Consider the following 56973-nt stretch of genomic DNA (forward strand, 5'->3'; position numbering starts at 1 on the left):
GGGTGGGGGTGGGGGTGGGGGTGGGGGTCTTGCTGGGGGTCGGGGTCGGAGTCGGCGTGTGGCACGGCTCGATGGTCTTCGTCTCGTTGATGTTCCAGCCCTTGTCGTTCGGGTTCTCCGTGGTGGAAACCACCAGGTTCGCCTTGATCGGGGCCGTGTGGTCCTTCACCGGGAAGGTGCCGTGGAATTCCGCCGGAAAGGCCTTGGCGTCCAGGACCTTCTCGCCGTCGATGGTGAGGCTGACGGTGTTCTTCACATCAGCCTTGGGGCTGTAGTTGATCAGATCGACCACGACCTTGTCGCAGGTCACCGACCAAGTCGGCACGTGCGCCGAGGCGTTGGTGGCCATCGCCAAGGGCAGTAGAAAACCGGCCGCCGCCGTGCCGGCCAATGCCGCCGCGCCGATCCCGATGTGCCGCTGCTGTCGCACCATTACGCTGTTCCCCTCCGAACGGTCTTGTGCAGCAGGCGTGTTGAGTGGATCGCGGTGGCCCGCTACGACTGTCCGGGGGACTCTACCGGCACTTCCGCATCCCGCCACACCCCGCCGTCCGACCGGATTTCGTCTGTCCGTCCGTTCTCCGATGTGCATGACCAGCCCATCACAGCCGCCACCTCGCAGAACGCGGATTCGGCAAACTTGAATGAACTTCGTCACCTCAAGACAGAACGGCGCCCCCGGTGATCAGGTTCAATCACCGGCGGCGCCGCTTCCGTCAAGGAAGACCACTGGCACGGAAGACCACTGACCCACCTTGCCCGAACCGTCCGATTTGCACTCCCGGCCACTCCGCTCGCGCCCCGCCCCAAGATCGCCTGTAAGGCCGCCTACGATTGACCCCGTGCGTACCCCCTTCTCCCTGCTCGCCGACCGCTGGCAGCCCTCCGCCGCGATGGTCCGGCGCGCCGCGTTCGCCGCGCTGGTGATGAGCGTGGTGATCGTCGTCACCGGCGGCGCCGTCCGCCTCACCGCCTCCGGCCTCGGCTGCACGACCTGGCCCCGCTGCACCGGCGACAGCCTCACGCCCACCCCCGAGATGGGCTTCCACGGCATCGTCGAGTTCACCAACCGGATGCTCACCTACGTGCTGAGCGCGGCGGTCGGCTGGGCGATCCTGGCCGCCCGCTGCCACCGGCCGTGGCGGCGCGGTCTCACCAGGCTCGGCTGGGCCCAGTTCTGGCTGGTGATGAGCAACGCCGTGCTCGGCGGCATCACGGTCCTCACGGGCCTCAACCCGTACACCGTGGCGCTGCACATGATCGCGGCGATGGCCCTGGTCTGGGTCGCCCTGCTGATGTGGGAGCGCAGCAAGGAGGGCGACGGCCCGGCGAAGCCGTCGGTGGCCCGCCCCATCCACCAGCTCTCCTACGTACTCGTCCTCGTCGTCGGCCTGCTGGTGGCGGCGGGCACCCTGGTCACCGGCGCCGGCCACCACCCGGGCACGCCGCAGGACAACAAGATCGTCCCGCGCATCCCGATCGACTACGACAGACTGGCCCAGTTCCACGCCGACTTCGCGTTCGTCTCGGTCGGCCTCACCATCGCGATGATCTTCGTCTTCGCCGCGATCAAGGCGCCGCAGGCCGCCAAGGCCCGCACCAAGGAACTGCTGGCCGTCCTCCTCCTCCAGGGCGTCCTCGGCTTCGTCCAGTACTTCACCGACGCCCCCGAACTGATGGTCGGACTGCACATGCTCGGCGCGAGCCTCACGTGGATCGCCGCCCTCCGCATCCCCCTCGCCCTGCGCGTACGCGAAGCCGAGGAGACCGGAACCCCCGCCCCACGAACCCCCGAGCCCGCCACCGTCTGAACCACCACCGAAGGCCCCCATCGCCAGATGGGGGCCTTCGACGTCTCACGGCAGCAGCCGCCGCCCGTCGTGGGTGCGGATGACCGGTGCCGTGTCGTCCCGAAGCGCATCCAGGACACGTACCGCATAGACCTCGGCCATGCGGCCGGAGACCTCGTCCGGCGTGAGCCAGTCAACCGCCGCCGCCTCATCCGAGACCCGCGCTTCTCCACCCTCCGGTCGGCAGCGGAAAACCAGGGCGATGACTCCCAGGCGCATGTTCTTGTAGACGCCGGTCAGCCGCTCCACCCCGACGTTGACCCCAGTCTCTTCCCAGACCTCACGGCACACACCGTCCTCGACGCCCTCGCCCAGTTCGAGGACGCCACCCGGCGGCTCCCAGGTCCCGTTGTCAGCCCGGCGAATCGCGAGCACCCTGCCGTCCTCGCGCACCACCACCCCCGCGACGGACACCGAGTGGAGCGGCGCGATCACCCCGGGACTGTCACTCATCCACAGAAGACCCGAGATAGACCTTCTGCCACTCCAGCGAGGTCATCGTGAGAGCTGCCTCGACGAGTTCTCGAGCCGAGTCGGTCTTCAGGCTGCCGAGGCTGCTGTCGATCCAGAGCCGGACGTCCTGATAGCCCTGCTCCCGGTACCCGACCGCTTGGAGGAGGCATTCGAGCTCGTCGGCGTCGTGGGCGACCACCACCTCCGGGCTCTCGCCGTTCTCACACTCCGCGACGACGGCGCTGACCCCGGCGACAACGGCAGGGTGGGCGGCGCTGACCTGGTCGGCAGTCATTCGCTCATTGGAGGTTGCGATGAGGTATCGCCGGCCGATGTGCGGGATGTCGCCAGCAGCATGTGGCCTCTCTTGTCCTTTCGCGGCATCTCGCTTCCAGGTGTCGCTCGACACAGGTCCTGCTCTGCCCGACTGTCGAGGGTCGGACGGAGCAGGTCGAGGACATGGGTCCAGCTGTACTTGTCGCGTCCTCCGCCGGACTTGGGCTTGTGGGGCACGTAGTCGCCGATCAGGACGCCCATCGAGCGCAGTCGGGCCAGGCTCTCCGAATAGGCCGGGTGGACGGCCTGGGCAGAGTTGACATAGGGCTGGACGGCAACGGGGATACCGAGTCCGTACGCCTCGCAGAGGATGCCGAGTGCAAGGGTGTCGGAGATGCCGGCGGCCCACTTGTTGACGGTGTTGAACGTCGCGGGAGCGACCGCGATGGCGTCCGCCGGAGGCAACGGCTGCGGGATGCTCGGCGTGCGCCAGGCCGACCGGATCGGATAGCCGGTCTGCGCCTCGATGGCTGCCTGGTCTATGAAGCCAAGAGCGCTGGGTGTGGCGATCACCCCGACGTTCCACCCCTCGGCGTGGGCGGCGGTGATCAGTTCGTCCACGCCGTCGGCGATCCCCGAAGCACAGACGACGACATAGAGGAACGGCTCGTAGTTCTCAGTCAAATCCGAACCCCCAGCTCATGGCAGAAACGACGAAGTTCCGGGACGGCAGCGCGTCGGTCGCGGGCAGCCATCTCGCCGACCAGTTCCAGCACGCTGGGACGACGGCGAATGTCTTCAGACGCGCAGACTTCCGCGATCCTGAGCGCTTGGTATCCCTCGGCCAGTCTGCCTTGCTGGCTGTATGCCCGTGCAGCGTCCACCCAGAGCGCGGCCCGCCGCTCGGGAACCGGGATACGGCGTCGCATCAGGGGCCGAGCGGCTTCCAGTGCCGCGCCAGCGTCGCCGAGAGCCACGGCAGAGCTGACCGCATGGAGTGCGACGTTGGTGGGGCTGAAGTTCGCCCAGGATTCCGGGCCGTCGAGGGCGACGTAGCGCGCGACATCCCGAGCCTCGGCGAGCAGTTCCGCGGCTGTCACCCGGTCGCCACCTGCGCTTGCTGCGGTCACGCCACGAAGAAGCATGAGCCCGAATGCAGCAAGGTACTGGGGCGTCTTCCGGTCGTAGCTGCCGCCGAGTTGGTCGGCAGTGTGACGAACGAGGCTGATGGCGGGCGCAGTGTGCCGGTCCCGCGCGAGGACGTGGACCTGAACGCGGACGCTGGAAGCCATCACCACCGGATCACAGCTCCGATCGGCCTCGGCCATGGCCCTGCCGACCGCAAGCCACGCGTTGCCCTGATCGCCGAGTTTGAGCAAGAGGCTTGCAGCCGTCTGATAGGCCGTCGCAAGCATGCCTGAAAGAGCTTGCCCATCGCCTCGCGCCGCATTCTGCGCCTGGCGGAGGTCGGCGATCAACTGTGGCAAATCCGCTTCGAGTTCAGCGTACCGGCAGGAATAGAAGTGCCCGCGTGCCGTGGACAGCCGGGCTGCAAGTGCGGCAGGCGGCTGCAGTGGGCGATCGGAGAGTACCGGTCCGGGTAGAAGTTCTCGGACGAGCTCAATCCCCGCGCGAGGCGGCCCGGCCGGGGCCGCGAGCGCAATGACGCTCGCGGCCAGGAAGCCGCGACGGTGCATGTCGTCCGTCCTGCTGTCCGCGCCGGGGGGAGAGGCAAGACCGAGGCGCTCCGGTGGAATCTCGAGCACCGCTGCGACGGACCGCAGGACACCCACGTCCTGCGTCCCTTTACCACTCTCCAGCCGGCTGATCTTCGACTGGTGGTAGCCCAGCTCAGAGGCCACGTCCGCCTGAGTCCGACCGCTGAGCACTCGCGCCCGGCGAATCACCTCGCCGGGCGCGAGTGCCACAGAGTCTCCTGCGGTCATCCACGACATGGATCCTCCTGCCGCACCGATCACACCCGATATGCCGAGCGTAGTCACACGAGGACAACCGATGATGCGCAATCTGCATGAACCATGCGCTTTGGGCTCTGGGCCCAGCCGCCCGGCCCCCAAGTGCAGTTGCCTGGTCATCAGCAGTCTCATCCCAGTCGCCAAGGAGAAAGCGCCGATGACCCTCCTCTCGAACCCTGTGGGAAGCGACGCCGCACTTCGACCTGACCCGGGCCCGAGTGTCCACGTGCGTGCGGCACCGGCGACGGCTCGCCTGCCCTACCAGCCGGAATCGGTGGCCGCTGCGCGCCGGTTCGTCGTCGCGAGGCTGCGAGAGTGGAAGCTGGATGACCTGGCGGACGACGCCGCCGTGATCGTCAGCGAACTGGCCACCAATTCCATCAAGACCGGCTGTCAGACTCGCATGGTCGTCGGCGTGCGCCGCCCGACTCACCACATCCTCCGAATCCTCGTCGGCGACGGCTCCCGTTCGATGCCCGTGATGATCCAGACAGGACCCGACGCCACGTCCGGCCGGGGCCTGGCGATGGTCCACCGGCTCACTAACGGCCGCTGGGGCGTCACACTCCTCCCCTTCGGGAAGGTCGTCCACGCCGACCTTGCGACGCCCGCGCCGACCCCCAAATGAACTGGCAACCGCCGGAGGACGGTCACGCCCCCGACGCCCGGTGAGGCCGGGCGGCCGAGTCCTGGTCACACTGTCCGGCTGGTCCTTCGGCTTCGGTCTGGCGCTGCTCCAGGTGACCGCTCCCGGCGAAGCCACCGGCCGCTTCCTGCCCGGTTGCACGAGTTTCATGATGGCCCGCCCCCACGACCGACCGCCCCGCCAGAGCCTCGCGCTGCTTTCCGGAGACGAACGCCCGACCCGGATCGACCTCGAGACCATCGGCACGTGGACGGGCAGCTGGGTCGCGCAGCTCGCGGCGCCGTCGGCCGAGCGGCTGGGAGCCGACGGACACCAGATCCTCTCGGACGTGGCCACCTGGTCGAGGACGGTCCGGGCCGGAACCTGCCGGTCTGAAGCCGACGGCCCGGCTCCCCCCGTCCAGGGGGGAGCCGGGCCGTCGCCGCTCGAACCAGGGGCGCTCAGCCGCCGAGCTGGATGCCGGCCATCCGCTTCCACTCGTACGGGCCGGTCTTGACCTTCAGCCCAAGCTCGCCCTCGAAGTCGTCGTGCAGGGTCAGCCCGGCCAGTTCGGCGGCCCGGCGGCCGACGGCGTAGCTGGGGGCCACCTGGTCGCCCCAGGCGCCGTCCGCGCCGACCACGACGATGCGGGTGGCCACGGCGCCGACGTACTCGACGACCGCGTCGGCGCTGCCGCCGTGCTGCTGGGCGAAGCTGGTGAGGTTCTTGGCGATGCGCTTGGCGCGGCGCTCGGTACGGGCGTCCGGCGCGGCGGCGGTGGCGGTCTCTGCGCTGCTCATGCCCGCATGCTACCCACCGGTAGAGGCGCTGGCGACGGGAGCGCCCTGTGCACCGGGCCACATACTGGAGGGGTGACCTTCAAAGGCTGGCCCGCGGAGGCGCTCGACTTCTACGAGCACCTCGAAGCCGACAACTCGAAGACCTTCTGGCAGGCCCACAAGGAGCGGTACGACGAAGCCGTGCGCGCCCCGATGGAGTTGCTGCTCGCGGAGTTGGAGCCGGAGTTCGGGCCGGGGAAGATCTTCCGCCCGAACCGCGACGTCCGTTTCAGCGCCGACAAGTCCCCGTACAAGACGCACATCGGCGCCCACCTGGAGTCCGGCGGCTACATCCAGCTCTCCGCCGACGGCCTGGCCTGCGGCAACGGCATGTACCAGCTCGCCCCGGACCAGTTGGAGCGCTACCGCGCCGCCGTCGCCGAGGACGTCGGCGGCGCGGAACTGGAGCGGGTGATCGCCGCCGTGGAGGCGGCCGGCCCCCGGGTCCACGGCCGGGACTCCCTCAAGTCGGCGCCGCGCGGCTACGCGAAGGACCACCCCAGGATCGAGCTGCTGCGGCACAAGGGACTGGTGGCCTGGCAGGAGTGGGAGCCCGCGAAGTGGCTGGGCACCCGCGCCGCCCACACCCGCATCACCGGCTTCCTGCGCGCCTCCCAGCCGTTGCGGGACTGGCTGGACGACCACGTCGGCCCGTCCGGACTGCCGTCCCGCTGAAACGCGGAAGAGCCCCGGTCCAGCGGACCGGGGCTCTTCGACGTCGGACAGGCCCTACTTCACGAACGGGTCGATCGCGCACACCACGAACAGCAGCGACAGGTAGGTGATCGACCAGTGGAACAGCCGCATCTCCTTGAGCTTGGCGCCCACGATCCCGGCCTTGGCCCGCCCGTACAGCGCGTGCGCCTCGCGCAGCCAGAACCCGCCGAGGAGTACCGCGGCGACGGGGTACAGCCAGCTCATGTGCCCCAGCGGCCACACCGCCAGCGAGGTCGCCACCATGACCCAGGAGTAGGCGACGACCTGCTTGCCGACCGCCACGTTGCCCTTGACCACGGGCAGCATCGGCACGCCGGCCCGCTCGTAGTCGTCGCGGACCTTCATCGACAGCACCCAGGTGTGCGGGGGGGTCCAGAAGAACACCACGAGGAACAGCGCCACCGCCGCCCAGGACACCGAGTTCGTCACCGAGGACCAGCCGATCAGCACCGGCATGCAGCCGGCGATGCCGCCCCAGACGATGTTCTGCGAGGTGCGCCGCTTGAGCCCCAGCGTGTAGACGAACACGTAGAACAGCAGCGCGCCGAGCGCCAGTCCGGCGGAGAGCCAGTTGACGCCGAGGCCGAGCAGCAGGGTGGAGACGACCGCGAGGACGACGCCGAACACCAGCGCCTCGCGCGGGGACACCATCCCGGTGACGATCGGCCGCCGTTCGGTGCGCGCCATCAGCGCGTCGATGTCGCGGTCGATGTACATGTTGAGGGCGTTGGCGCCGCCCGCCGAGAGGTAGCCGCCGACCACGACCTTCAGCACCAGCAGCATGTCCGGGACGCCCTGCTGGGCCAGGAACATGACCGGCACGGTGCTCATCAGCAGCAGTTCGATGATCCGGGGCTTGGTCAGTGCGACGAAGGCGCCGACACGGGCCCCGAGCGGCCGGTGCGCAGGAGTCGCCCCGGTGACCCCGGCGGGACGGGTTTCGACGGCGGTCACTAACACCCCAACTGAAGATGAATCCTCGCAGGCGTCCACAGGAACGAAGGGTCCCGAATCGTCCGCTCTGCGCGTACCACGACACCATAGACGCTCCATATATCCCATCCGGCTCCGGGGTCCCCCGGCGAGGCCGAACCGCACACCCCCGGGTGAACCGACTGGGTGAAGCCACGAAGCGCCCCGGGCGGGCCCCGCTCCCCCGTCCTGTCCACCGGGGCGGCGACGGTCCGCGAACCGGGAGAGCCTGGGACGAAATCAGCCAAACCGGCCTAGTGGGAATCACCATGCGGAAATCCTGGTTGTCTCAGCACGGAGGGTGAGCCCCGGCCCGGACGGTAGGCTCGCACGCAGAAGCGGGATCTACCCTCCGTGACCGGCACCACCCAGCGTCGGGACCACAGCGCCGTGGCCGACCCGGTCCCCATTCACGGGGTCACTCTTCAATACGGAAGGAGCCCTGAGACAGGGTGAGCACTGCGCCGACGAACGCATTCGAGTGGACCGATCTGGACGAGCGCACGGTTGACACCGCGCGAGTCCTCGCCATGGACGCTGTCCAGAAGGTCGGCAACGGACACCCCGGGACGGCCATGGCGCTGGCCCCGGCTGCGTACCTGATCTTCCAGCGATTCCTGCGCCACGACCCGACCGACCCGTCCTGGGTCGGCCGCGACCGCTTCGTCCTCTCCCCCGGGCACACCAGCCTGACGCTCTACACCCAGCTGTACCTCTCGGGCTACGGCCTTGAGCTGGACGACCTGAAGGCCTTCCGGGTCTCCGGCAGCCGCACCCCGGGCCACCCCGAGCACGGCCACACCGCCGGCGTGGAGACCACGACCGGCCCGCTCGGCCAGGGCATCGCCAACGCGGTGGGCATGGCGATGGCCGCCCGCTACGAGCGCGGGCTGTTCGACCCGGAGGCCCCGGCCGGCGAGTCCCCGTTCGACCACACCATCTGGGCCATCGTCTCCGACGGCGACCTGGAGGAGGGCGTCTCCGCCGAGGCCTCCTCGCTGGCCGGCCACCAGAAGCTGGGCAACCTGGTCGCCCTCTACGACGACAACCACATCTCGATCGAGGGCGACACCGAGACCGCCTTCTCCGAGGACGTCCTCAAGCGCTACGAGGCGTACGGCTGGCACGTGCAGCGCGTCGCCCCGAAGTCCAACGGCGACGTCGACGTGGCCGTCCTGGCCGAGGCGCTGGCCGCGGCCAAGGCCGAGACGTCCCGTCCGTCGATCATCGCGATGCGCACGATCATCGCCTGGCCGGCCCCGGACGCCCAGAACACCGCCAAGGCGCACGGCTCCGCGCTTGGTGCCGCCGAGATCGCCGCCACCAAGAAGGTCCTGGGCTTCGACCCGGAGAAGACCTTCGAGGTCAGCGACCACGTCCTCGACCACGCCCGCCAGGTCATCAAGCGCGGCAAGGCCGCCCGCGACGAGTGGCAGCGCTCCTTCGAGGCCTGGCGCGCCGCCGACGCGCACCGCGCCGCCGAGTTCGACCGCATCCAGGCGGGCGAGCTGCCCGAGGGCTGGAAGAAGGCCGTCCCGTCCTTCCCGGCCGGCAAGGACGTCGCCACCCGCAAGGCCTCGGGCGACACCCTCAAGGCGCTCGGCGCGGTGATCCCGGAGCTGTGGGGCGGCTCGGCCGACCTCGCCGAGTCCAACCTCACCACCATCGACGAGGACAGCTCGTTCCTGCCCGGCGGCAACCCGCTGAAGTCGGCGAGCCCGTACGGCCGGACGATCCACTTCGGCATCCGCGAGCACGCCATGGGCTCGACCATGAACGGCATCGCCCTGCACGGCAGGACCCGCGTGTACGGCGGCACCTTCCTGGTCTTCGCCGACTACATGCGCCCGGCCGTCCGCCTGGCCGCACTGATGAAGCTGCCGGTCACCTACGTGTGGACGCACGACTCGATCGGCCTGGGCGAGGACGGCCCGACCCACCAGCCGGTCGAGCACCTGGCCTCGCTGCGCGCCATCCCGGGCCTGGCCATGGTCCGCCCGGCCGACGCCAACGAGACCGCCGTCGCCTGGCGCACCATCCTGGAGCGCCAGGCCGGCAACCCCGGCCCGGTCGGCCTGGCCCTCACCCGCCAGGGCGTCCCGACGTACGACCGCGAGGTGTTCGGCTCCGCCGAGGGCACCGCGAAGGGCGGCTACATCCTGGCCGAGGCCTCCACCGGCGACCCGCAGGTGATCCTGCTGGGCACCGGCTCCGAGGTCCAGCTGGCCGTCAAGGCCCGCGAGGTGCTGGAGGCCGAGGGCATCGCGACCCGCGTGGTCTCGCTGCCGTCCTTCGAGTGGTTCCAGGAGCAGGACCAGGCCTACCGCGACAGCGTGCTGCCGCCGTCGGTCAAGGCCCGGGTGTCGGTCGAGGCCGGCATCGCCCAGGGCTGGCGCGAGCTGGTCGGCGACCACGGCCGGATCGTGTCGCTGGAGCACTTCGGCGCCTCCGCCGACTACAAGGTGCTCTTCGAGGAGTTCGGCATCACCGCGGAGCGCGTGGTGGCCGAGGCCCACAACACCCTGCGCGCCCTCGCGGCCGTCAACCGCTAGCCGGCTTCCGGCCGCGTACCCGCCCCGCACGCGGGTACGCGGGTACGCGGCCCCTCTGACTACCCCACGAAGCAGAAGAACAAGGGACTGAGCACCATGACTGACGCATTGAAGCGCCTCAGCGACGAAGGCGTTGCGATCTGGCTGGACGACCTCAGCCGCAAGCGGCTGAACTCCGGCAACCTGGCCGAACTGGTGCAGAACAAGCACGTGGTGGGTGTCACCACCAACCCGACCATCTTCCAGAAGGCCATCGCCGGCAGCGGTGACGACTCCTACGACGGCCAGCTGCGCGACCTCGCCGTCCGCAAGGTCACCACCGAGGAGGCGATCCGCATGATCACCACCTCCGACGTGCGCGACGCGGCCGACGTGCTGCGCCCGGTCTACGACGCCTCCAACGGCCGTGACGGCCGGGTCTCCATCGAGGTCGACCCGCGTCTGGCGCACGAGACCCCCGCCACCGTGGCCGAGGCCAAGCAGCTGTGGTGGCTGGTCGACCGCCCGAACGTCTTCATCAAGATCCCCGCCACCAAGCCCGGTCTGCCCGCGATCAGCGAGGTCATCGGCAAGGGCATCAGCGTCAACGTCACGCTGATCTTCTCGCTGGAGCGCTACAAGGCCGTCATCGACGCCTACCTGACCGGCCTGGAGGCCGCCAAGGCCAAGGGCCTGGACCTCTCCCAGATCGAGTCGGTCGCCTCGTTCTTCGTCTCCCGCGTGGACACCGAGATCGACAAGCGCCTCGACAAGATCGGCGGCGACGCCAAGGAGCTGCGCTCCAAGGCCGCGCTGGCCAACGCCCGCCTCGCCTACCAGGCGTACGAGGAGGTCTTCGGCAGCGTCGACGGCAAGTCCGCCGGCAACGACCGCTGGCGCGCCCTGGAGGCGGCCGGCGCCAAGCCGCAGCGCCCGCTGTGGGCCTCCACCGGCGTCAAGGACCCGGCCCTGCCGGACACCCTGTACGTCACCGAGCTGGCCGCCCCCGGCACCGTCAACACCATGCCCGAGGCGACCCTGGAGGCCACCGCCGACCACGGTGTGGTCACCGGCAACACCATCGTCCCCAACTACGCCGACGCCAAGGCCGTGCTGGACGCGATCGCCGCCGCCGGCGTGGACTACGACGACGTGGTGCAGGTGCTGGAGGACGAGGGCGTCGAGAAGTTCGAGCAGTCCTGGAAGGAGCTGCTCGACACCGTCACCGCCTCGCTCGCGTCCTTCGCCGACGAGAAGTGACCCCCGCTCACAGCCAGCGCACGAAAGCGGAGCCCATCAAGTGAGCACTGATTTCCCAGAGTTGACGTCGGAATCGGACGCGGACGACCTCCCGCCCGCCCCGGTCAACCCGCTTCGTGACCCCTCCGACCGACGGCTCCCGCGCATCGCGGGGCCGTCCGGTCTGGTCATCTTCGGGGTCACCGGCGACCTGTCCCGCAAGAAGCTGATGCCGGCGATCTACGACCTGGCCAACCGCGGCCTGCTGCCGCCGGGCTTCTCCCTCGTCGGCTTCGCCCGCCGCGAGTGGGACGACGAGGACTTCGCCAAGGAGGTCCACGACGCCGTCCGGGACCACGCCCGCACCCCGTTCCGGGAGGAGGTCTGGCAGCAGCTCGCCAAGGGGATGCGCTTCATCCACGGCACCTTCGACGACGACGACGCCTTCGACAAGCTGCGCGAGACCATCGAGGAGCTGGACAAGGCCCAGGGCACCGGCGGCAACTTCGCCTTCTACCTGTCCGTCCCGCCGAAGTTCTTCCCGACCGTCGTCCAGCAGCTCAAGAAGCACGGCCTGGCCGACCCCCCGCAGGGCTCCTGGCGCCGCGCGGTCATCGAGAAGCCCTTCGGCCACGACCTGGAGAGCGCCCAGGAGCTCAACAAGGTCGTCCACGAGGTCTTCCCCCGGGACGAGGTCTTCCGGATCGACCACTACCTGGGCAAGGAGACGGTCCAGAACATCCTGGCGCTGCGCTTCGCGAACCAGATGTTCGAGCCGATCTGGAACCGGTCGTACGTCGACCACGTGCAGATCACCATGGCCGAGGACATCGGCATCGGCGGCCGGGCCGGCTACTACGACGGCATCGGCTCCGCCCGTGACGTGATCCAGAACCACCTCCTCCAGCTGATGGCCCTCACCGCCATCGAGGAGCCGGCGTCCTTCCACCCGAAGGCGCTGGTGGCCGAGAAGCTCAAGGTGCTCAGCGCCGTCAAGCTCCCGGCCGACCTCGGCCGGCACACCGTGCGCGGCCAGTACGCGTCCGGCTGGCAGGGCGGCGAGGAGGTCGTCGGCTACCTGGACGAGGACGGCATCAACCCGGACTCCAAGACCGACACCTACGCGGCCATCAAGCTGGAGATCAACAACCGCCGCTGGGCGGGCGTCCCGTTCTACCTGCGCACGGGCAAGCGCCTGGGCCGCCGGGTCACCGAGATCGCGGTGGTCTTCCAGCGCGCCCCGTACCTGCCCTTCGACTCCTACGCGACCGAGGAGCTGGGGCAGAACGCCCTGGTCATCCGGGTCCAGCCGGACGAGGGCGTGACGGTGCGGTTCGGCTCCAAGGTGCCGGGCACCTCCTTCGAGGTCCGCGACGTCACGATGGACTTCGCCTACGGCGAGTCCTTCACCGAGTCCAGCCCGGAGGCCTACGAGCGGCTCATCCTCGACGTGCTGCTCGGCGACGCCAACCTGTTCCCGCGTCACCAGGAGGTCGAGCTGTCCTGGCAGATCCTCGACCCGATCGAGAAGTACTGGGACACCCACGGCAAGCCCGCCCAGTACGCGGCGGGGACCTGGGGCCCCGTCGAGGCGGACGAGATGCTCGCACGAGACGGCAGGAGCTGGCGCCGGCCATGAAGATCGACCTGACCAACACGACGTCCAGCAAGATCAACGCCACGCTGATGGAGGCGCGCCGGGCCAGTGGCTCCGGTGCCGCCGGCATGGTCCTCACCCTGGTGATCGTGACCGACGAGGGCAGCGCCTACGACGCCCTCAAGGCCGCCAACGACGCCTCCCGCGAACACCCGATGCGCACCCTCGCGGTGATCAAGCGCGCCGGGCGTTCGCCGCGGGCCCGCGCCGAGACCCGGCTCGACGCCGAGATCCTGGTCGGCTCGGACGCCGGCTCCGGGGAGACGGTCGTCCTGCGGATGCACGGCGAGCTGGTCGCGCACGCCCAGTCGGTCGTCCTGCCGCTGCTCCTGCCGGACGCCCCGGTCGTGGTCTGGTGGCCGGACAATGCGCCGCTGCACCCGGCGCAGGATCCGCTGGGCTCGCTCGCCCAGCGCCGGATCACCGACGCCGTCACCGCCGAGTCCCCCGTCGGCCAGCTCGCCCAGCGGGCCCAGAGCTACACCCCGGGCGACACCGACCTGGCCTGGAGCCGGATCACCGGCTGGCGCTCGATGCTGGCCGCCGCGCTGGACCAGCGGCCGTCCCGGATCGTCTCCGCGGCGGTCGAGGGCGAGTCCTACAACCCCAGCGTCGAGCTGCTCGGCCTGTGGCTGACCAACCGGCTGGACGTGCCGGTGGACCGGGTCGTCACCGCCGGCCCCGGCATCACCGCGGTGCGCCTGCGCACCAAGGACGGGGACATCACCCTGGACCGCCCGGACGGCCTGATGGGCACGCTCTCCATGCCCGGCTCGCCGGACCGCCAGGTGGCGCTCAAGCGACGCGAGACCTCGGAGCTGATCGCCGAGGAGCTGCGCCGCCTGGACCCGGACGACATCTACGCGACGGCCGTGCGCACGCCCGTCGAGCAGCTGCACGAGCCGGCCAACGCCGAGACGGCGGCGGCCGGGCGGGTCGCCGCCGCGGTCGCCGAGGCCGCGGCGACCGCGCCGGAGCGGAGCGCCGCCGAGGACGCGGGCAAGCAGCCCGCGAAGAAGGCGGCCGGGAAGCGCGCCGGCAAGGAGAGCGCATGACCAACGCGACCCCGCAGCTGGTCGTCCACCGGGACAAGGAGCTGATGGCCCAGGCGGCCGCGGCCCGGCTGATCACCCGGATCGTGGACGCCCAGGCCGCCCGCGGCACCGCCTCGGTGGTGCTCACCGGCGGCCGCAACGGCAACGCCCTGCTGGCCGCGATCGCCGCGTCCCCGGCGCGCGACGCGGTCGACTGGGGCCGGTTGGACCTCTGGTGGGGCGACGAGCGCTTCGTGCCCGCCGCCGACCCGGACCGCAACGCGGTCCAGGCCCGCGCCGAGCTGCTGGACGCCGTCCCGCTCGACCCCGCGCGGGTGCACGAGATGCCCGCCTCGGACGGGGCCGACGGCTCGGACGTGGAGGCCGCCGCGGCCCGCTACGCCGAGGAGCTGGCGAAGGCCGCCGGGCCGGGCGACCGGCTCGGCGTCCCGGCCTTCGACGTGCTGCTGCTCGGCGTCGGCCCGGACACCCACGTCGCCTCCCTCTTCCCCGAGCACCCGGGCGTGCGGGAGACCGAGCGGACCGTGATCGGCGTGCGCGGGGCCCCCAAGCCCCCGCCGACCCGGATCTCCCTCACCCTCCCGGCGATCCGGGCGGCCCGTGAGGTCTGGCTGCTGGCCGCCGGTGAGGACAAGGCGGGCGCGGTCGCGCTGGCCCTGTCCGGCCCCGGCGAGCTCCAGGCGCCCGCCTCCGGCGCGTACGGCCGCAGCCGCACCCTGTGGCTGCTGGACCGTGCCGCCGCGGAGCGGATCCCGCCGCAGCTCTACCCGCCGGCCTCGGCGTAGCGGCCCGTGACGCCGGAGTGACGCGAAGGGCGCCACCGTCAGTCGACGGTGGCGCCCTTCGCGTCGGAGGCCGCTCGGATCTCGTCAGATCTCGCCGCGGAGCTTCGCCAGTGCCTCGGCCAGGATCGCCTCGCCGTCGGCGTCGGTGCGCCGCTCACGGACGTAGGCGAGGTGCGTCTTGTACGGCTCGTTGCGCGAGGGCGCCGGCGGGTTGTGCTGGTCCTGCCCGGCCGGGAAGCCGCAGCGCGGGCAGTCCCACGTGTCCGGGATCGCCGCCTCGGCGGCGAAGCTGGGCCGGGTCTCGTGCTTGTTGGCGCACCAGAAGGAGATCCGGTTGCGGGGGGCGGACTCGCCGCGCTCCGCCTCGCCCATCGGGCCGGCCCCAACCCTGCTGCCACGGATGGCATTGCCACTTGCCACGGTCTGACTCCCTGCGTACTGGTGCGCCGACCCGCCGCGGTGCGCGTCGGTGGCGAAGTCGTCCTAGTGTAAGCAGGTGTTAAGCATCCGCCACTATCGCCTCCGCACCCGACCGTCCCAGGATAGGCGCTCGGGCGACGGGGCGTCAGGGTTGCGTCAGCCCTTGTACTTGAGCAGCAGGCTGAGCACGATGATGCTGGCGAACCAGCCCAGGCCGACCACGATGGTGATGCGGTCCAGGTTGCGCTCGGCCACCGCGGAGCCGCCGCCGGTGGACATCGCGCCACCGCCGAACATGTCCGACAGGCCGCCGCCCTTCCCCTTGTGCAGCAGCACCAGCAGGATCATCAGCAGACTGAAGATGATCAGGGCAATCGAGAACCCGAGAACCACGACGGGACCAACTCTCTCGTATCTTCGGCGAAGGGGCCGGGCCGCGTACGGCGGTCCGGCCCCAAAGCCTACGTTGCTGCGGCGGCGTTAGCCTACTGCCTGCTCACGGTAGCGCACGATCTTGACGAACTCGTCGGCGTCCAGCGAGGCACCGCCGATCAGGCCGCCGTCGATGTCGGGCTTGGCCATCAGGCCGGCCGCGCTCGACGACTTGACCGAACCGCCGTACAGCACACGGACCTTGTCGGCCAGCTCGGCGCCGTACAGCTCGGCGATCCGCTTGCGGATGGCGGCGCAGACCTCCTGCGCGTCCTCCGGGGTGGCCACCTCGCCGGTGCCGATCGCCCAGACCGGCTCGTAGGCGACCACGATGGTCTCGGCCTGGTGGGCCGGGACGTCCGCCAGGGCGCCGTCCAGCTGGGCCAGGGTGTACTCGACGTGGGTGCCGGCCTTGCGGATGTCCAGCGGCTCGCCGATGCACAGGATCGGGGTGATCCCGGCCCGGTAGGCGGCCTTCACCTTGGCGTTGACGATCTCCTCGTCCTCGCCGTGGTACTGGCGGCGCTCGGAGTGGCCGATCACCGCGTAGGTGCACTTGAGCTTGGCCAGCATCGGGCCGGAGACCTCGCCGGTGTAGGCACCGGAGTCGTGCTGCGAGATGTCCTGCGAGCCGTACTTGATCTTCAGCTTGTCGCCGTCGACCAGGGTCTGCACCGACCGCAGGTCGGTGAACGGCACCAGGACGGCGACCTCGACGGCCTCGTAGTCCTTGTCGGCCAGCGCGAACGCCAGCTTCTGGGTGTGCTGGATGGCCTCGAGGTGGTTGAGGTTCATCTTCCAGTTGCCCGCCATCAGCGGGAGACGCTCAGTCATGCTTTCAGCCTTCCAGGGCGGCGAGACCGGGAAGGGTCTTGCCCTCCAGGTACTCGAGGCTCGCGCCACCGCCGGTCGAGATGTGTCCGAAGGCGTTCTCGTCGAAGCCCAGGATGCGGACGGCCGCGGCGGAGTCCCCGCCGCCGACCACGGTGAACGCGTCGCTGTCCAGCAGGCCCTGCGCGACGGCCTTGGTGCCGTTCGCGAAGTCCGGGTGCTCGAAGACGCCCATCGGGCCGTTCCAGAACACCGTGCCGGCGTCGGCGACCTTGGCCGCGTACAGCTCGCGGGTCTTCGGGCCGATGTCCAGGCCCTCCTGGTCCGCCGGGATCGCGTCCGCGGCGACGACCTCGTAGGTCGCCGGGGTCTTGCCCTTGAGGTCCGGGAACTCGGCGGAGACCAGGACGTCCGTCGGCAGGACGAACTCGACGCCGCGCCGCTCGGCCTCGGCCAGGTAGTCGAGGACGGTCGGGACCTGGTCCTCCTGCAGCAGCGAGATGCCGACCTCGTGGCCCTTGGCCTTGAGGAAGGTGTACGCCATGCCGCCGCCGATCAGGATCCGGTCGGCCTTCTTCAGCAGGTTGTCGATCACGGCCAGCTTGTCGGACACCTTGGCGCCGCCGAGCACCACCACGTACGGACGCTTGACGTCCTCGGTGAGCTTCTTCAGCACGCCGACCTCGGTGGCGATCAGGTCGCCCGCGGCGTGCGGCAGCAGGCCGGGCAGGTCGTAGACGGAGGCGTGCTTGCGGTGCACGGCGCCGAAGCCGTCGCCGACGTACAGGTCGGCCAGCGCGGCGAGCTGCTCGGCGAACGCCTTGCGCTCGGCGTCGTCCTTGCTGGTCTCGCCGGCGTTGAAGCGCAGGTTCTCCAGCAGCGCGACCTCGCCGTCGCCCAGGGCGCGTACGGTGGCCGCGGCGCTGTCACCGACGGTGTCGGTGGCGAAGGCGACGTCCTTGCCGAGGATCTCCCCGAGCCGCTTGCCCGCCGGGGCGAGCGAGAACTTCGGGTCCGGCTCGCCCTTGGGGCGGCCGAGGTGCGAGGCGACGACGACCTTGGCACCGGCCGCGGCGAGCTTGGCGATGGTCGGGGCGACGGCGCGGATCCGGCCGTCGTCGGTGATCGTCTCGCCGTCCAGCGGCACGTTCAGGTCGGCACGCACGAACACGCGCTTGCCTTCGACACCGGCTTCGATGAGCTCTTCGATGGTCTTCACGGGGATTCGGTTTCTCCTGGGGAGATGGTTGATGCGCAGAGGCGGCACGGCGCAGGGGCCGCCTGAGGAAGTCCTGGAGCGCGGAGCGAGGGCCCGGTCGGCATGGTGCGCCGTCCGGGCCCTCGCCCCTACATCACGTCAGCTCCCACGCGTCAGAGCTGCCCACCGACGAGGGTGACCAGGTCGACGACGCGGTTCGAGTAGCCCCACTCGTTGTCGTACCAGCCGAGCACCTTGACCTGGTTGCCCTGGACCATGGTCAGCTGGCTGTCGAAGATGCAGGACGCCGGGTCGTTGACGATGTCCGAGGAGACGATCGGGTCCTCGGTGTAGGCCAGGATGCCCTTGAGCGGGCCTTCCTGCGCGGCCTTCTGGAAGGCGGCGTTGACCTCGTCCTTGGTGACCTCGCGCTCCAGGGTGACGACCAGGTCCGTGATGGAACCGGTCGGGACCGGGACGCGCAGCGAGGTGCCGTCGAGCTTGCCCTTCAGCTCCGGCAGGACCAGGGCGGTCGCCTTGGCGGCGCCGGTCGACGTCGGGATGATGTTCTGCGACGCGGCGCGGGCGCGGCGCAGGTCCTTGTGCGGGAAGTCCAGGGTCACCTGGTCGTTGGTGAACGCGTGGACGGTCGTCATCAGACCCTTGACGATGCCGAAGCTCTCGTTCAGCACCTTGGCCATCGGCGCCACGCAGTTGGTGGTGCAGGAGGCGTTGGAGATGACGTGGTGGTTGGCGGCGTCGTACTTCTCGTCGTTGACACCCAGGACGATGGTGACGTCCTCGTCGGTGGCGGGCGCCGAGATGATGACCTTCTTCGCGCCGGCGGCGAGGTGCTTCTTCGCAGCCTCGGCCTTGGTGAAGATGCCGGTGGACTCGACGACGATGTCGGCGCCCAGGGCGGCCCACGGCAGGTTGGCCGGGTCACGCTCGGCGGTCACCTTGAAGGTGTGGCCGTCGACGGTGATGCTGTCCTCGGTGTGCGAGACCTCGCCGGGGAAGGTGCCCAGGGTGGTGTCGTACTTGAGCAGGTGAGCCAGGGTCTTCGTGTCGGTGAGGTCGTTGACGCCGACGACCTCGATGTCCGCGCCCTGGGCCTTGACCGCCCGGAAGAAGTTGCGGCCGATGCGGCCGAAGCCGTTGATGCCTACCCGGATCGTCACGAACCGATCTCCTCGTTAGGTACGCCGGGCCGGAGCCCGACGGGGGTGAGATTTGGGAAGTCCCCGACCGCCTATGACCCTACCCCTCCGGGGCCTGGGACGGCACATCGCGCCGCTCTGTGAGACCGCGCGTGGCGTGCCCCAAACCCGATTTCAGGCCGTCCGGCCCTGGTCCGGCACGCGGCCGGCCCCAGGCCATTGGTCTCTACCAATTCGGGAGTGCCGTACCGGCCCGGGAACGCCGACGGCCGGTGCCCGTTATCCGGGCACCGGCCGTGTTGCGGTCACGGACCGTGAGCGTCAGTTCATCGCCATCTCGTCGGTGAGGCTGGCCTCGGTGCTCGGCAGGCCGAGCTCGGAGGCGCGCTTGTCGGCCATCGCCAGCAGCCGGCGGATCCGCCCGGCCACCGCGTCCTTGGTCAGCGGCGGGTCGGCGAGCGCGCCCAGCTCCTCCAGCGAGGCCTGCTTGTGCTGCATCCGCAGCTGGCCGGCCGCGGCCAGGTGCTCGGGCACCTCCTCCCCGAGGATCTCCAGCGCGCGCTGCACCCGGGCGCCGGCCGCCACCGCGGCGCGGGCGGAGCGGCGCAGGTTGGCGTCGTCGAAGTTGGCGAGCCGGTTGGCGGTGGCCCGCACCTCGCGCCGCATCCGGCGCTCCTCCCAGGCGAGCACCGACTCGTGGGCGCCCAGGCGGGTAAGCAGTGCGCCGATCGCGTCGCCGTCGCGGATGACCACCCGGTCCACGCCGCGGACCTCGCGGGCCTTGGCCGGGATGCCCAGCCGGCGGGCCGCGCCGACCAGGGCCAGCGCCGCCTCGGAGCCGGGGCAGGTGATCTCCAGGGAGGAGGAGCGGCCCGGCTCGGTGAGCGAGCCGTGCGCCAGGAAGGCCCCGCGCCAGGCCGCCTCGGCGTCGCAGGTGGCGCCGGAGACGACCGCCGGGGGCAGGCCCCGGATCGGGCGCCCGCGGCCGTCCACCAGGCCGGTCTGGCGCGCGAGCAGTTCGCCGTCCTTGACGACGCGGACCACGAAGCGGCTGCCGCGGCGCAGCCCGCCCGGGGCCATCACCACCAGGTCGGAGGAGTGCCCGAAGATCTCCAGGAGGTCCTTGCGCAGCCGCCGTGCCGCCGCTCCGGTGTCCAGCTCCGCCTCGATCACGATGCGGCCGCTCACGATGTGCAGCCCACCCGCGAACCGCAGGATCGCCGACACCTCCGCCTTGCGACAGCAGGCCCGGGTGACCGGGAGCCGGCTGATCTCGTCCTTCACCGCTGGAGTCATCGCCATGGCCCGATCCTTCCATGTGTCCGGAAAATCCGGTCGTACGCTGCCGCCAACAGCTCGGGGTCGTGTCGCGGCGTGCCGTCGGTGCGGGCCACCGAACCGAGCACCAGGGCGGCGCCCATCCGCTCGGCCGCCTTCTCCAGGCCGGCGAGGTCCGCCTGGCCGAAGGCGCCGCCGGTGACGGCCCGCTCGTCCACCAGGATCGCATCCACCGCGAGCTCCGGAGCGTGGTCGGCGATGACCTCCAGGTGGCGCTGCGGGGTGAAGCCCTCGGTCTCACCGGGCTGGGGGGCCAGGTTCAGGGTGAGCAGGCGGCGGGCGCGGGTCTCGGTGAGCGCCTTGGCCAGCTCGGGCACCAGCAGGTGCGGCAGCACGCTGGTGAACCAGGAGCCCGGGCCGAGCACCACCCAGTCCGCCTCGCGGACGGCGGTGACCGCCTCCGGGACGGCCGGCGGCCCGTCCGGCAGCAGCCGGATCGACTGGACGGTGCCGGGGGTCACCGCGACGTGGGCCTGGCCGCGGACGGCCGACACCTCGCCGGGGCGCCGCGGGTCGTGGCCGCGGACGGTGGCCTCGATGTCCAGCGGCACCGCCGACATCGGCAGCACCCGACCCTGGACGTTGAGCAGCCGGCCGACCCAGTCCAGGGCCGCCACCGGGTCGCCCAGCTTCTCCCAGAGCGCGACGATCAGCAGGTTGCCGACGGCGTGGCCGCCGAGCTCGCCGTTGCCGGTGAAGCGCTGCTGGATCACCTCGGACCACGTGCGGCCCCAGTCGTCGTCCCCGCACAGCGCGGCCAGCGCCTTGCGCAGGTCACCGGGGGGCAGTACGCCGAGCTCGGTGCGCAGCCGTCCGCTGGAGCCGCCGTCGTCGGCGACGGTGACCACCGCGGTGAGGTCACTGGTGAGCCGGCGCAGGGCGGACAGCGAGGCGGACAGGCCCTGGCCGCCGCCGAGCGCGGTGATCCGGGGCGCCGGGTTGGCGCGGGCGGGACCGCTGCGCGGACGGCTCGGCGCCGTGGGCCGGGCCGGGCTGCCCGCCCGGTCACCGGTCCTGCTCTGCGGCTGCCGCCCGGGCACGTATCCCGCCACACTCACCTCGCGTTCCTCCGGCCCGCCGTCCGCTCCACCGGCGGGGCCCGGCAGGGAAGGCGGGGCTACTCCCGTCCCATGTCACGGTGGACGAGCACCGTCTCGACTCCGTCGGCGATGAGACGCTTGGTCAGACGCTCGGACATGGCGACGCTACGGTGCTTGCCACCGGTGCAGCCTACGGCAAGCGTCATGTAGCGCTTCCCCTCGCGCCGGTACCCCTCGGTGACGATGCGCAGCAGCTCCGCGTAACCGTCCAGGAACTCGTTGGCGCCGGGCTGCTGGAACACGTACGCGGCGACGTCCACGTCGGTGCCGGTGCGGGCCCGCAGCTCGGGCACCCAGTGCGGGTTGGGCAGGAAGCGGCAGTCCACCACGAGGTCGGCGTCGACCGGCAGGCCGTACTTGAAGCCGAAGGACATCACGGTGGCGCGCAGCTCGGGCTCGTCGTGGTCGGCGAACTGGGCGTCCAGCTTGGCGCGCAGCTGGTGCACGTTGAGGTTGGAGGTGTCGATCACCAGGTCCGCTTCGCCGCGCAGGTCGCGCAGCAGGTCGCGCTCCTGGGCGATGCCGTCCACGATCCGGCCGTCGGCCTGCAGGGGGTGCGGGCGGCGCACGCTCTCGAAGCGGCGCACCAGCGCCTCGTCGGAGGAGTCGAGGAAGACGACCCGGAGCCGGACGCCGCGCTTCTCCAACTCGTCGAGCGAGGTGAGCAGGTCGTCGAAGAACTGGCGGCCCCGGACGTCCACCACCACGCCGATCCGGGCGACGTTGCCCTGGGAGCGGGCGCCCAGGTCGACCATGGTCGGGATCAGGGCCGGCGGCAGGTTGTCCACCACGAACCAGCCGAGGTCCTCCAGGCACTTGGCGGCGGTGGAGCGGCCGGCTCCGGACATGCCGGAGATGATCACCAGCTCCGGCGCGTTCTCGGCCACGTCTGACACGGTCACTTCGGTTCCCCGCTCTCGGTCTTTCTGCTGGGGAGAACGCGCACGGCTCGGCCGCCCTTCCCCGGCCCGGGCAGGCGGGCGGGGCCGGGGCACACCGGCTGACGGGCGGCGTCGGCCGTCATGGCGTCTCCTGGGATGGTGCGGTCCGGGGTGCTGCTGCCGCCGGCTCGGCGGCGGGGTCGGCCCCGTCCTCGATGATCTCGCCGGTCGCGGTGTTGATTGCGGGTGCGGCGGGTGTACGGGACGACAACGCCGCCGCAACGGTCTCCGCGGTGCGGCGTCCGATGCCGGGTACCGCGCAGAGCTCGTCCACGGTGGCGGCCCTGAGCTTCTTCAGCGAGCCGAAGTGCTTGAGCAGCGCCTGGCGGCGAGTCTCGCCGAGCCCCGGGACGGAGTCCAGTTCCCCGGCGGTGAGTCGCTTGGAACGCTTGTTGCGCTGGTAGCCGATCGCGAAGCGGTGGGCTTCGTCGCGCACCCGCTGGAGCAGGTAGAGGCCCTCGCTGGAGCGGGGCAGCACCACCGGGTCCTCCTCGCCGGGCAGCCAGACCTCCTCCAGGCGCTTGGCCAGGCCGCACAGCGCGACGTCGTCGATGCCGAGTTCGTCCAGGGCGCGCTTGGCGGCGGCGACCTGCGGCCGGCCGCCGTCGACCACGAGCAGTTGGGGCGGGTAGGCGAAGCGCTTGGGGCGGCCGTCCTCCTCCCGGGCTCCGCCGCCGGGCGTCGGCGCCTCGGGTTCGGCCGTGCCGGGCGTCGCCGTGCCGGGCCCGTCGGTGCCGGCCTCGTCGGTGCCGGGCTCGTCGTCCTCGGGGACGGCCCACTCGCCGGTCTGCTCGCGTTCCTGGAGGTAGCGGCGGAAGCGGCGGCTGATCACCTCGTGCATCGAGCGGACGTCGTCCTGGCCCGCGAAGCCCCTGATCTGGAAGCGCCGGTACTCGCTCTTGCGGGCCAGGCCGTCCTCGAACACGACCATGGACGCGACCACGTCCTCGCCCTGCAGGTGGGAGATGTCGTAGCACTCGATCCGCAGCGGGACGGAGTCCAGCTCCAGCGCGTCGGCGATCTCCTGCAGGGCGCGGCTGCGGGTGGTGAGGTCGGAGGCACGCTTGGTCTTGTGCAGCGCGAGCGCCTGCTGGGCGTTGCGCTGCACGGTGGCCATCAGGTCCTTCTTGTCGCCGCGCTGCGGGATGCGCAGGTCGACCTGGCTGCCGCGCAGGCCGCCCAGCCACTCCCGCACCGGCTCGACCGGGTCGGGCAGGGCGGGGACGAGCACCTCGCGCGGGACGGACTCGCCGCCGCCGTAGAGCTGCTGGAGGGCGTGCTCGACCAGGCCGGCGGTGTCCACGTCCTCGACCTTGTCGGTGACCCAGCCGCGCTGGCCGCGCACCCGGCCGCCGCGGACGTGGAAGATCTGCACGGCGGCTTCGAGTTCGTCCTCGGCGACGGCCAGCAGGTCGGCGTCGGTGGCGTCGGCGAGCACGATGGCGTTCTTCTCCATCGCGCGCTTGAGGGCGCCGATGTCGTCCCGCAGCCGGGCCGCCCTCTCGTACTCCAGCTCGGCCGCGGCCTCCTGCATCTGCTCTTCCAGGCGGCGCAGGTAGTTGCCGGTGCGCCCGGCCATGAAGTCGCAGAAGTCCTCGGCCAGCGCCAGGTGTTCGTCCGCCGAGACCTTGCCGACGCAGGGTGCGGCGCACTTGCCGATGTAGCCGAGCAGGCAGGGCCGGCCGACCTGCCGGGCACGCTTGAAGACGCCGTTGGAACAGGTGCGGACGGGGAAGACGCGCAGCAGCAGGTCGACCGTCTCGCGGATCGCCCAGGCGTGCCCGTACGGGCCGAAGTAGCGCACGCCCTTCTTGTGTGCCCCGCGCATCACCTGGACCCGCGGGTACTCCTCGTTGAGGGTGACGGCGAGTTCCGGATAGCTCTTGTCGTCCCGGTACTTGACGTTGAACCGCGGGTCGAACTCCTTGATCCAGGAGTACTCCAGCTGGAGCGCCTCGACCTCGGTGCCGACCACGGTCCACTCCACCGAGGCGGCGGTGGTGACCATGGTCGCGGTGCGCGGGTGCAGGCCGGCCAGGTCCTGGAAGTAGGACGACAGGCGCGGCCGCAGGCTCTTGGCCTTCCCGACGTAGATGACCCGGCCGTGGGCGTCGCGGAACTTGTAGACGCCCGGGGAGACCGGGATCGACCCGGGCGCCGGGCGGTAGGTGCTCGGGTCAGCCATGGGTCCACCGTACCGACAGGGAGCGGGGGTGCGGAGGGGAGATCGACTCGGTGGTGCTCAACTGCTTCAGCTCGGGGTCACCTTGAGGTTCCCGCCCTCGACCGTGACGGTGTAGGCGGGCAGCGGGGAGGGGGCCGGGCCGTCCTGCACGGCGCCGTCGGCGACGCCGAAGCGGCTGCCGTGGCAGGGGCACTGGATCTGCTGGTTCTTCACCTGGTCCACGATGCAGCCGGCGTGGGTGCACTTGGCGCTGAACGCCTTGTACTGCCCGGCGGTCGGCTGGGTGACGACGATCTTCTGCTCGCGGAAGACCTTGCCGCCGCCCTCCGGCACGGCCGAGGCCGGACCGAGGTCCACCGGGCCCTTGGGGGCGCTGCTCGCGCCGGAGGAGGAGGACGACGACGAGCCGCAGCCGGCGACCGCCACGGTGCCGCCGGCCGCCAGCACGGCCGCGGCCCCGCAGAGCAGGGTGCGGCGGGAGGCGGTGGGGCTCGTCTCGGGGGCCTCGGACATCGGTGCGCTCCTACGGTTGCTGCTGCGAGGGACCACGGAATTCTATGCCGCGCGCACCCCGCCGCTCCCGGGGTTCGGCGGGCCCGGGAGCGGCGGGGTGGACGGCACCTACTTCTTGGCCGCGGCGGCGCGCTTGCGCGGCGCCTTCTTGGCCGGGGCGGCGACCGGGGCGTCCGCGAACCCGCCCGGCAGGATGTCCCGGAGGAACTTGCCGGTGTGGCTCTCCGGCACGGCCGCGATCTGCTCCGGGGTGCCCTCGGCGACCACCGTGCCGCCGCCGGAGCCGCCCTCGGGGCCCATGTCGACAACCCAGTCGGCGGTCTTGATCACGTCGAGGTTGTGCTCGATGACGATCACCGTGTTGCCCTTCTCGACCAGCCCGCTGAGCACCTTGATCAGCTTGCTGATGTCTTCGAAGTGGAGACCGGTGGTGGGCTCGTCCAGCACGTAGACCGTCCGCCCGGTGGAGCGCTTCTGCAGCTCCGAGGCGAGCTTGACGCGCTGCGCCTCGCCGCCGGAGAGCGTCGGCGCGGACTGGCCGAGCCGGACGTAGCCGAGGCCGACGTCGTTGAGCGTCCTGAGGTGCCGGGCGATCGCCGGGACGGCCTCGAAGAACGCCAGGGCCTCCTCGATCGGCATGTCCAGCACCTCGGCGATGGACTTGCCCTTGTAGTGCACCTCCAGCGTCTCCCGGTTGTACCGGGCGCCGTGGCACACCTCGCACGGCACGTAGACGTCCGGCAGGAAGTTCATCTCGATCTTGATGGTGCCGTCGCCCGAGCAGTTCTCGCAGCGGCCGCCCTTGACGTTGAAGGAGAACCGGCCGGGCAGGTAGCCGCGGACCTTGGCCTCCTGCGTCTCCGCGAAGAGCCGGCGGACGTGGTCGAACACCCCGGTGTAGGTGGCCGGGTTGGAGCGCGGGGTGCGCCCGATCGGCGACTGGTCGACGTGCACCACCTTGTCCACCAGGTCCGTGCCGGTGATCCGGGTGTGCCGGCCGGGCACGCTGCGGGCGCCGTTCAGCTCCCGGGCGAGGTGGGTGTAGAGGATGTCGTTGACCAGCGTCGACTTGCCGGAGCCGGACACGCCGGTGATCGCCGTGAAGGTGCCGAGCGGGAAGCCGACCGTGACGTCCTTGAGGTTGTGCTCGCGGGCGCCGTGGACCGTCAGCTGGCGCTTCTTGTCCCGCTCGCGGCGGCCAGCCGGGATCGGGATGGACCGCTTGCCGGAGAGGTACTGGCCGGTCAGCGACTCCTTGTTGGTCAACAGCTGCTTCAGCGAACCGGAGTGCACCACCTTGCCGCCGTGCTCGCCGGCGCCCGGGCCGATGTCCACCACCCAGTCCGCCGTCTTGATGGTGTCCTCGTCGTGCTCGACCACGATCAGCGTGTTGCCGATGTCGCGCAGCCGCACCAGCGTCTCGATCAGCCGGTGGTTGTCCCGCTGGTGCAGGCCGATGGACGGCTCGTCCAGCACGTACAGCACGCCGACCAGGCCGGAGCCGATCTGGGTGGCCAGCCGGATGCGCTGGGCCTCGCCGCCGGACAGGGTGCCGGCCGCGCGGTCGAGCGAGAGGTAGTCCAGGCCGACGTCGACCAGGAAGCGCAGCCGCTCGTTGACCTCCTTGAGGACGCGCTCGGCGATCTGCTTGTCCCGGGCGTTGAGCTTCATCGCACCGAGGAACTCGGCGCAGTCGCTGATCGACATCGAGGAGACGTCGGCGATCGACCTGTCCTCGACGGTGACCGCGAGCACCACCGGCTTGAGCCGGGTGCCCTGACACGTCGGGCAGGGCACCTCGCGCATGTAGCCCTCGAAGCGCTCGCGGCTGCTGTCGCTCTCCGCCTCGGTGTGCCGGCGCTGGATGAACGGGACGGCGCCCTCGAAGCCGGTGCTGTACGAGCGCTCGCGGCCGAAGCGGTTGCGGTAGCGGACCTGCACCTGGTGCTTGTGCCCGTACAGCAGCGCCTTCTTGGCCCGGGCGGGCAGCCCGGCCCAGGGGATGTCGGTGCGGAAGCCGAGCTCCTCGGCGAGCGCGTCGATCAGGCGCTGGAAGTACTCCTTGGCGTGCCCGGCCGACCACGGGTGGATCGCGCCCTCGTCCAGCGAGCGCTCCGGGTCCGGTACGACCAGCTCCGGGTCGACCTCCATCCGGTTGCCCAGGCCCGAGCAGTCCGGGCAGGCGCCGAACGGCGAGTTGAAGGAGAACGAGCGCGGCTCCAGCTCCTCGAACGACACGTCGTCGTACGGGCAGTAGAGGTGCTCGGAGTACATCCGCTCGCGCTCCGGGTCGTCCTCGGGGAGGTCGACGAAGTCGAGCACGACCATGCCGCCGGACAGCCTCAGGGCCGTCTCCACCGAATCGGTGAGCCGCCGCTTGGCGCTCTCCTTGACGGTCAGGCGGTCGACGACCACCTCGACGGTGTGCTTCTCCTGCTTCTTGAGCTTCGGCGGCTCGGCGAGCTGGACCGTCTCGCCGTCCACCCGGGCGCGGGAGTAGCCCTTGGACTGGAGGTCGGCGAAGAGGTCGACGAACTCGCCCTTGCGCTCGCGCACCACCGGGCTGAGCACCTGGAAACGGGTGCCCTCGGCGAGCTCCAGCACCTTGTCCACGATCGCCTGCGGCGACTGCTTGGCGATCGGGCGGCCGCAGTGCGGACAGTGGGGCTTGCCGATCCGGGCGAACAGCAGGCGCAGGTAGTCGTAGACCTCGGTGATGGTGCCGACGGTCGAACGAGGGTTGCGGTTGGTGGACTTCTGGTCGATCGAGACGGCCGGGGAGAGGCCTTCGATGAAGTCCACGTCGGGCTTGTCCATCTGCCCGAGGAACTGCCGGGCGTAGGACGACAGCGACTCGACGTAGCGGCGCTGGCCCTCGGCGAAGATCGTGTCGAAGGCGAGCGAGGACTTGCCGGAGCCGGAGAGGCCCGTGAAGACGATGAGGGAGTCGCGGGGCAGGTCGAGCGAGACGTTCTTGAGGTTGTGCTCGCGAGCACCGCGGACGATGAGGCGGTCGGCCACTGCTTCTGGCGCCTTTCTCCGGGGCGAGAGGGCTTGCGGTGAGATTCGGTACTTCTTCCAGGATGCGGCAGCCAGCCTATAGCTCAGACGTTCGAATCTCGACTCTGTCCAGCCGGGACCACCCGAACGAGTGATGTCGAAGCCCGGACCGTCCGCACCCGCACCGTCCGCTTATCCCGAAAACCCCTGCTCAGCGCCCGAAGTCGGCGATAGCGTCGACTGGTCAACGAGCGAAGCCCCCCGCGGGCAACGCGTCGTCTCACAGAAGGCAGATTCGATGACCGACCCGCAGTCCGCCGCCGCCTCCGCCGCCTCCTGGCTCGACCAGGTCGAGGAGAGCACCCAGCGACTGTTGCAGACCGCCTCCGAGCTGAAGCCCGAGGCCGTCACCGAACCCTCCGCCCTCCCCGGCTGGACCCGCGGCCACGTGCTGGCCCACCTCGCCCGCAACGCCGACTCCCTGGTCAACCTCCTCGACGGCGCCCGCACCGGCACCGACATCCCGCAGTACGCGAGCGGCGAGGCCCGCGACCGGGACATCGAGCGCGACGCGCCCCGCCCGCTCGACGTCCACCTCGCCGACCTGCGCGCCTCGCACGCCCGCTTCGCCGAAGCCGCCGCCCTGATGACCCCCGAGGCCTGGGCCGCGACCGTCAAGCACCGTTTTGGCTACCTCTTCCCCGCCTCCGACATCCCGCACAAGCGCCTGCTCGAGCTGGAGTACCACCACGTCGACCTGGACGCCGGCCACACCCCGGCCCAGTGGCCGGAGTCCTTCGCGGTGGCCCAGTTCCACAAGCTCGCCGACGGGCTGTCCGACGCCGGCCTCTCCGCCGTCGAGCTGATCGCGGACGACACCGAGGACCGCGCCGTGATCGGCACCGGCGAGGCCGCGCTGACCGTCCGGGGCCCGGTCCGGGCGCTCACCGCCTGGCTGTCGGGCCGCTCCGACGGCGCGAACCTGCGCCGCACCCCCGACACCGCGCTCCCCCCGCTTCCCCCGATGGGCTGACGGCGCAAGGATGACCCCAGGAGCAACACGACGAGGAGCGGACGAATGACGTACCACGGAGCGGTCAAGGTCGGCGGGCCGCCGGACATGCGGGAACTGGCCCACCTGATGATCACCAAGGTGGCCGTCGGCCCGTACAACAACAACGCGTACCTGCTGCGCTGCCGGGCCACCGACGAGCAGCTGCTGATCGACGCGGCCGCCGACGCACCGGTCCTGCTGGAGACCGTCGGAGACGAACTCGCCACCGTGGTCACCACCCACCGGCACCCCGACCACTGGGGCGCACTGGCCGAGGTGGTCGCCACCACCGGCGCCCGCACCGCCGCGGGCGAACACGACGCCGAAGGCATCGAGGTGCCCACCGAGCTGCTGCTCGCCGACGGCGACAAGCTGCGGGTGGGCGAGGTCGAACTCACCGCCCGCCACCTCGTCGGCCACACGCCCGGCGCCATCGTGCTCATCTACGACGACCCGCAGGGCCACCCGCACGTCTTCACCGGCGACTGCCTCTTCCCGGGCGGCGTCGGCAACACCTGGGGAGACCCGGAGGCCTTCAAGACGCTCTTCCGGGACGTCAACGAGAAGATCTTCGACGTTCTCCCCGACGAGGCCTGGGTCTACCCCGGCCACGGCAACGACACCACCCTCGGCGCCGAGCGCCCCCACCTGGAGGAGTGGCGCGAGCGCGGCTGGTGACCTGGCCTCCCGCCCGCGAACGGCCGAGGCCCCCACGACCGGATGCGGTCGTGGGGGCCTCGGGCTTCTCCCGGGGCGCCTCAGGCTCCTCAGGCGTCGAGCTTCTCGGGCTGCTCCACCGCCCGCTCGGCCCTCTCCGCCTTCTTGGAGGCCATCAGGCTGGTCACCGTCGTCACGGCGAGGACGGCCACGATGACGCCGAGGGAGACCGGGATGCCGATCTCCGGGACGTGCGCACCGGCCTCGTGGGCGGCGTGCAGGACCAGCTTCACGCCGATGAAGCCGAGGATCACCGACAGGCCGTAGCTCAGGTGGACCAGCTTCTTCAGCAGGCCGCCGATCAGGAAGTACAGCTGGCGCAAGCCCATCAGCGCGAAGGCGTTGGCGGTGAAGACGACGTACGGGTCCTGGGTGAGGCCGAAGATGGCCGGGATCGAGTCCAGGGCGAACAGCACGTCCGTGGTGCCGATCGCCAGCATGACGATCAGCATCGGGGTCATCAGCCGGCGGCCGTTCTCCCGGACGAAGAGCTTCGTGCCGTGGTACTTGTCGGTCGACGGGAAGCGCTGCTCGATGGACTTGAGCAGGCGGTTCTCCTCGAACTCGTCCTCCTCCTCGCCGGCCCGGGCCTCCTTGACCAGCTTCCAGGCCGTCCAGATCAGGAAGGCACCGAAGATGAAGAACACCCAGGAGAACTGGGCGACCAGTGCCGCGCCGCCGGCGATGAACACCGCCCGGAGCACCAGCGCGATGACCACCCCGAACATCAGCACGCGCTGCTGGTAGATCCTGGGCACCGCGAACTTGCCCATGATCAGGATGAACACGAAGAGGTTGTCGACGCTGAGCGACTTCTCGGTGATGTAGCCGGCGAAGAACTCGCCAGCCGGCCGCCCGCCGGAGTGCCACCAGAGGAACCCGCCGAAGAGCACCGCCAGCGCGACCCAGACGGCCGTCCAGATCCCGGCCTCCTTGATCGAGACCTCGTGCGGCTTGCGGCCCCCGATGAAGAAGTCGGCCACGACGAGTGCGATCAGCACACCGATCGTGGTGACCCACATGGTTACGGAAACGTCCACTACTGCTCCTCCGGCAGGTAGGCGAGACAGTCATCGTCACTGCCGGAGGTCTCTTCCGCCCGTCGGGCCAGCGCCCCGGGGTGCCATGACGGGCACCCGTGATGACGGGGTCGGCTGTCGAGGAATACTCCCCTCCACTGCCATCCAGAGTAACAGGGAAGGCAAGGAAAGGTAAAGAAGGTAAAGAACGTCAAGGGTTGGGGGCCCACCGGCCCCGCAGGCCCCGCAGGCCCAGGAGGTCAGGAGGTCAGGAGGTCAGGAGGTCAGGAGGTCAGGGAGTCTGGAGTTCGCGGACCCCGGGGCGGGGGTCAGAGGTACGGATCGATCGCGGGGAGCATGTCCTGGAAGGTCCGCCCCTTCGCGGGGGCGCCGATCGCCTGCATCTCCCAGCCGCCGTCGCCGTCCCGGACCACCTTGGCCATGATCTGCCCGGTGTGCGGCCCGCCGCCCGCCAGCTCGTAGCGGGCCAGCTCCTGCCCGGTGGTCTCGTCCACCAGCCGGCAGTGCGCCCGCTGCACCTCGGCGAAGGTCTGCCCGGTGTACGAGCTCACCGTGAAGACCACCTGGGTGATGTGCGCCGGCACGTGCATCAGGTCGACCAGGATCGCCTCGTCGTCGTCGGCCCCCGAGCCGCCCTCCAGGTTGTCCCCGGTGTGTCGGACGGAGCCGTCGTCGCTCTCCAGGTGCTGGAAGAACACCACGTCCGACGGGGTCCTCTCGGCGTACAGCAGTGCCGAGGCGTCCAGGTCGATCGTCCTGGTGCGGCTGCCGAACAGGCCCCGCTTGGGAGCGGCCTGCCAGCCGAGGCCCATCCGGACCACGGTCAGGCTGCCGCCCGGCCCCTTCTGGAGGCTGACCCGCTGCCCCTTGGCAAGGTTCACCGACACGACGTTGTCCTCTCTGCCGGCCACACGGTCGCTGCCGCCCGGCCCCCGGTGGAACACCCCGTCGCCGTCCCCCGGCTGAGGCCCCCTCTGCTACGGCCCGCGCCCGTCCCGCGAACACGATGCCGCAGGCCAGCCTAGGCCCTGCGGCACCCCCGTCTCCCCAGGGTTTCCCCGTTTGTGGCAAGGATGAGACACCGCCGGGCTTGACCGGTGCCATTCCGGCCAAGCCCGGCGGCGCCCCGGCGCCGCGATCACGCCGGGGATCAGGCCACACCCGCCTCGCGCATCTGCCGCAGCTCCTTCTTCAGCTCCTTGACCTCGTCGCGCAGCCGGGCCGCGACCTCGAACTGGAGGTCGGCCGCGGCCGTGTGCATCCGGTCGGTCATCTCCTGGATGAGGTCCGCCAGCTCGGCGGCCGGCAGCGACTTGGCGGGCTTGCGGTCCGCCCCCAGCGCGGGCACCGGGGCCTTGCCCTTGCCCGAGCCCCGGTAGCCGGTGGAGAGCAGCTCGTCGGTGTCCACGTCCTCGCGGGCGAGGGTGTCCAGGATGTCGCCGATCTTCTTCCGCAGCGGCTGCGGGTCGATCCCGTGCTTCTTGTTGTAGGCCTGCTGCACGGCCCGGCGGCGGTTGGTCTCGTCGATGGCCTTCTCCATCGAGGGCGTGATCCGGTCCGCGTACATGTGGACCTGGCCGGAGACATTGCGGGCCGCACGGCCGATCGTCTGGATCAGCGAGGTGCCGGAGCGCAGGAAGCCCTCCTTGTCCGCGTCCAGGATCGCCACCAGCGACACCTCGGGCAGGTCCAGGCCCTCGCGCAGCAGGTTGATGCCGACCAGCACGTCGTACCGGCCGGCCCGCAGCTCGCGCAGCAGCTCCACCCGGCGCAGGGTGTCCACGTCGCTGTGCAGGTACCGGACCCGGATGTCCAGCCCGAGCATGTAGTCGGTGAGGTCTTCGGCCATCTTCTTGGTCAGCGTGGTGACCAGGACCCGCTCGTCCCGCTCCACCCGCTGGCGGACCTCGTGCACCAGGTCGTCGATCTGGCCCTCGGTCGGCTTGACGATCACCTCGGGGTCGATCAGGCCGGTCGGGCGGATAATCTGCTCGACCTGGCCGTCGCCGCGCGACAGCTCGTACGGGCCGGGCGTCGCCGACAGGTACACCGTCTGACCGATCCGCTCCAGGAACTCCTCCCACTTCAGCGGGCGGTTGTCCATCGCCGACGGCAGCCGGAAGCCGTGCTCGACCAGCGTGCGCTTGCGCGAGGCGTCGCCCTCGTACATCGCGCCGATCTGCGGGACGGTGACGTGCGACTCGTCGATGACCAGGAGGAAGTCCTCCGGGAAGTAGTCGAGCAGGGTGTTCGGCGGGGAGCCGGGCTCGCGGCCGTCGAAGTGCATCGAGTAGTTCTCGACGCCCGAGCAGGTGCCGATCTGGCGCAGCATCTCGATGTCGTAGGTGGTGCGCATCCGCAGCCGCTGGGCCTCCAGCAGCTTGCCCTGCTTCTCCAGCCGCGCGAGCGTCCCCTCCAGCTCCTTCTCGATGCCGGTGACCGCCCGCTCCATGCGCTCCGGGCCGGCCACGTAGTGCGAGGCGGGGAAGACGTAGACCGAGTCGTCCCGGCTGATGATCTCGCCGGTGAGCGGGTGCAGGGTGTACAGCGCCTCGATCTCGTCGCCGAACATCTCGATCCGGACGGCGAGTTCCTCGTAGACCGGGAAGATCTCGATGGTGTCGCCGCGCACCCGGAAGGTGCCGCGGGTGAAGGCGACGTCGTTGCGGGCGTACTGGATGTCCACGAAGCGGCGCAGCAGCTCGTCCCGGTCGACCTCCTGGCCGATCCTGAGCTGCACCATCCGGTCCACGTACTCCTGCGGGGTGCCGAGGCCGTAGATGCAGGAGACGGACGCGACCACGATCACGTCCCGGCGGGTGAGCAGCGAGTTGGTGGCCGAGTGCCGCAACCGCTCGACCTCCTCGTTGATCGAGGAGTCCTTCTCGATGTAGGTGTCCGTCTGCGGGACGTACGCCTCCGGCTGGTAGTAGTCGTAGTACGAGACGAAGTACTCGACCGCGTTGTTGGGCAACAGCTCGCGGAACTCGTTCGCCAGCTGCGCGGCCAGCGTCTTGTTCGGCGCCATCACCAGGGTGGGCCGCTGCAGCTTCTCGATCATCCAGGCCGTGGTGGCCGACTTGCCGGTGCCGGTGGCACCGAGCAGCACGACGTCCTTCTCCCCTCCCCTGATCCGCCGTTCGAGCTCGGCGATCGCCGCCGGCTGGTCACCGTTGGGCTGGAAGGGACTGACGACCTCGAAGGGCGCCACGGACCGCTCAATACTCGTGATGGGACGCACGCCTCCACCGTACGACCCGCCAGTGACAATGTGCGGCCGGTTTCTCAGGCCGCGTGCGCCTCGAACCGCATGGCGGGCTCGTGGGTGGGGTCGATCCGGACGGTGGAGTCGAAGGCGGCCGCGAGCATCTCGATCAGCGGCCGTGTCGGATCCACGCCGCTCTCCTCGATCCGCTCGACGGTCTCCTCGGTGTTCGGCGAGCCGGCAGTGCCGCAGCCGACTGCAGCCACTCGCCACCTCGGGTTCGGTCTCGATCGGCCAGCCCGGTCCGGCCAGGCCCGTCCCCTCCCGCTCGGCGGTGGCGGCAGCGACCGGGAGGGCGTGAGGTCCCGGGCTCAGGCCTTGGCGCTGTCCCGGGCGAGGGCGACCAGGCGGGAGACGGCGCGCAGGTACTTCTTGCGGTAGCCGCCGCGGAGCATGTCCTCGGGGAAGACCCGGTCGAAGGGGATCCCGGAGGCGGTGATGGGGAGTTCGCGGTCGTACATGCGGTCGGCCAGGACGACCAGGCGCAGCGCGGTGGACTGGTCGTCGACCTGGTGCACGCCGCGCAGGCAGACCGCGGTGACGTCGTCCAGCAAGGCGCCGTAGCGGCTGGGGTGGACGGCGGAGAGGTGGCCGAGCAGGGCGTCGAAGTCGTCCAGGGAGGCGCCGGGGGTGCGCGCGGCGGCGGCCTCGACGGCCTCGTCGGAGTAGGGCGGCGGGGCGTCGGGCAGGCCGCGGTGGCGGTAGTCCTGGCCGTCGATCCGCAGCGGGCGGAAGTGCGCGGACAGGCCCTGGATCTCGCGGAGGAAGTCGGCGGCGGCGAAGCGGCCCTCGCCGAGCTTCTCGGGGAGCGTGTTGGAGGTGGCGCACAGTTTGACGCCGGCCTCGACCAGGCGGCCGAGCAGGGTGGAGACCAGAACGGTGTCGCCCGGGTCGTCCAGTTCGAACTCGTCGATGCAGAGCAGCCTGTGCCCGGAGAGGGTCCGGACGGCCTGCTGGAAGCCGAGCGCGCCGACCAGGTTCGTCAGCTCGACGAAGGTGCCGAAGGCCTTGGGGCCCGGCGCGGCGTGCCAGAGCGAGGCGAGCAGGTGGGTCTTGCCGACGCCGTAGCCGCCGTCGAGGTAGACCCCGGCCGGGCCGGCGGGCACGGGGGCGGAGCGGCGGAACCAGCTGCGCTTGGGTGCGGAACCGTTTCCTCCCGCGAGGGTGGCCGCGAACTCCTCCAGGACCTGGACGGCCTCGTACTGGCTGGGCTGGTTCGGGTCCGGGATGTACGACCCGAAGCTCACGCCGGCGAACCGGGGCGGCGGGACCATCTCGGCGACCAGCCGCTCGGCGGGGACGACGGGGCGGCGGTCGGTGAGCGCGATCGGCGAGCCGGCCGCGCTCGCGGCGGCTATGGACTCGGTCGCGGTGTCGGGGCGGGAGGCTGCGGGCACATCAGTAGAGGGTACGCCTGCCCCGAGGCCCGCCCCGAACCGGCTCCGCACCGCCTCCGGCCCGGCTTCGCAGAGGCTCCGGACCCGCCTCCGGACCGGCTCCGCACCGCCTCCGAGCGGGCTCCGGGCCACCTCTGGACGGCCTCCCGCCCGCACCCCTCCCGCCTCCCGCCCGCCTCCGGGCCGCATCCCGAGGGCCCGCGGTGGAAGACTGAGGGCATGCAACAGTTGATCAGCCCGCTGGGTGAGCCGGTCGCCGATCCGGCCGCACTGGAGTCGCTCGCCGCCGTGTACGCCTACCCCGAACAGGTGAATCAGGGCCGCCCCTGGCTGCGCGCCAACATGGTGGCCGGCCTGGACGGGGCGGCGCGGCTCGACGGGCTGTCCGAAGGGCTCTCCAGCGACGGCGACAAGCGGATCTTCGGGGTGCTGCGCGCGCTGGCGGACGTGGTGCTGGTGGGCGCGGAGACGGTCCGCGCGGAGGGCTACCGGCCGGCCCGGGCCCGTAAGGAGTTCGCCGCGGCCCGGGCGGCGGCGGGCCAGGCGCCGGCCCCCGCGATCGCGATCGTGACCCGCTCGCTGCAGCTGGACCTGACCGCGCCGCTGTTCACGGAACCGCTGGTCAGGACGGTGGTGATCACCACCGAGGACGCGTCGGAGGAGCGCCGCCGCGAGGTCGCCGAGGTGGCCGACGTGGTGACGGCCGGCACCGGCGCGGTGGACCTTCGGGCGGCCGTGGCGGCGCTGGCCGGGCGGGGCTGGACGCGGCTGCTGACCGAGGGCGGCCCGCGCCTGCTGGGGCAGCTCGCGGCCGCGGACCTGCTGGACGAGCTGTGCCTGTCGCTGGCCCCGCTGCTCAGCGGCGGCGACGCGCCGCGCATCCTCCGCGATGCGCAAATGCCTGACGTGCAGCGGATGCGGCTGGTCTCATTGATCGAGCAGAAAGGATTCCTCTTCACCCGCTACCTGCGTCGCCTGGGTTCGGAATGACCCCGTGACCCCCCGGTCGTGATCCCGTTATGCGATGCCGGGGCCCGGGGGCCGGCCACTGGAAGGGACTCACGTGTTCAAGACGGTACTGATGATCGAAAAGGCTCTCTCCGACGCGGACGTGGAGCTCGTCACCACGCTCCACGGCGACGAGGAGGTCTCCTTCGTCGTCCTGATGCAGCCGCGCGGCAAGCAGGACGAACTGCTGCGGGCGCTGGACGACGTCGCCCTCGGCCACCTCGACAAGGTGGTGCACGAGCACGACGAGTCCGAGACCGGGCCGACCGTGGCCACCGAGTCGCTGGAGCACACCCTGCGGCACCTGCGCGCGGCCGGGGCCGAGGCGGTGGGCGAGCTGGTCGAGGAGAAGCCGCTGGAACGCCTGCGCGCGGCAGTGGAGGAACACCGGGCCGACGAAGTGGTGGTGCTCACCTCACCGCACTTCGTGGAGGAGTTCTTCCACCGCGACTGGGCCTCCCAGGCCCGGCACAAGGTCGGGGTCCCGGTGCTGCGGCTGTTCGCCAGCGACTCCTAGCTCCGCGCGCCCGTGGTGCAGAATCGTCCTTGCGGTCCGCCCGCGAGGACGGTTCCCCCCGCCGACACGCGACCCGCGCGTCGACACGCCCACGGAACCGTCCGCCCGCCCTGTCTGCCCCCGCCCGTACGGAGCCACGCCTTGAACGACGCCGCGCACGACCTGCACGCCCCGCACTTCATCGGCATCGGCGGCGCCGGGATGTCCGGCCTGGCGAAGATCCTCGCAGTGCGCGGTGCCAGCGTCTCCGGCAGCGACTCCAAGGAGTCCGAGACCGTCCTCGCGCTGCGCGCCCTCGGCGCCACCGTGCACGTCGGCCACGCCGCCGAGCACGTGCCGGACGGCACCAGCAGCGTGGTCGTGTCCAGCGCGATCCGCCCCGACAACCCGGAGCTGGCGGCGGCCCGCGAGCGCGGCATCCCGGTCGTGCACCGCTCCGACGCGCTGGCCGCGCTGATGGGCGGCCGCCGGGCCCTCGCGGTGGCCGGCACCCACGGCAAGACCACCACCACCAGCATGCTCGCCGTCGCCCTCGGCGAGCTGGGCCTCGACCCGTCCTACGCCATCGGCGGGGACCTCGACGCGCCCGGCTCCAACGCCCACCACGGCACCGGCGAGATCTTCGTCGCCGAGGCCGACGAGAGCGACCGCAGCTTCCACAAGTACGCGCCCGAGGTGGCGATCGTGCTCAACGTGGAGCTGGACCACCACGCCAACTACGCCTCGATCGACGAGATCTACGAGTCCTTCGAGACCTTCGTCGGCCGGATCGTGCCCGGCGGCACCCTGGTGGTCTCGGCCGACCACGACGGCGCCCGCGAGCTGACCACCCGAGTGGCCGGCCGCGAGGACCTGAACGTGGTGACCGTCGGCACCGCCGAGGACGCCGACGTCCGGGTGCTCTCGGTCGTCGCCCGCGGCATGACCAGCGAGGTCACCGTCGTCCTGGACGGCACCGAGCTGACCTTCACCGTCTCGGTGCCCGGCCGGCACTACGCCCACAACGCCGTCTCCGCGCTGGCCGCCGGCGTCGCGCTGGGCGTCCCCGCCGAGGACCTGGCCAAGGCGCTCGGCGCCTACACCGGCGTGCGCCGCCGCCTGCAGCTCAAGGGCGAGGCCGCCGGGGTCCAGGTGATCGACTCCTACGCCCACCACCCGACCGAGATGGCCGCCGACCTGGAGGCGATCCGGGAGGGCCTGGAGGGCGAGGGCCGGGTGCTGGTGGTCTTCCAGCCGCACCTGTTCAGCCGCACCCAGCAGCTCGCCGAGGAGATGGGCCAGGCCCTGGCGCTGGCCGACGCCTCCGTGGTGCTGGACATCTACCCGGCCCGCGAGGACCCGATCCCGGGCGTGACCAGCGAGCTGATCATCGACGCCGCCCGCCGGGCCGGCGCCGAGGTCACCGCCGAGCACTCCTTCGCCGCCGCCCCCGCCCTGCTGGCCGGCCTCGCCGGCCCGGGCGACCTGCTGCTCACCATGGGCGCCGGCGACGTCACCAACCTCGGGCCAGAAATTCTGGAGCACCTCGCGAACGTTGCCTCCAACGTCTGACGTACGTCCACACGTCCGACGTACGTCCACCGCGACCGGGAGCCGTGATGAGCTACGACATCGAGAAGTCCGAGGCCGAGTGGCGCGCCCAGCTCAGCCCCGAGGAGTACCACGTGCTCCGCGAGGCGGGCACCGAGCGTCCGTTCACCGGTGAGTACACCGACACCAAGACGGTCGGCGTCTACAGCTGCCGGGCCTGCGGCGCGGAGCTGTTCAGCTCCGAGACCAAGTTCGACAGCCACTGCGGCTGGCCGTCGTACTACGCGCCGCTGGCGGAGGACCGGGTCCAGTACATCGAGGACACCTCGCTCGGCATGCGCCGGGTCGAGGTGCGGTGCGCGCGCTGCGGCGGGCACCTGGGGCACGTCTTCGAGGGCGAGGGCTACGGCACGCCGACCGACCAGCGGTACTGCATCAACAGCGTCTCGCTGACGCTCAGGCCCGCCGAGTAGCACCCGCCGGACACCGGCCGGTAGCACCGGTGACACCGGAGGCCCGGACACCGCCGTACGGTGTCCGGGCCTCCGTGCTGCCCTCCCCGGAGCTACCCGGCGACCGGCTGGAAGCGGACCGGGAGGTGCACCAGGGCGCGGTGGAACGGGCCCGGACGCCAGAGCAACTCCTCGACCGGGGCGGCCGGTTGGAGATCACTGAGCCGGCTGCCCAGCTGCTCGATCGCGGTGATCGCGATCAGCAGGGCCGGATCGCGGGCCGGGCAGGCGTGCGGGCCGGCCGCCCAGGCCAGGTGCGCGCTCTCGCCGCTGCGCAGCTCGCTGCCGTCGGTGGGCGGCGCGACCTGGGAGTTGGCGGCCGCGTAGGAGACCAGCAGGAGGGTGCCGGCCTTGATCTCGCGGCCGTGGAAGGTGATGTCGTAGCGCGGGTAGTGGGCGGAGAGGTTGGCCATCGGCGGCTCGTGCCAGAGCACCTCGTCGATCGCCTGGTGGGCGGTCATCGCGCCGCCGAACAGCGAACCGGCGTAGCGGGCGTCGGTGAGCAGGCGCAGCAGGGCGTTGCCGATCAGGTTGGTGGTCGGCTCGTGCCCGGCGATCAGGGTCAGGGTGATCTGCCGGATCACCTCGTCGTCGTCCAGCCCGACGGGGTGGGTGACGAACCAGGAGGCGAGGTCGTGCCGGGGGCGCTCGCGGCGCTCGGCGACCATGGCGGTGACCACCGCGACGAGGTCGCCGTACGCCGCGCCGGCCTTCGCGGTGGACTCGATCAGCCCGGTGATCCCGGCGACCACCCGCTCGCGGTGCTCCTCGGGCACGCCGAACCAGGTGGTGAGCACGAAGGCGGGCAGCCGGCGGGCGTACTCGGCGATCAGGTCGGCGCGGCCGACCGCCGCGAAGCGGTCGATCAGCCGGTGGGCGGTCTCGGCGACCTGGCGCTGCAGCCGGTGCGGTTCGAACAGCGCCAGGGCGTCGGTGATCACCGCACGGTAGCGCGCGTGCGTGTCGCCGTCGCTGAACAGCGCGGTCGGGCGGTAGCCGAGCACCGGCAGCAGCGGGGAGTCCGGCGGGATCGTCCGCTGCCAGGCGCGGGAGTCCTTGGAGAAGGTGTCGCTGTCGCGCAGCAGGTCCAGCGCGGCCTGGTAGTCGGTGACGAGCAGCGCCTCCACGCCGGGCGCGATCTCCACCGGGGCGATCGGGCCGTGGCGGCGCAGCCGCTCGTACACCAGTCGCGGGTCGGCGGCGAAGACCGGGCCGTGGATCGGGATCGGGCGGGTCTCGACGGTCACGGGCGCTCCTCGGCGGCGGTGGAAGAAGCGGGGGAAGAGCCGGTGGAAGAACCGGTGGAAGCGGCGTCGGGGGCGACGGCGGGGGCGACGGCGGGGGTGCCGGCGGAGGTGGCGGGCAGGACCTCCAGGACGTGCTCGGCCAGCGTGATCAGCGCGTCCAGGCTGCTGTCGCGCTCGCGGGCGTCGCAGAGCAGCAGCGGGGTGGCGGGGTGCAGGTCCAGGTGGGCCCGGAGCACCCCGGCCGGGTGGACCGGCGCGTCCGGGAAGCGGTTGACGGCGACGGCGTACGGCAGGCCCTGCTCCTCGACCATGTCCATGATCTCGAAGGAGTCGGCCAGCCGGCGGGTGTCGGCGAGCACCAGGGCGCCCAGCGCGCCACGGGCGATGTCCTGCCAGAGCGGGAAGAAGCGGCGCTGACCGGGGGTGCCGAACAGGTAGAGCACGACGCTGCCGGGCAGGGTGAGTCGGCCGAAGTCCACGGCGACGGTCGTGGTGGCCTTCTCGGGCAGGCCGGCCAGGTCGTCCACCGGGCGTCCGGTCTCGGTCATCGCCTCCTCGGTGTGCAGGGTGGCGATCTCGGAGAGCGTGCGGATGAGCGTGGTCTTGCCGACCCCGAACGGGCCGGCGATGACCAGCTTCATCAGCGTCTGGTCCCGGTCCGGCAGGTAGCCCACCCGGCTCGCCTCCCCGCCGGGGTGACCCTCCGGGTTGCTGCCCGCGTGGCCGCCTTGGTCACCGGAGTGCACGGAGGCCACGGAGTCCACGGAGTCCAACTGGTCACCGGAGTGCACGGAGTCCAACGAGGAGCCTCTCGACGATGGAGCGGTCGGTCTGCTGGGCGCCGGGGATCGGCGCGCGGGCGTGCAGGCAGCCCGCCTCGACCAGGTCGGCCGCGAGGAAGACGGTGGCGCTGACCGGCAGGCGCAGGTGCGCGGCGGCCTCCGCCACGGTCAGCGCGCCGGGGCGCAGCAGGTCCCAGAGCCGCCGGTGTTCGGGTTCGAGCCCGGTCGGCGGTTCGGCACGGTCGGCGAACAGGACGGTCAGCCGCTCGAAGCCCTGGGTGCCGGGGCGACTGCGGCCGCCGGTGGCCAGGTAGGCGGGCACCATCCGCCTGCGGGGGGCGGTCATGACCGGCCGGCGTCGTCCTGCTGCCGGCACGGGCTCGCGAGCGCGCGGCCCAGGGCGGCGACCTGCACCTGCATCTGGTACGACACGTTGCCGAGTTGGGCGTCCGGGGAGGTGAACACGGCGAGCGACGTGTTCTCCCCGGCGGGGACGACGATGGCGTAGCCGAGATCGGACTCCACCACGGTCTGGGCCAGCCGGGGCCGCTCGGCGTCGGTGAACGCGCCGGTGAAGGCGCGGGCGGCGGCGTGCACGGTGGCGGTCATCGCGGCGACCCGCTCGGCGGAGGCGCGCTCCAGGCCGGCCGAGGCGCCCTCGACCAGTCCGTCACCGGTGGCGACGACCGCGTGCAGCACCCCCGGCAGCTCCAGCAGCGGGGTCAGCACCCACGAGATGTCGTCGGTGGCGTTCGGGCTGGGCGTGCTGCTCACTGCTCGGCTCCTTCTGAGGTCGTCGGGCCGGTGGTGTGGTCACCGGTGGGACGGTCGGCGGGGGTGGTGCCGGTGGTGCCGGTGGTGCCGGTCGTACGTCCGTTGTCCTCGCGTACGGCGTCCTCGTGCGCCGCCCGGGCCACGGCGGCCCGGCCGGAGTCGGTGCCCCGCTGCAGCGCCTGCCAGTGGGCGGCGGCCTGCTCCGGGGTCCGCCCGGGGGCGGCGACGGGCGCGTCCGTCCCCTCGGCGGCGAGCGGGCGGCGGCGCCGCCGGGTGGGCAGGCCGGTGCCGTCGTCCGCCGGGGAGTCCTCGACGCCGGTGTCCACCGCCGGAGCGTCCCCTGCCGCAGCGTCCGCCGCCTGCCCGCCCGCGCCCCGGGCGGGCACCACGTGGATGGCCGGCGCCGGGTGCGGGCCCGGCTGGTGGTGGCGGTCGGCGAGCCGCGGGCCGTCCTGCTCGTCGGCGTCGCGCATCGGTGGGACGGCGGCGACGGTGGGCGCGTGGGCGGGCCCGGAGCCGGCCCGCAGCGGCAGCGGGGTGAGCACCGACAGCGGCTGCCCGTCGTCCACGACGGTCACCAGCGCGGCCGGGATGCGCAGGATGGTCCGCATGCCGCCGTACGGCGACGGCTCGATGTGGCAGGAGAAGCCGTACTGGCGGGCCAGTTTGCCGATCACCGCGAAACCGGTCTTGGGCGGGTTGCCGAGCTCGGTGAGCAGGACGTCCGGCGGCCCGGCCAGCAGTCGGCGGGCGCGGCGGAGCTGGTCCTCGTCCATGCCGATGCCGCTGTCGTCGATGATCACCAGCGCGCCGCGGCCGCCCTGCTGGACGGTCACTGGGACGTCGGTCTCCGGGTGGGAGTAGGCGGTGGCGTTGGCGAGCAGTTCGGCGATGGTGACGGCGATCGGCTCGGCGGCCCGGGCGACCACGGCGAGCCGGTGCTCCCGCAGGTGGTTGGCGACCTTGATCCGGCCGTAGCCGGGCACCCGGGAGAGCGCGCCGACGACCACCTCGGCAAGCGGGGAGTCGGTGCGGGCCAGGCCCGGCCAGGCCTCGCAGAGCACGGCGACGGTCTGGATCCGGCGCAGGGCGACCTCGTTGCGGAAGTCGACCTCCAGCAGCCGGGGGTCGTCGTTGTCGTGCTGGAGCTGCTGGACGAGGCTCTGGATCTGGTACAGCAGGGTCTGGATCCGGGAGGTGGCGCCGCGCATGGCGGCGCGGGCGGCGGCGTCCACCCGCTCCCGCTCGTCGGCGAGGGCGGCGGTGGCGGCGTCCAGGACGGACTGCAGCGCCCGGACGGCCTCCGGGCCTACGGCCTGCGGGTCCAGCGGGCCGACCAGCGGCGCGTTGGCGTGGGTGAGCCGGACGGCGGTGGCGGCGACCCGTTCCCGAGCGAGGTGGCCGACCTCGGCGAGCAGCGCGGCGGTGCGCGCCTCGGCGGCGGCGAGGGCGCGGTCGGCCTCCTCGGCGCGGGTGGTCGCGTCGGCGGCCTGCCGGGCGGCGTCCCGGGCGGTCTCCCGGGCGTCCCGGGCCGCGTCCTGGGCATCCCGGAGGGCGTCCTCGGCGGCGCGGGTGCGGTCCTCGGCGGCCCGGAGGGCGTCCTCGGCGGCGCGGGTGCGGTCCTCGGCGCGGGCGAGCGCGGTTCCGGCGGCCGTCGCCCGGGCGACGGCTCCGGCCCGGCCCCGGGCGAGCACGGCCGCGGCCACGGCGGCGACCACCGCCAGGGCTATCAGCGCGATCAGCGTCATCGAAGTCCTCGGAGTGCTCGGAGTGCTCGGAGTGCTCGGGGTGCTCGCGGGGTCGGGCCGGTAGGGCCGGCCGGGCCGGTCGGGGCGGTGCGGGCCCCGGGCGGGTCAGCCCTGGGCGGCGCGCGGGCGCGGGATCCGGCCGGCTTCCCCGGCCAGTTCCCGGGCGACCAGGGCGACCTGTCCCATGGCGTCCAGGACGCCCGGCGCCGCCGAGCCGTCCAGGTGCCGGTGCTCGGCCGCGATGGTGAGCACCAGCCGCTCGGGCAGGCCGAGTTCGGGGTGGCGCTGTTCGGCGATCACCCGCCGGGCGGCGTCCAGCGCGGGTATTCCGGCGGCGTGCAGGGCGTGGGCGCGCTCGCGGACGTACGCGAGGTAGCCGATGTGGTCGTGGACGCCCTCGCGGTCGAGCACCGGGCCGTGGCCGGGTACGAAGATCTCGGCTCCGGTGGCGAGGGCCTGCTCGCAGGCGCCGATGATGTTCTCCAGCGGGCCGGCCCAGTGCGAGGGGTGGTCGCCGGGCTGTTCGGGGGTGGAGGAGAAGATCACGTCTCCGGTGAACACCGCGCGCTGGTGCGGGAGGTGGACGATCAGGTCGCCGCCGGTGTGGGCGGCGGGGAGGCTGGTGATCTGCACGGGGTGGCGTCCGACGCGCAGCTCCAGCTCGCCGGTGAAGACGGTGTCGGGCTGCACCGGCTCGGTGGTGGACCAGTCGAACCGCCCGAAGTGCTCCTTGAGGTAGCCGCCGAGCGGGGAGTCCGGGTCGCTGCCGTTGACCAGGGCGTGCTGCTGCTGCGGGGTGGGCTCCCAGTGGATGTGCTCCAGTGCCTCCCGGGTGGCGATGACCTCGGCGTCGGGCAGCACCCCGGCGCCCCACAGGTGGTCGCCGTTGGCGTGGGTGACGACCACCCGGTCGATCTCGACCCCGGGAGGCAGCAGCCCACGGCTCGCGGCGAGGAACTCCGCGGCCATCGACGGGTCGTAGGGGGTGTCGATCCACAGCGCGGTCGCCTCGGAGGCCAGCAGTCCGCAGTTGGCCAGGCCCCAGCCCCGCTTCGGGGGGAGCCACACGTACAGGTCCTCGGCAATCGCGCTCACGTTCGCACGGTTGATCGTCATGGGCGCGATTATGCCCGCGATGTGTCGAGAGTGGGGCAAAGCCTTTACGGACGACCGGAGTTCATGGCCCGGTCTCTCCCGGGCTGTCCGGATTCGCACCACGTGGTCGAGACCAATTGTCTCACTGGTCGGGACGACCCACGGACAGTTCGCCCCGGAATCCCGACGGGACGTCGGATCGCGGCGAGGGCAGGACGCGGCAGACCTCGACCGTGACGTCCACGGTGTCCAGGCCGATCACCCGCCCCTCGACGGCGGCGAATCCTTTCTCCCCGGAGCGGAACAGCGCCGCCAGCGGCGAGTTGCGGCTCGCCGCCGTCAGCGCCTCCACCGCCATCGCGGAGCCGAAGGCGAACACCCCGCAGAGCACGATGCAGGGCGCGTGCCGGGGCGTGCGGGTCACGAAGACGAAGCCGTGGTCGCGGATCAGCTCCCCGGCGGGGTTGTACAGCGCCTCGAAGGTCATGCCGCCCCACCGGGCCCGGGCCTCGTCCGGGTACTCGATGGCGAAGTCCGGGAACACCGCGTCGAGCACGCCCGCGGAGTAGGAGTTGACGCTCGGGCCGCCGATCGAGAAGGTCGGCATCCGCGGGTCCTGCGCGCCCGCCACCACCAGCTCGATCGTCGCCTTCCGGTTGACCTTCCGCAGCAGGTCGGTGAGCTCCGCTATCGCCCTGGCCTCCGCCATCGGCATGAAGAGCACGTTCTTCGGCCCGCGGCTGGTCAACTGGCAGCCGTCCGTGGTGAAGGCGAACTCCGCCACCTCGATGCTCGGCGTGATGATCTGCACCCGGCCGTACGGTGCCAGCAGCGCCCGCAGGAAGCCGTAGCGCAGGAGCAGCCTGGTCCGGGCGAGGGAGCGCGCCGCGAGGAAGCCCATCACGGCCGGCACCGATGCGATCAGCACCTGGAGCAGGATGTCCATATCGTCCCCCGGGAGAAGACTCGACCACGAACCGTACGCCCTGGTTAAGTCCCCGCCCGTGACCGGAAATACCCCCCTTGCGGCGTTTTCGCCGCGCCACGGTTCCTACCCGAAGTGTTGCTGGAGCCGCTTGATTCCCTTCCGCTCCCCGGCGCAGCGCTCGTACCCCAGCCACTCGTTGATCGCCAGCATCGGCGCGTTGGTCTCGTCGTTGGAGGTGTACGCGCTGCGGTAGCCCGCCGCGGCCGCCAGGCGCAGCGACTCCCGCTTGGCCAGCTTGCTCAGGCCGCGGCCGCGGAACTCCCGGCGGCAGGCGGTGAAGGCCGACCAGTAGCGGTCCACCCCGTCGGTCTTCGCCATGGTGAACGCGGCCGGCTCGCCGTCCACCACGGCGACCACGGTCAGCCCGAGGTCCAGGTCCGGCCACGCCCAGTCGGACCGCAGCCAGTTCTCGTACTCCAGGGCGTCCATCGGCACCTCGCCGGGCTCGTCCCGGATGGCGTCCGCCTCGACCAGGAACAGCGGGCGCGGGTCGGCCGCCCAGTCGGTGGCCGGGCGCAGTTCGACGCCGGCCGGCCGGGCGGGCGCCGGCGGCAGCGGCCGTGTCAGGTCCAGGCCGCCGAACTGGGCGGCGCGGCCGATCTCGTAGCCCCGGGCGGCGCCGAAGGCCAGCGAGGCGGGCTCGTCGTCCAGCCAGGTGTACAGCTCCGTCACCCCGTGCTCCGCGAGGTGCCGTTCGGCCGCGGCCAGCAGCGCGGTGGCCGCGCCGAGCCGCCGGAACCCCGGCAGCACGCTGCCGTTGGCGTAGCCGGCACCCCTGGCCGTCGTCCCGAGCACCAGACCGCAGCGCACCGCTCCGACCACCCGGCCGTCCGTCTCGGCGACGAAGGTGCGGAAGTGCTCGTCGGGATTGTGCCGGTCGTTCAGCCAGACCATGGCCGCGGCGGTCATCACCAGGTGCTCGCGCCCGGCCTGGTGGGCCGCCACCACGGCCTCGGCGTCCTCGGGGCGGAACTCACGAATGGTCAGGGGAGGAGAAGTCATAGTCATGGATTCCCACGCTAGCCGCCTCCGGCCGTGCGGCGCCTCCGAATTTCCCGCCGGCCGGGCACCCCACCGGGGGTTGCGGTCGCGGCCGGGGTCCGAACCCGCCCGTCACCAGGACCGCAAGCTCAAATAATGCTCTGAGAAGGCCGGGTGGGGCTTGGCAGCCACCCCGGCCGGGGACATCCTCAGCAACACGGCCGCGCGGTCCTGGCGACGACGCCCGCACCGCCCGACGGCCTTCCCACCCGGCCCTCCGAAGGGGGCGAACCCATGACTTCCCCTGCCCTGGACCTGCCCGTACGGGCCACCGGCGGCGACGCCGCCCCCGCCCGGCCCGCCGCTCCCGCCCGCCTCGGCGTCGGCCTCGGCTGGCGCGGCGAGATCGACACCGTGGTCGAACGCCAGCCCGGCCTGGACTGGGTCGAGGTGGTCGCCGAGAACGTCTGCGCCGGCCACCTGCCCCCCTCCCTGACCGTGCTGCGCGACCGCGGCGTCACCGTCGTCCCGCACGGCGTCGGCCTCGGACTCGGCGGCGCCGACCTGCCCGACCGCGACCGGCTCGCCCGGCTCGCCGACACCGCGCTGGCGCTCGGCTCGCCGCTGGTCACCGAGCACCTGGCCTTCGTCCGGGCCGGCGGCCTGGAGGCCGGCCACCTGCTGCCCGTGCCCCGCACCCGGGACTCGCTGCGGGTGATCGCCGAGAACATCCGGATCGCCCAGGACCTGCTCCCGGTGCCGCTCGCCGTGGAGAACATCGCCGCCCAACTCGCCTGGCCGGACGACGAGTTCACCGAGGCAGAGTTCCTCGCCGAGCTGGTCGGGCGCACCGGCGTCCGCCTCCTGATCGACGTCGCCAACCTGCACACCAACCGGGTCAACCTCGGCATCGACCCGGCCGCCGAACTCGGCCGCCTGCCGCTGGAGGCGCTGGCCTACGTCCACGTCGCGGGCGGCACCCTGGTCGACGGGATCTGGCACGACACCCACGCCCACCCCGTCACCGAACCGGTGCTGGAGGTGCTGGCCGAGCTCTGCGCGCGGGTGGCGCCGCCCGGCGTGCTGCTCGAACGCGACGCAGACTTCCCGCCGCCCAGTGAGCTGGCCGGTGAACTGGACGCCATCCGCCGGGTGCTGGAGGGGAGCACCCGGTGATGAGCGACCCGCCCGCGGCCCCGGCTCCCGGCGACGACCGGGCGCTCGCGACCGCCCGGGAGCGCCTGGCCCGGCGCCAGGAGGAGCTGCTGGCCGCCCTGGTGGCCGGCGGGCCCGTCCCGCCCGGCTTCGACCCGGTCCAGGTCCGCGCCCAGTCCACCGGCCTCGCCGCCAAGCGGCGCGACACCACCGCGAAGGTGGCCCCTGACCTGCCCCGCCTGCTGGGGCCGCGCTACGGGCCGCTCTTCCTCGACTACGCCCGCACCCGTCCGCAGACCGGCGGCTACCGCGCCGACGCCCGGTCCTTCGCCGCGTGGGTGCTCACCGGCGGCGGCCCGCTCGCCGCCGACCACCGCCGGGCCCTGGAGCAGTGGCTCGACCCGGCACCCGTACGACCGCCCGGCCCGCTCGCGCGTCTGCGCCGGGCCCTGCGCGGCTAGCGAACCATCGTCACCTCGGGGGAACCGTCCATGTGGCACAACAGCTACTTCCTCGTCCCGGCCGTCCTGCTGGCGGCCGCCGCCCTGTACGCGAGCCTGACCCGGCAGCGCGTCGGCCACGTCCCGTACGCCAAGGGACTGCCCGGCCGCGGTCTGCCGCTGCTGGACGCCGCCTTCCTGGCCGGCGGGCCGGGCCGGGTGTTCGACACCGTCCTCGTCCGGATGCACATGAACGAGCAGGCCGTGATCAGCCGCGCCGGCCTGGTCACGCTCACCGGCGCCAAGCCGTACGACGCGGTCGACCAGGCGGTCCACGAGGCCGTCGGCCCCACGGGGAGCCGCGAACTCGCCCCGCTGCGCCGGATGGTGATGCGCTCCGCCGCCGTCCAGGAGATCGGCGACCGGCTCGCCGACCGCGGCCTGATGCGCCGCCCCGAGCGGCTGCAGCGGGCCAGGACCGCCCGCCGGCTGCTCTGGCTCGCGATGCTCGTCACGGCGGCCTTCGCCGTGGCCTCCGAACTGCTCGACGACGGCGCCTACGGCCACGACCGCCCCAACCTCGGGATCCCCGCCGTCCTGCTGGCCGCGGGCTTCGTCACGCTGCTCGCCACGAAGCCGGTCAAGGGCCGGATCACCCCGGCCGGGCAGCGCCAGCTGGGCCTGATGGGCGGCTCGCCGTGGACGCCCCACTCCGGGGTGTCGCCCCAGCTGGCCGGCGGCGCGCTGCTGGGCGCGCTCGCGCTCGGCGGGCTGGCCGCCGCCGGGCTGGACGACCAGGAGCTGGAGGGTGCGATGCTCGCCGCGGTGGCCGAGGAGGAGGCGGTGCGGCAGGCCGCCGTCGGCTCGTCCGCGTTCGCCTCCTCGTCCTCGTCCTCGTCCTCGTCCTCTTCGTCCAGCTCCTGCGGCAGTTCGGCCGCCTGGTGCGGCTCGTCCGACTCCGGATCCTCCAGCTGCGGCGGGGGCAGCGGGTGCGGATCGTCCAGCTGCGGCTCCGGCTCCAGCAGTTGCGGCTCGTCCTCCTCCAGCTGCGGGTCGTCCGGCTGCGGCTCCTCGTCGTCCAGCTGCGGGTCGAGCTGCGGCAGCAGCTGCGGATCGTGACCGCCGCCCCGGGGCGACCGCGGTTCGGCTCGGAGCGGCGGCCGGGTTCGGAGCGGCGGTTCGTCCCGGAACGGCGGTTCGTCCCCCGTCCGACGTCACAGTTCGGTATCGCGGGCCGGTAAGACATTCCCCGCGCCCTCCGGCCAGGCATACAACAAGCCCATGTGGTTGCTGTTCCTGATACCGGCCTGTGTCGCGGCAGTGCTCTCCTGCCTCCGGCTGGTCCGGATGACCGCCACCGCCGACGCCCTGGCCGACCAGGACGGGCTGCGCCCCCCGGAAGCCGTCGGCATCGGGCTGTACGAGACCGCCTACCTGGCCGGCGGCCCGGACCGGGTGGTCGAACTGGCCCTCGTCCTGATGGCCGGCCGGGGCCGGCTGCACCTGGCCCACACCGGCTGGACCACGGTGGTCGACCCCAGGGGCCGCAGCCGCCTGGAACGGGCGGTCGTCGCCACCGTCGGTCCCGACGGCCAGTGCCGTACGGACGAGTTGCGCCGGGCGATGGCCGAGCACCCCACCGTGCGGGAGATCGGCGCCCGGCTCTCGCTGGCCGGACTGGCCACCCCGGCCCTGGTGCAGCGCAACACCCTTGTGGTGGTCCGGCAGGTCCGGCACGCCCTGCTGCTGTCGCTGCTTCTACTGGCCGCCTCCCTGGCCGTCAGCGGCTTCACCGGCGGCGACACGCTCGCCCCGCTCGCCTGGTTCTCGCTGCCGCTGGTGCTCACCTCCGGCACGCTGCTGATGGCCCGGGTCGACGTCTACCCGTACACCCGCTGGGCCTCCCCGGTCGGCCAGGAGGTGCTGCGCGAGGTGCGCCCGGCCCGGCAGCGCGGCCTCGCCGACGACGAGGAGCGCGAACTGCTCACCGCCGTCGCCATGAACGGCCCGGCCGCCCTCCCCGACGCCCGCCTGCGCGCCGCCCTGCGACCGCACCGCAACTGAGAGGCCGGCTCCCCCGACGCGGGGAAGCCGGCCTCCGGTGGGCGCGGTGGGCCGCTCAGGCCAGGCCGTTGAGCAGTTCGCCGACCGGCTTGCGGCGGCCGGTGAAGAACGGCACCTCCTCGCGGACGTGCAGGCGGGCCCGGGACGGGCGCAGGTCGCGCATCAGGTCGACGATCCGGTGCAGTTCGTCCGCCTCGAAGGCGAGCAGCCACTCGTAGTCGCCCAGCGCGAACGAGGCCACCGTGTTGGCGCGGACGTCCGGGTAGCCGCGGGCCATCTGGCCGTGCTCGGCGAGCATCGCGCGCCGTTCGGCGTCCGGCAGCAGGTACCACTCGTAGGAGCGCACGAACGGGTACACACAGACGTAGTCGCGCGCGCGCTCGTCGGCGAGGAAGGCCGGGATGTGCGACTTGTTGAACTCGGCCGGGCGGTGCAGCGCCATGTTCGACCAGACCGGCTCCAGCCGGCGGCCGAGGCCGGTGCGGCGGAAGCGGTTGTACGCCTCCTGCAGGTCGTCCGAGTCGGCGGCGTGCCACCAGACCAGGATGTCGGCGTCCGCGCGCAGGCCGGAGACGTCGTACGTGCCGCGCACGGTCACGTCCTTCGCGGCCAGCTGCTCGAACAGCTCGTCCACCTCGGCGGCCAGGGCGGTGCGGTCCTCGGGCAGGGCGTCCTTGAGCTTGAACACCGACCACATGGTGTAGCGGATGACCTGGTTCAGGTCGCGCGCCTTCTTCTTCTCGGGCTGCTGCTCCGGCTCCCGCTCAACGCTCTCAGTCATGCGCCCATTGTCCTCTCCGTGGAACCTTCCCCGGTCTCCGGGGTCAACAGTCTGTCGATGGCGGCCACCGCGGCGGCGGCCGAGCCGATGCACGCCGGAATGCCCACCCCGTCGTACGCCGCGCCGCACAGCGCCAGCGCCCCCACCCGCCCGGCCGCCGCCCGCACCCGGGCCACCCGGTCCAGGTGGCCCACCGGGTACTGCGGCAGGCCGGCGTCGAAGCGCGACACGAAGGTGTCGTACGGCCGGGCGGTCAGCCCGATCGCCTCCTCCAGGTCCGCCAGCGAGCGGGCCACCAGCTCCTCGTCCGGCAGGCCCAGCGCCTCCTCCTCGCGGTGCCGACCGAGCGAGGTGCGCAGCAGGAACGCGTCCGGTGCGGAGCGCTCCAGCCAGCCCCACTTGTTGGAGGAGAAGGTCGACGCCTTGATCCGCCGCCCGTCCACCGGCGGCACCAGGAATCCGCTGCCGGCGGGGAGTTCGGCCAGGTCTGAGCGCCGGAACGCCAGCGTCACCAGCGCCATGCCCGCGTACTCGACGGCGTCCAGCTCGGTGGCGGCCGCCGGGGCGTCCTCGCGCAGCAGCCGGGCCGCGGCCGGGGCCGGGACGGCCAGCACGACGGCGTCCGCGTGCAGCACCTCGCCTCCGGTCACCACCCGCCAGCCGTCGGGAGTGCGGCGCAGCCCGTCCACGGGGGCGTTCGTGCGCAGGTCCGCGCCCGCCTTGGCGCAGGCCGCAGCGACCGCCTCCGGCAGGGTGCCGAGGCCGCCGCGCAGGCCGTTGAACACCGGGGTGCCCACCACCTGCGGCCGCGACGCGAGTTGGTGCACGCCCTCGACCAGCGATCCGCCGCCGCGCGCGATCGGCAGCAGTTGGGGGACGGCGGCGCGCAGCGAGATCTCGTCGGCGCGGCCGGCGTAGACGCCGCCCAGCAGCGGTTCGACCAGCCGGTCCACCACCTCCCGGCCGAGCCGTCCGGCGACGTAGCGGCCGATGGCGACGTCCTCGCCCACCTCGGTGGGCTCCTCGTGGCGGGCCCGCTCCAGCCCCTCGGCGGTGAGCACCCCGGAGGCCTCCAGCGCCGCCAGGTCGCCCGGCACGCCCATCACCTGGCCGCCCGGCAGCGGCCGCAGCGCGCCGCGGGTCCAGATCGCCGCTTTCGCGGTGGTCGGCGCCTCCAGCTCCTCCGCCAGCCCGACCGCCCGCGCCAGTTCCACCGCCTCCGGCCGCCGGGCCAGGACCGACTCGGCCCCGAGGTCCACCCGGACCCCGCCGACCTCCCCGCCCCACAGCTTCCCGCCGAGGCGGCCCGACGCCTCCAGCAGGGTGACCCGCGCCCGTGCCGGGCCCCCGGCCGCCCCGCTCAGAAAGGCGGCCGCAGCCAGCCCCGCGATCCCACCACCGACGACGACGACCCGTGCATCCGACATGCCTCGCAGTCTCGCAGGTCTTTACGCCGGGCCCGCACTCCGCTGCCCGCCCGCTGCCCGCCCGCTGCTCGGCACCAGCGTGTCCAGATCGATCCCGATCGGAACGGCACCGGACGTTCGAGCTTGCGGCTCCTCGGAAGATCCCGCCCGGGAGAGCGGGCGGAGACCTCCGACGGCGCCGTGCGCCGCCGCGGGGGGGCGTCAGCGCGCGCTGGCCTCGTGGACGAAGGCGACGAGCCGGCTGAGCGCGTCCGGGTCCATGGACGGCAGCACGCCGTGGCCGAGGTTGAAGATGTGGCCGCTGGGGCCGAGCGCCCGGGCGGCGTCCAGGACCTCGCGGGCCTTGGTCTCCACGACCTCGGTGGGGGCGAACAGCACCGCCGGGTCGAGGTTGCCCTGCAGGCCCTTGCCCGGGCCGACCCGCTCGGCGGCGACGTCCAGCGGCACCCGCCAGTCGACGCCGACGATGTCCGCGCCGGCCTGGCCCATCAGCCCGAGCAGTTCGCCGGTGCCGACGCCGAAGTGGATCCGCGGCACTCCGTAGCCGGCGACGGCGTCGAAGACCTTGGTGCTGGCCGGCATCACGGAGCGGCGGTAGTCCTGCGGCGCGAGCGAGCCGACCCAGGAGTCGAACAGCTGGACCGCCGAGGCGCCGGCCTCGATCTGGACCTTCAGGAAGGCCGTGGTGATGTCGGCGAGCCGGTCCACCAGGGCGGCCCACAGCTCGGGCTGCCCGTACATCATGGCCTTGGTGTTCTCGTGGTTCTTGGACGGGCCGCCCTCGACCAGGTAGCTGGCCAGCGTGTACGGCGCGCCGGCGAAGCCGATCAGCGGGGTCCCGCCGAGCTCGTCGACCAGCAGGCCGACGGCCTCGGTGATGTAGGGGACGTCGTCCGGCTCCAGCGGGCGCAGCCGCTCGAGGTCCTCGAAGGTGCGGATCGGGTCGGCGATGACGGGGCCGACGCCGGCCTTGATGTCGACGTCGATGCCGACGGCCTTGAGCGGCACGACGATGTCGCTGAAGAAGATCGCCGCGTCCACCCCGTGCCGGCGCACCGGCTGCAGGGTGATCTCCTTGACGAGCTCGGGCCGCATGCAGGACTCCAGCATGGGGATGCCCTCGCGGACCTTCAGGTACTCGGGCAGCGAGCGGCCCGCCTGGCGCATGAACCACACGGGGGTGTGCGGTACCGGCTCGTTCCGGCAGGCGCGCAGGAACGCGGAGTCGTACGCGGCGCCGCGGCGCGCGGGGTTGGTCCGGCCGTCGTGGGTGGCCGCCGTCGTGTCTGCCGTTGTCTCGCTCACGCGTCAAATCTTCGCATGCGCCCCGGGGCCCCCTTCCCGGCCGGTCTCGTCGGTTCCTCCAAGATCTGCCCGGGTTTGCCGTTCCGGCACGCCGCTGGGAGAGAAGTTGCGGCGATAACCCAAGCTTTCGACCTAGTCTTCGGAACATGGCAGCGGTCGGAGGGCACCCCTCGCAGGGTGGCGGAGCAGGTGGCGGAACGGGTGGTCACGAGGGGGCGCCGAGCGAGTTCCGGGCTGCCGTGGCGGCCTTGGACGGGGCCCGGCTGCGGCCCGAGGTCCGGCTCTCCCCCGCCCCGGCGCCGCGCCGGCTGGCCCCGTACGCGTTCGCGGTGACCGCCGAGGTGGAGGTCGACGGCGAGGAGCTGGCGGACGGCCGGCTGGTGCTGCTGCACGACCCGGCCGGGCAGGAGGCCTGGAACGGCGAGTTCCGGGTGGTCACGATGACCCGGGCCGAGCTGGAGCCGGAGATGGCCGGCGATCCGCTGCTCTGCGAGGTCGGCTGGGCGTGGCTGCTGGACGCGCTGCAGGCGCACGGCGCCGGGTACGCGGAGCCGTCCGGCACGGTGACCAGGTGCGCGTCGCAGTACTTCGGCGGTCTGGCCGAGCGCCCGTCGTCGACCGAGATCGAGATCCGCGCCTCCTGGACACCGGCCGACGGCCGCTTCGAGCGGCACCTGGCCGCCTGGGCGGACCTGCTCTGCGTCGGCGCGGGCCTGCCGCCGACCGCTCCGGCGGGGCAGGGCCCCGCCGAGGTGCCGTCACTCGGTGGAGTGGTCCCGATGCCGGCCCGGCGACGCCCCCGGTCGCACTGACGAGTGGCGTCCGGGCCCGACGGCACCGGACGGCCCGCGCGCCACCCCCAGGGCTGACGGAGTGTGACTTCGGACCCGCTCTCTGTCAATTAACCGGTCGATACTGACCGATCCGCGTCGAATCTGATCGATTTTGTGCGAATACCGGGCATGTCAAGTCAATCATTTGCGCGATTTGTCCGTATTGTTACTCACTAGATCGTGATCTTTCGCTAAAGCCGGGCACGGTTGCTGCCGAAGCAGACTGTGACCCTTTCCGAACGCGGAACACTCCGACCGCCCCCATCGGGGTTCCGTCCGCCACTCCCCGCAGGAGGCCTGGTGTCGGTCCTTCTTGAGCACCCCGCAAACGTGGTCGCCTACCGGCCGACCAAGCCCACCGCCATGGTGGTCATCGCCGATCCCCGCGTCCGAAACACCGTCACCCGTCACCTCTGGGCGCTCGGCGTCCGGGACGTGATCGAGGTGTCCTCGATCGCTGAGGCCCGCCCCCGGGTCTCCACCCCGCGCGACATCTGCGTCGCCGACGTCCACCTACCGGACGGCTCCGGACTGACGATCCTCGCCGAGACCCGCGCCGCGGGCTGGCCCAACGGCCTGGCCCTGTCCGCCGCCGACGACATCGGCGCCGTCCGCAGCGCCCTGGCCGGCGGCGTCAAGGGCTACGTCGTCACCGGCACCCGGACGAACATGGCGATGCCCGGCCGCCCGGGCCTGCCGCTCGGCGCCGCCGGACTGGCCGGGCGGATGCGCCGCCCCGGGATGCCGGGCATGCCGGGTGCCGCCGGAGCGCCGGGCGCCCCCGGAGCACCTGGCGCCCCCGGTGCACCGGGCCCGCAGCAGGCCGCCTACCGCGAACTGTCCGGCCGTGAGGTCGAGGTGCTGCGGCTGGTCGCCGAGGGACAGTCCAACAAGGCGATCGGCGTGGCCATGGGCTTGTCGGCGCTCACCGTGAAGAGCCACCTCGCCCGGATCGCCCGCAAGCTGGGCACCGGCGACCGCGCCGGGATGGTCGCCGTCGCCCTGCGCACCGGCATCATCCACTGAGCCGAACGGTCCGGACCGCCGCGGCGGCCGAGGAGGAACGTTTCCTCCTCGGCCGCCGCGGCGTCGTTCGGGGCCCGACGGCATGCTCGCGAAGCCGGTCTGACCAGTCCGACAACACTCCCGGCCGCGAGGAGCGTCGTACCCTTGGGGGGTGACCGACGCCGTAGCAGCCATCCCAGAAGAAGCAGCCCCGGTCCCGCTCCTCGAACCGAAGGAGGGGATCCCGCCCGTCGTCGAGGACGAGCAGGCGCTGGCCGCCACGATCGCCGCCTTCGCCGCGGGCACCGGGCCGGTCGCCGTCGACGCCGAGCGGGCCTCCGGCTACCGCTACGGGCAGCGCGCCTACCTCATCCAGCTGCGCCGCGCCGGCTCCGGCTCCGCCCTGATCGACCCGATCGCCTGCCCCGACCTCAGCGCACTCGACGCCGCCCTCGCGGACGCCGAATGGGTGGTGCACGCAGCCACCCAGGATCTGCCCTGCCTGGCCGAGGTCGGCATGAGACCCCGGCGCCTCTTCGACACCGAGCTGGCCGGGCGGATCGCCGGCTTCGCCCGGGTCGGCCTCGGGCCGATGACCGAGAACGTGCTCGGCCTGAGCCTGGCCAAGGAGCACTCGGCCGTCGACTGGTCCACCCGCCCGCTGCCCGAGCCCTGGCTGCGCTACGCCGCTCTGGACGTCGAGGTGCTGGTCGAGCTGCGCGACGCACTCGAACAGGAGCTGGACGCCCAGGGCAAGCTCGGCTGGGCCCTGGAGGAGTTCGCCGCGATCGCGGCCGCGCCCCGCCCGGCCCCGCGCACCGACCCGTGGCGGCGCACCTCGCAGCTGCACAAGGTCCGCCGGCGCCGTCAGCTGGCCGTGGTGCGCGAGCTGTGGCTGGCCCGCGACCGGATGGCGCAGGAGCGCGACGTCTCCCCCGGCCGGGTGCTCTCGGACGCGGCGATCGTCAACGCCGCGCTGGCCATGCCGCTGAACATCGCCTCGCTGCAGGCCCTCCAGGGCTTCGGGCCCCGGGTGCACCGGCGCCAGCTGGAGCAGTGGCTGGCGGCCGTCCAGCGCGGCCGGGAGGTGCCCGAGAACCAGCTGCCGCCGGCCGCCGCGCCGCACGACGGACCGCCGCCGCCGCGGGCCTGGGCCGAGAAGGACCCGGTGGCCGCCGCCCGGCTCTCCGGCGCGCGCAGCGCGGTCAGCGAGCT

Annotated in this window: 51 protein-coding genes and 3 pseudogenes (1 of these 54 only partly in view); 20 read left to right on the forward strand and 34 right to left on the reverse strand. The window is 72.1% G+C overall.

The window, feature by feature from the left end:
• Window positions 1–433 (reverse strand): annotated as a pseudogene (locus tag IF30_RS0116670) (sortase-dependent protein); the annotation flags it as partial.
• A gap of 400 nt (window positions 434–833) precedes the next feature.
• On the opposite strand from IF30_RS0116670, the gene IF30_RS0116675 reads away from it, so the two are divergent.
• On the forward strand, window positions 834–1811 hold the full coding sequence (locus tag IF30_RS0116675; RefSeq protein WP_030238375.1) for a COX15/CtaA family protein: 978 nt from the start codon (window positions 834–836) through the stop codon (window positions 1809–1811).
• Between the two features lie 45 nt (window positions 1812–1856).
• Here the strand turns inward: IF30_RS0116675 and IF30_RS0116680 are convergent, their stop codons facing one another.
• The 4 genes and pseudogenes from IF30_RS0116680 to IF30_RS0116695 form a co-directional block, all read right to left on the reverse strand.
• A complete protein-coding gene (locus tag IF30_RS0116680) occupies window positions 1857–2303 on the reverse strand; it encodes an NUDIX hydrolase (protein ID WP_030238378.1) in 447 nt (148 codons plus the stop codon).
• Window positions 2296–2598 (reverse strand): HD domain-containing protein, encoded by a 303-nt coding sequence (locus IF30_RS0116685; RefSeq protein WP_324605635.1) that lies wholly within the window; start codon window positions 2596–2598, stop codon window positions 2296–2298. The genes IF30_RS0116680 and IF30_RS0116685 overlap by 8 nt, the downstream gene beginning before the upstream one ends.
• A 131-nt stretch (window positions 2599–2729) precedes the next feature.
• A pseudogene (locus tag IF30_RS0116690) lies at window positions 2730–3263 on the reverse strand (flavoprotein); the annotation flags it as partial.
• Window positions 3260–4534 carry a helix-turn-helix domain-containing protein gene (locus IF30_RS0116695; RefSeq protein ID WP_030238387.1) on the reverse strand — a complete coding sequence of 425 codons (1275 nt, stop codon included), beginning with the start codon at window positions 4532–4534 and terminating at the stop codon, window positions 3260–3262. The pseudogene IF30_RS0116690 and the gene IF30_RS0116695, both read right to left, overlap by 4 nt.
• Window positions 4535–4712: 178 nt before the next feature.
• On the opposite strand from IF30_RS0116695, the gene IF30_RS0116700 reads away from it, so the two are divergent.
• Complete coding sequence (locus tag IF30_RS0116700) at window positions 4713–5183, forward strand: ATP-binding protein (protein WP_158835211.1); 471 nt, start codon at window positions 4713–4715, stop codon at window positions 5181–5183.
• A 458-nt stretch (window positions 5184–5641) separates the two neighbouring features.
• On the opposite strand, the gene IF30_RS0116705 is transcribed toward IF30_RS0116700, so the two are convergent.
• Window positions 5642–5980, reverse strand: a complete 339-nt coding sequence (locus IF30_RS0116705; protein ID WP_030238391.1) for a hypothetical protein — start codon at window positions 5978–5980, stop codon at window positions 5642–5644.
• 72 nt (window positions 5981–6052) lie between these two features.
• Between IF30_RS0116705 and IF30_RS0116710 the strand changes: the two genes are divergently transcribed.
• Window positions 6053–6694 carry a DUF2461 domain-containing protein gene (locus IF30_RS0116710; RefSeq protein ID WP_030238395.1) on the forward strand — a complete coding sequence of 214 codons (642 nt, stop codon included), beginning with the start codon at window positions 6053–6055 and terminating at the stop codon, window positions 6692–6694.
• Between the two features lie 54 nt (window positions 6695–6748).
• On the opposite strand, the gene IF30_RS0116715 is transcribed toward IF30_RS0116710, so the two are convergent.
• Complete coding sequence (locus IF30_RS0116715; RefSeq protein WP_030238398.1) at window positions 6749–7696, reverse strand: heme o synthase; 948 nt, start codon at window positions 7694–7696, stop codon at window positions 6749–6751.
• 464 nt (window positions 7697–8160) lie between these two features.
• Between IF30_RS0116715 and tkt the strand changes: the two genes are divergently transcribed.
• From tkt to pgl, 5 genes are all read left to right on the forward strand, one after another.
• The gene (gene tkt, locus IF30_RS0116720) at window positions 8161–10260 is read left to right on the forward strand and encodes a transketolase (protein WP_030238401.1); all 2100 of its coding nucleotides are present in this window, start codon (window positions 8161–8163) and stop codon (window positions 10258–10260) included.
• Between the two features lie 96 nt (window positions 10261–10356).
• Window positions 10357–11499 (forward strand): transaldolase, encoded by a 1143-nt coding sequence (gene tal / locus IF30_RS0116725; protein ID WP_030238404.1) that lies wholly within the window; start codon window positions 10357–10359, stop codon window positions 11497–11499.
• A 61-nt stretch (window positions 11500–11560) separates the two neighbouring features.
• Window positions 11561–13117: a glucose-6-phosphate dehydrogenase gene (zwf, locus tag IF30_RS0116730; protein WP_030238406.1), complete on the forward strand. Its 1557-nt coding sequence runs from the start codon at window positions 11561–11563 to the stop codon at window positions 13115–13117.
• A complete protein-coding gene (gene opcA / locus IF30_RS0116735; protein WP_030238408.1) occupies window positions 13114–14190 on the forward strand; it encodes a glucose-6-phosphate dehydrogenase assembly protein OpcA in 1077 nt (358 codons plus the stop codon). The genes zwf and opcA overlap by 4 nt, the downstream gene beginning before the upstream one ends.
• Window positions 14187–14975: a 6-phosphogluconolactonase gene (gene pgl / locus IF30_RS0116740; protein WP_030238410.1), complete on the forward strand. Its 789-nt coding sequence runs from the start codon at window positions 14187–14189 to the stop codon at window positions 14973–14975. The genes opcA and pgl overlap by 4 nt, the downstream gene beginning before the upstream one ends.
• Window positions 14976–15059: 84 nt before the next feature.
• Here pgl and IF30_RS0116745 read toward each other — a convergent pair whose 3' ends face one another.
• The 11 genes from IF30_RS0116745 to uvrA all read right to left on the reverse strand — a co-directional run bounded on the left by IF30_RS0116745 (window position 15060) and on the right by uvrA (window position 28114).
• Complete coding sequence (locus IF30_RS0116745; protein WP_030238413.1) at window positions 15060–15347, reverse strand: RNA polymerase-binding protein RbpA; 288 nt, start codon at window positions 15345–15347, stop codon at window positions 15060–15062.
• Window positions 15348–15551: 204 nt separating this feature from the next.
• Window positions 15552–15788 carry a preprotein translocase subunit SecG gene (secG, locus tag IF30_RS0116750; RefSeq protein WP_030238415.1) on the reverse strand — a complete coding sequence of 79 codons (237 nt, stop codon included), beginning with the start codon at window positions 15786–15788 and terminating at the stop codon, window positions 15552–15554.
• An 87-nt stretch (window positions 15789–15875) separates the two neighbouring features.
• Window positions 15876–16661, reverse strand: a complete 786-nt coding sequence (gene tpiA / locus IF30_RS0116755) for a triose-phosphate isomerase (protein WP_030238417.1) — start codon at window positions 16659–16661, stop codon at window positions 15876–15878.
• Between the two features lie 4 nt (window positions 16662–16665).
• A complete protein-coding gene (locus IF30_RS0116760; RefSeq protein ID WP_030238420.1) occupies window positions 16666–17877 on the reverse strand; it encodes a phosphoglycerate kinase in 1212 nt (403 codons plus the stop codon).
• 152 nt (window positions 17878–18029) lie between these two features.
• Window positions 18030–19037, reverse strand: a complete 1008-nt coding sequence (gene gap, locus IF30_RS0116765) for a type I glyceraldehyde-3-phosphate dehydrogenase (RefSeq protein WP_030238422.1) — start codon at window positions 19035–19037, stop codon at window positions 18030–18032.
• Window positions 19038–19337: 300 nt separating this feature from the next.
• Window positions 19338–20318, reverse strand: a complete 981-nt coding sequence (gene whiA / locus IF30_RS0116770; protein WP_030238424.1) for a DNA-binding protein WhiA — start codon at window positions 20316–20318, stop codon at window positions 19338–19340.
• The gene (locus tag IF30_RS0116775; protein ID WP_030238426.1) at window positions 20309–21406 is read right to left on the reverse strand and encodes a gluconeogenesis factor YvcK family protein; all 1098 of its coding nucleotides are present in this window, start codon (window positions 21404–21406) and stop codon (window positions 20309–20311) included. The genes whiA and IF30_RS0116775 overlap by 10 nt, the downstream gene beginning before the upstream one ends.
• Window positions 21407–21471: 65 nt before the next feature.
• Window positions 21472–22356 (reverse strand): RNase adapter RapZ, encoded by an 885-nt coding sequence (gene rapZ, locus IF30_RS0116780; protein WP_234322721.1) that lies wholly within the window; start codon window positions 22354–22356, stop codon window positions 21472–21474.
• A 118-nt stretch (window positions 22357–22474) separates the two neighbouring features.
• Complete coding sequence (gene uvrC, locus IF30_RS0116785; protein WP_030238430.1) at window positions 22475–24580, reverse strand: excinuclease ABC subunit UvrC; 2106 nt, start codon at window positions 24578–24580, stop codon at window positions 22475–22477.
• A gap of 66 nt (window positions 24581–24646) precedes the next feature.
• A complete protein-coding gene (locus tag IF30_RS0116790; RefSeq protein ID WP_030238432.1) occupies window positions 24647–25093 on the reverse strand; it encodes a Rieske (2Fe-2S) protein in 447 nt (148 codons plus the stop codon).
• Between the two features lie 108 nt (window positions 25094–25201).
• Entirely contained in the window at window positions 25202–28114 is a 2913-nt protein-coding gene (gene uvrA, locus IF30_RS0116795; protein ID WP_030238434.1) for an excinuclease ABC subunit UvrA, read from the reverse strand.
• Between the two features lie 277 nt (window positions 28115–28391).
• On the opposite strand from uvrA, the gene IF30_RS0116800 reads away from it, so the two are divergent.
• Window positions 28392–29126, forward strand: a complete 735-nt coding sequence (locus tag IF30_RS0116800; RefSeq protein WP_030238436.1) for a maleylpyruvate isomerase family mycothiol-dependent enzyme — start codon at window positions 28392–28394, stop codon at window positions 29124–29126.
• 45 nt (window positions 29127–29171) lie between these two features.
• Window positions 29172–29825 carry an MBL fold metallo-hydrolase gene (locus IF30_RS0116805; RefSeq protein WP_030238438.1) on the forward strand — a complete coding sequence of 218 codons (654 nt, stop codon included), beginning with the start codon at window positions 29172–29174 and terminating at the stop codon, window positions 29823–29825.
• Between the two features lie 89 nt (window positions 29826–29914).
• On the opposite strand, the gene IF30_RS0116810 is transcribed toward IF30_RS0116805, so the two are convergent.
• The 5 genes from IF30_RS0116810 to zapE form a co-directional block, all read right to left on the reverse strand.
• A complete protein-coding gene (locus tag IF30_RS0116810; protein WP_030238440.1) occupies window positions 29915–30904 on the reverse strand; it encodes a TerC family protein in 990 nt (329 codons plus the stop codon).
• Window positions 30905–31212: 308 nt separating this feature from the next.
• The gene (locus IF30_RS0116815; protein ID WP_030238443.1) at window positions 31213–31791 is read right to left on the reverse strand and encodes a TerD family protein; all 579 of its coding nucleotides are present in this window, start codon (window positions 31789–31791) and stop codon (window positions 31213–31215) included.
• A gap of 263 nt (window positions 31792–32054) precedes the next feature.
• Entirely contained in the window at window positions 32055–34145 is a 2091-nt protein-coding gene (gene uvrB / locus IF30_RS0116820; protein WP_030238446.1) for an excinuclease ABC subunit UvrB, read from the reverse strand.
• Window positions 34146–34189: 44 nt separating this feature from the next.
• Window positions 34190–34375: a hypothetical protein gene (locus tag IF30_RS0116825; RefSeq protein ID WP_030238449.1), complete on the reverse strand. Its 186-nt coding sequence runs from the start codon at window positions 34373–34375 to the stop codon at window positions 34190–34192.
• Between the two features lie 105 nt (window positions 34376–34480).
• The gene (gene zapE, locus IF30_RS0116830) at window positions 34481–35527 is read right to left on the reverse strand and encodes a cell division protein ZapE (protein ID WP_051710462.1); all 1047 of its coding nucleotides are present in this window, start codon (window positions 35525–35527) and stop codon (window positions 34481–34483) included.
• 258 nt (window positions 35528–35785) lie between these two features.
• On the opposite strand from zapE, the gene IF30_RS0116835 reads away from it, so the two are divergent.
• The 4 genes from IF30_RS0116835 to msrB all read left to right on the forward strand — a co-directional run bounded on the left by IF30_RS0116835 (window position 35786) and on the right by msrB (window position 39094).
• The gene (locus IF30_RS0116835) at window positions 35786–36556 is read left to right on the forward strand and encodes a pyrimidine reductase family protein (protein ID WP_030238454.1); all 771 of its coding nucleotides are present in this window, start codon (window positions 35786–35788) and stop codon (window positions 36554–36556) included.
• Window positions 36557–36629: 73 nt separating this feature from the next.
• Window positions 36630–37091, forward strand: coding sequence for a hypothetical protein (locus IF30_RS0116840; RefSeq protein WP_030238457.1), 462 nt, complete (start codon window positions 36630–36632; stop codon window positions 37089–37091).
• Between the two features lie 162 nt (window positions 37092–37253).
• Window positions 37254–38642, forward strand: a complete 1389-nt coding sequence (gene murC, locus IF30_RS0116845; RefSeq protein WP_037900219.1) for a UDP-N-acetylmuramate--L-alanine ligase — start codon at window positions 37254–37256, stop codon at window positions 38640–38642.
• A gap of 47 nt (window positions 38643–38689) precedes the next feature.
• Entirely contained in the window at window positions 38690–39094 is a 405-nt protein-coding gene (msrB, locus tag IF30_RS0116850; RefSeq protein WP_030238463.1) for a peptide-methionine (R)-S-oxide reductase MsrB, read from the forward strand.
• A 92-nt stretch (window positions 39095–39186) separates the two neighbouring features.
• Here the strand turns inward: msrB and IF30_RS0116855 are convergent, their stop codons facing one another.
• The 8 genes from IF30_RS0116855 to IF30_RS0116890 form a co-directional block, all read right to left on the reverse strand.
• Window positions 39187–40380 (reverse strand): cytochrome P450, encoded by a 1194-nt coding sequence (locus tag IF30_RS0116855; protein ID WP_030238465.1) that lies wholly within the window; start codon window positions 40378–40380, stop codon window positions 39187–39189.
• Window positions 40377–41021: a GTP-binding protein gene (locus IF30_RS0116860; protein WP_078891449.1), complete on the reverse strand. Its 645-nt coding sequence runs from the start codon at window positions 41019–41021 to the stop codon at window positions 40377–40379. The genes IF30_RS0116855 and IF30_RS0116860 overlap by 4 nt, the downstream gene beginning before the upstream one ends.
• A gap of 136 nt (window positions 41022–41157) precedes the next feature.
• Window positions 41158–41508, reverse strand: coding sequence for a DUF742 domain-containing protein (locus tag IF30_RS0116865; RefSeq protein WP_030238470.1), 351 nt, complete (start codon window positions 41506–41508; stop codon window positions 41158–41160).
• The gene (locus IF30_RS0116870; RefSeq protein WP_030238472.1) at window positions 41505–41936 is read right to left on the reverse strand and encodes a roadblock/LC7 domain-containing protein; all 432 of its coding nucleotides are present in this window, start codon (window positions 41934–41936) and stop codon (window positions 41505–41507) included. The genes IF30_RS0116865 and IF30_RS0116870 overlap by 4 nt, the downstream gene beginning before the upstream one ends.
• Window positions 41933–43684, reverse strand: a complete 1752-nt coding sequence (locus IF30_RS0116875; RefSeq protein WP_051710445.1) for an ATP-binding protein — start codon at window positions 43682–43684, stop codon at window positions 41933–41935. Before IF30_RS0116875 ends, IF30_RS0116870 begins: the two co-directional genes overlap by 4 nt.
• A gap of 105 nt (window positions 43685–43789) precedes the next feature.
• On the reverse strand, window positions 43790–44800 hold the full coding sequence (locus tag IF30_RS0116880; RefSeq protein WP_030238477.1) for an MBL fold metallo-hydrolase: 1011 nt from the start codon (window positions 44798–44800) through the stop codon (window positions 43790–43792).
• 121 nt (window positions 44801–44921) lie between these two features.
• The gene (locus IF30_RS0116885; protein WP_030238478.1) at window positions 44922–45725 is read right to left on the reverse strand and encodes a hypothetical protein; all 804 of its coding nucleotides are present in this window, start codon (window positions 45723–45725) and stop codon (window positions 44922–44924) included.
• 105 nt (window positions 45726–45830) lie between these two features.
• Window positions 45831–46769 carry a GNAT family N-acetyltransferase gene (locus tag IF30_RS0116890; RefSeq protein ID WP_030238480.1) on the reverse strand — a complete coding sequence of 313 codons (939 nt, stop codon included), beginning with the start codon at window positions 46767–46769 and terminating at the stop codon, window positions 45831–45833.
• Between the two features lie 273 nt (window positions 46770–47042).
• Here IF30_RS0116890 and IF30_RS0116895 point away from each other — a divergent pair.
• From IF30_RS0116895 to IF30_RS0116910, 3 genes and pseudogenes are all read left to right on the forward strand, one after another.
• Window positions 47043–48364: pseudogene (locus tag IF30_RS0116895) on the forward strand (DUF692 domain-containing protein).
• 30 nt (window positions 48365–48394) lie between these two features.
• Window positions 48395–49462: a TIGR04222 domain-containing membrane protein gene (locus IF30_RS0116905; RefSeq protein ID WP_051710448.1), complete on the forward strand. Its 1068-nt coding sequence runs from the start codon at window positions 48395–48397 to the stop codon at window positions 49460–49462.
• 162 nt (window positions 49463–49624) lie between these two features.
• The gene (locus IF30_RS0116910; protein ID WP_030238491.1) at window positions 49625–50407 is read left to right on the forward strand and encodes a TIGR04222 domain-containing membrane protein; all 783 of its coding nucleotides are present in this window, start codon (window positions 49625–49627) and stop codon (window positions 50405–50407) included.
• A 55-nt stretch (window positions 50408–50462) separates the two neighbouring features.
• On the opposite strand, the gene hemQ is transcribed toward IF30_RS0116910, so the two are convergent.
• The 3 genes from hemQ to hemE all read right to left on the reverse strand — a co-directional run bounded on the left by hemQ (window position 50463) and on the right by hemE (window position 53920).
• The gene (hemQ, locus tag IF30_RS0116915) at window positions 50463–51188 is read right to left on the reverse strand and encodes a hydrogen peroxide-dependent heme synthase (protein ID WP_030238492.1); all 726 of its coding nucleotides are present in this window, start codon (window positions 51186–51188) and stop codon (window positions 50463–50465) included.
• Window positions 51185–52615, reverse strand: a complete 1431-nt coding sequence (hemG, locus tag IF30_RS0116920; RefSeq protein ID WP_030238493.1) for a protoporphyrinogen oxidase — start codon at window positions 52613–52615, stop codon at window positions 51185–51187. The genes hemQ and hemG overlap by 4 nt, the downstream gene beginning before the upstream one ends.
• Before the next feature lie 201 nt (window positions 52616–52816).
• Window positions 52817–53920 (reverse strand): uroporphyrinogen decarboxylase, encoded by a 1104-nt coding sequence (gene hemE / locus IF30_RS0116925; RefSeq protein ID WP_030238494.1) that lies wholly within the window; start codon window positions 53918–53920, stop codon window positions 52817–52819.
• A 146-nt stretch (window positions 53921–54066) separates the two neighbouring features.
• Here hemE and IF30_RS0116930 point away from each other — a divergent pair, with 146 nt between their 5' ends.
• The 3 genes from IF30_RS0116930 to IF30_RS0116940 form a co-directional block, all read left to right on the forward strand.
• A complete protein-coding gene (locus IF30_RS0116930) occupies window positions 54067–54732 on the forward strand; it encodes a DUF3000 domain-containing protein (RefSeq protein ID WP_030238495.1) in 666 nt (221 codons plus the stop codon).
• Window positions 54733–55053: 321 nt separating this feature from the next.
• Window positions 55054–55779: a response regulator transcription factor gene (locus IF30_RS0116935; protein WP_030238496.1), complete on the forward strand. Its 726-nt coding sequence runs from the start codon at window positions 55054–55056 to the stop codon at window positions 55777–55779.
• Between the two features lie 151 nt (window positions 55780–55930).
• Window positions 55931–56973, forward strand: partial view of an HRDC domain-containing protein gene (locus IF30_RS0116940; RefSeq protein ID WP_030238497.1) — the 5' portion only. It continues 211 nt past the right edge of the window; only the first 1043 of its 1254 coding nucleotides appear in the window; it begins with the start codon at window positions 55931–55933; its stop codon lies off the right edge, out of view.

The organism is Streptomyces sp. NRRL S-350, assembly GCF_000719705.1.
Lineage (GTDB): Bacteria > Actinomycetota > Actinomycetes > Streptomycetales > Streptomycetaceae > Kitasatospora.

What these genes read in the sequence shown, in the direction of transcription:
- IF30_RS0116680 (WP_030238378.1), bottom strand. Translation starts at nt 2,303, where the DNA reads ATGAGTGACAGTCCCGGGGTGATCGCGCCGCTCCACTCGGTGTCCGTC.
- IF30_RS0116685 (WP_324605635.1), bottom strand. Translation starts at nt 2,598, where the DNA reads ATGACTGCCGACCAGGTCAGCGCCGCCCACCCTGCCGTTGTCGCCGGG.
- IF30_RS0116695 (WP_030238387.1), bottom strand. Translation starts at nt 4,534, where the DNA reads ATGTCGTGGATGACCGCAGGAGACTCTGTGGCACTCGCGCCCGGCGAG.
- IF30_RS0116700 (WP_158835211.1), top strand. Translation starts at nt 4,713, where the DNA reads ATGACCCTCCTCTCGAACCCTGTGGGAAGCGACGCCGCACTTCGACCT.
- IF30_RS0116705 (WP_030238391.1), bottom strand. Translation starts at nt 5,980, where the DNA reads ATGAGCAGCGCAGAGACCGCCACCGCCGCCGCGCCGGACGCCCGTACC.
- tal (WP_030238404.1), top strand. Translation starts at nt 10,357, where the DNA reads ATGACTGACGCATTGAAGCGCCTCAGCGACGAAGGCGTTGCGATCTGG.
- opcA (WP_030238408.1), top strand. Translation starts at nt 13,114, where the DNA reads ATGAAGATCGACCTGACCAACACGACGTCCAGCAAGATCAACGCCACG.
- pgl (WP_030238410.1), top strand. Translation starts at nt 14,187, where the DNA reads ATGACCAACGCGACCCCGCAGCTGGTCGTCCACCGGGACAAGGAGCTG.
- IF30_RS0116745 (WP_030238413.1), bottom strand. Translation starts at nt 15,347, where the DNA reads ATGGGCGAGGCGGAGCGCGGCGAGTCCGCCCCCCGCAACCGGATCTCC.
- tpiA (WP_030238417.1), bottom strand. Translation starts at nt 16,661, where the DNA reads ATGACTGAGCGTCTCCCGCTGATGGCGGGCAACTGGAAGATGAACCTC.
- whiA (WP_030238424.1), bottom strand. Translation starts at nt 20,318, where the DNA reads ATGGCGATGACTCCAGCGGTGAAGGACGAGATCAGCCGGCTCCCGGTC.
- uvrC (WP_030238430.1), bottom strand. Translation starts at nt 24,580, where the DNA reads ATGGCTGACCCGAGCACCTACCGCCCGGCGCCCGGGTCGATCCCGGTC.
- IF30_RS0116790 (WP_030238432.1), bottom strand. Translation starts at nt 25,093, where the DNA reads ATGTCCGAGGCCCCCGAGACGAGCCCCACCGCCTCCCGCCGCACCCTG.
- IF30_RS0116800 (WP_030238436.1), top strand. Translation starts at nt 28,392, where the DNA reads ATGACCGACCCGCAGTCCGCCGCCGCCTCCGCCGCCTCCTGGCTCGAC.
- IF30_RS0116805 (WP_030238438.1), top strand. Translation starts at nt 29,172, where the DNA reads ATGACGTACCACGGAGCGGTCAAGGTCGGCGGGCCGCCGGACATGCGG.
- IF30_RS0116835 (WP_030238454.1), top strand. Translation starts at nt 35,786, where the DNA reads ATGCAACAGTTGATCAGCCCGCTGGGTGAGCCGGTCGCCGATCCGGCC.
- msrB (WP_030238463.1), top strand. Translation starts at nt 38,690, where the DNA reads ATGAGCTACGACATCGAGAAGTCCGAGGCCGAGTGGCGCGCCCAGCTC.
- IF30_RS0116860 (WP_078891449.1), bottom strand. Translation starts at nt 41,021, where the DNA reads ATGAAGCTGGTCATCGCCGGCCCGTTCGGGGTCGGCAAGACCACGCTC.
- IF30_RS0116865 (WP_030238470.1), bottom strand. Translation starts at nt 41,508, where the DNA reads ATGACCGCCCCCCGCAGGCGGATGGTGCCCGCCTACCTGGCCACCGGC.
- IF30_RS0116875 (WP_051710445.1), bottom strand. Translation starts at nt 43,684, where the DNA reads ATGACGCTGATCGCGCTGATAGCCCTGGCGGTGGTCGCCGCCGTGGCC.
- IF30_RS0116880 (WP_030238477.1), bottom strand. Translation starts at nt 44,800, where the DNA reads ATGACGATCAACCGTGCGAACGTGAGCGCGATTGCCGAGGACCTGTAC.
- IF30_RS0116885 (WP_030238478.1), bottom strand. Translation starts at nt 45,725, where the DNA reads ATGGACATCCTGCTCCAGGTGCTGATCGCATCGGTGCCGGCCGTGATG.
- IF30_RS0116890 (WP_030238480.1), bottom strand. Translation starts at nt 46,769, where the DNA reads ATGACTTCTCCTCCCCTGACCATTCGTGAGTTCCGCCCCGAGGACGCC.
- IF30_RS0116905 (WP_051710448.1), top strand. Translation starts at nt 48,395, where the DNA reads ATGTGGCACAACAGCTACTTCCTCGTCCCGGCCGTCCTGCTGGCGGCC.
- IF30_RS0116910 (WP_030238491.1), top strand. Translation starts at nt 49,625, where the DNA reads ATGTGGTTGCTGTTCCTGATACCGGCCTGTGTCGCGGCAGTGCTCTCC.
- hemQ (WP_030238492.1), bottom strand. Translation starts at nt 51,188, where the DNA reads ATGACTGAGAGCGTTGAGCGGGAGCCGGAGCAGCAGCCCGAGAAGAAG.
- hemG (WP_030238493.1), bottom strand. Translation starts at nt 52,615, where the DNA reads ATGTCGGATGCACGGGTCGTCGTCGTCGGTGGTGGGATCGCGGGGCTG.
- IF30_RS0116930 (WP_030238495.1), top strand. Translation starts at nt 54,067, where the DNA reads ATGGCAGCGGTCGGAGGGCACCCCTCGCAGGGTGGCGGAGCAGGTGGC.